The organism is Pseudomonas sp. NPDC087029, assembly GCF_044745345.1.
GTDB lineage: Bacteria > Pseudomonadota > Gammaproteobacteria > Pseudomonadales > Pseudomonadaceae > Aquipseudomonas > Aquipseudomonas faucium.
The window spans coordinates 115,344-172,624 of sequence record NZ_JBIVAB010000007.1 but is presented as its reverse complement, the minus strand read 5'-3'; the positions used below and the strand labels follow the sequence as shown (position 1 = coordinate 172,624).

The 57,281-nt window shown below is 66.1% G+C and carries 44 protein-coding genes and 1 pseudogene (2 of these 45 cut by a window edge); 17 read left to right on the top strand and 28 right to left on the bottom strand.

All coding sequences use genetic code 11. The features are described 5' to 3' along the window. The 3 genes and pseudogenes from ACIPG5_RS14330 to acs all read left to right on the top strand — a co-directional run. Positions 1-619 (top strand): annotated as a pseudogene (locus ACIPG5_RS14330) (cache domain-containing protein); its annotated part reaches 407 nt to the left of the window's first position; the annotation flags it as partial. A 144-nt stretch (positions 620-763) separates the two neighbouring features. Continuing rightward, positions 764-1,477, top strand: a complete 714-nt coding sequence (locus ACIPG5_RS14325; protein WP_371872017.1) for a methyl-accepting chemotaxis protein — start codon at positions 764-766, stop codon at positions 1,475-1,477. Between the two features lie 49 nt (positions 1,478-1,526). Then, a complete protein-coding gene (gene acs / locus ACIPG5_RS14320; RefSeq protein WP_401375824.1) occupies positions 1,527-3,488 on the top strand; it encodes an acetate--CoA ligase in 1,962 nt (653 codons plus the stop codon). 129 nt (positions 3,489-3,617) lie between these two features. Here acs and ACIPG5_RS14315 read toward each other — a convergent pair whose 3' ends face one another. The 5 genes from ACIPG5_RS14315 to ACIPG5_RS14295 are packed head-to-tail and all read right to left on the bottom strand — an operon-like array spanning position 3,618 to position 9,413. Beyond that, positions 3,618-4,322, bottom strand: coding sequence for an NAD(P)H-dependent oxidoreductase (locus tag ACIPG5_RS14315; RefSeq protein WP_401375821.1), 705 nt, complete (start codon positions 4,320-4,322; stop codon positions 3,618-3,620). Between the two features lie 9 nt (positions 4,323-4,331). After that, complete coding sequence (locus ACIPG5_RS14310; RefSeq protein WP_401375818.1) at positions 4,332-5,966, bottom strand: ABC transporter ATP-binding protein; 1,635 nt, start codon at positions 5,964-5,966, stop codon at positions 4,332-4,334. 2 nt (positions 5,967-5,968) lie between these two features. Beyond that, a complete protein-coding gene (locus ACIPG5_RS14305; protein WP_176518191.1) occupies positions 5,969-6,796 on the bottom strand; it encodes an ABC transporter permease in 828 nt (275 codons plus the stop codon). Positions 6,797-6,799: 3 nt separating this feature from the next. After that, complete coding sequence (locus tag ACIPG5_RS14300) at positions 6,800-7,759, bottom strand: ABC transporter permease (RefSeq protein WP_401375815.1); 960 nt, start codon at positions 7,757-7,759, stop codon at positions 6,800-6,802. Positions 7,760-7,811: 52 nt separating this feature from the next. Then, the gene (locus ACIPG5_RS14295; protein WP_401375813.1) at positions 7,812-9,413 is read right to left on the bottom strand and encodes an ABC transporter substrate-binding protein; all 1,602 of its coding nucleotides are present in this window, start codon (positions 9,411-9,413) and stop codon (positions 7,812-7,814) included. A gap of 187 nt (positions 9,414-9,600) precedes the next feature. On the opposite strand from ACIPG5_RS14295, the gene ACIPG5_RS14290 reads away from it, so the two are divergent. After that, the gene (locus ACIPG5_RS14290; protein WP_176518186.1) at positions 9,601-10,041 is read left to right on the top strand and encodes an Rrf2 family transcriptional regulator; all 441 of its coding nucleotides are present in this window, start codon (positions 9,601-9,603) and stop codon (positions 10,039-10,041) included. A 309-nt stretch (positions 10,042-10,350) separates the two neighbouring features. On the opposite strand, the gene ACIPG5_RS14285 is transcribed toward ACIPG5_RS14290, so the two are convergent. From ACIPG5_RS14285 to ACIPG5_RS14235, 11 genes are all read right to left on the bottom strand, one after another. Continuing rightward, on the bottom strand, positions 10,351-11,766 hold the full coding sequence (locus tag ACIPG5_RS14285; RefSeq protein WP_401375810.1) for an aldehyde dehydrogenase family protein: 1,416 nt from the start codon (positions 11,764-11,766) through the stop codon (positions 10,351-10,353). Then, a complete protein-coding gene (locus ACIPG5_RS14280; RefSeq protein ID WP_401375808.1) occupies positions 11,759-12,949 on the bottom strand; it encodes a pyridoxal phosphate-dependent aminotransferase in 1,191 nt (396 codons plus the stop codon). The genes ACIPG5_RS14285 and ACIPG5_RS14280 overlap by 8 nt, the downstream gene beginning before the upstream one ends. A gap of 28 nt (positions 12,950-12,977) precedes the next feature. Continuing rightward, positions 12,978-14,585 (bottom strand): 5-guanidino-2-oxopentanoate decarboxylase, encoded by a 1,608-nt coding sequence (locus ACIPG5_RS14275; protein WP_401375805.1) that lies wholly within the window; start codon positions 14,583-14,585, stop codon positions 12,978-12,980. Next, entirely contained in the window at positions 14,578-16,695 is a 2,118-nt protein-coding gene (locus ACIPG5_RS14270) for an acetate--CoA ligase family protein (protein ID WP_401375802.1), read from the bottom strand. The genes ACIPG5_RS14275 and ACIPG5_RS14270 overlap by 8 nt, the downstream gene beginning before the upstream one ends. A 13-nt stretch (positions 16,696-16,708) precedes the next feature. Beyond that, positions 16,709-17,869 (bottom strand): acyl-CoA dehydrogenase family protein, encoded by a 1,161-nt coding sequence (locus ACIPG5_RS14265; RefSeq protein ID WP_401375799.1) that lies wholly within the window; start codon positions 17,867-17,869, stop codon positions 16,709-16,711. A gap of 36 nt (positions 17,870-17,905) precedes the next feature. Beyond that, positions 17,906-18,697 carry an enoyl-CoA hydratase/isomerase family protein gene (locus ACIPG5_RS14260; protein ID WP_401375797.1) on the bottom strand — a complete coding sequence of 264 codons (792 nt, stop codon included), beginning with the start codon at positions 18,695-18,697 and terminating at the stop codon, positions 17,906-17,908. Positions 18,698-19,026: 329 nt separating this feature from the next. Then, complete coding sequence (locus ACIPG5_RS14255; RefSeq protein WP_176517696.1) at positions 19,027-20,439, bottom strand: amino acid permease; 1,413 nt, start codon at positions 20,437-20,439, stop codon at positions 19,027-19,029. A gap of 121 nt (positions 20,440-20,560) precedes the next feature. Further along, positions 20,561-22,813, bottom strand: coding sequence for an ATP-binding protein (locus ACIPG5_RS14250; protein ID WP_401375794.1), 2,253 nt, complete (start codon positions 22,811-22,813; stop codon positions 20,561-20,563). Then, positions 22,810-23,574, bottom strand: coding sequence for a substrate-binding periplasmic protein (locus tag ACIPG5_RS14245; protein WP_401375791.1), 765 nt, complete (start codon positions 23,572-23,574; stop codon positions 22,810-22,812). Before ACIPG5_RS14245 ends, ACIPG5_RS14250 begins: the two co-directional genes overlap by 4 nt. Next, a complete protein-coding gene (locus tag ACIPG5_RS14240) occupies positions 23,571-24,287 on the bottom strand; it encodes a response regulator (RefSeq protein WP_236236041.1) in 717 nt (238 codons plus the stop codon). Before ACIPG5_RS14240 ends, ACIPG5_RS14245 begins: the two co-directional genes overlap by 4 nt. Positions 24,288-24,363: 76 nt before the next feature. Continuing rightward, complete coding sequence (locus ACIPG5_RS14235) at positions 24,364-25,011, bottom strand: TetR family transcriptional regulator C-terminal domain-containing protein (protein ID WP_176517692.1); 648 nt, start codon at positions 25,009-25,011, stop codon at positions 24,364-24,366. A 116-nt stretch (positions 25,012-25,127) separates the two neighbouring features. On the opposite strand from ACIPG5_RS14235, the gene ACIPG5_RS14230 reads away from it, so the two are divergent. The 3 genes from ACIPG5_RS14230 (at position 25,128) to ACIPG5_RS14220 (ending at position 31,274) form a co-directional block, all read left to right on the top strand. Further along, a complete protein-coding gene (locus tag ACIPG5_RS14230) occupies positions 25,128-25,874 on the top strand; it encodes an enoyl-CoA hydratase-related protein (protein ID WP_401375788.1) in 747 nt (248 codons plus the stop codon). A 354-nt stretch (positions 25,875-26,228) separates the two neighbouring features. Further along, a complete protein-coding gene (locus tag ACIPG5_RS14225; RefSeq protein ID WP_176517690.1) occupies positions 26,229-29,699 on the top strand; it encodes a hypothetical protein in 3,471 nt (1,156 codons plus the stop codon). A 54-nt stretch (positions 29,700-29,753) separates the two neighbouring features. Next, positions 29,754-31,274 (top strand): DUF2235 domain-containing protein, encoded by a 1,521-nt coding sequence (locus ACIPG5_RS14220; protein WP_401375785.1) that lies wholly within the window; start codon positions 29,754-29,756, stop codon positions 31,272-31,274. A 5-nt stretch (positions 31,275-31,279) separates the two neighbouring features. On the opposite strand, the gene ACIPG5_RS14215 is transcribed toward ACIPG5_RS14220, so the two are convergent. The 3 genes from ACIPG5_RS14215 to ACIPG5_RS14205 all read right to left on the bottom strand — a co-directional run bounded on the left by ACIPG5_RS14215 (position 31,280) and on the right by ACIPG5_RS14205 (position 34,707). Continuing rightward, positions 31,280-32,050 carry an N-acetylmuramidase domain-containing protein gene (locus tag ACIPG5_RS14215; RefSeq protein WP_286914575.1) on the bottom strand — a complete coding sequence of 257 codons (771 nt, stop codon included), beginning with the start codon at positions 32,048-32,050 and terminating at the stop codon, positions 31,280-31,282. A gap of 147 nt (positions 32,051-32,197) precedes the next feature. After that, entirely contained in the window at positions 32,198-33,799 is a 1,602-nt protein-coding gene (locus tag ACIPG5_RS14210) for a GMC family oxidoreductase (protein WP_401375782.1), read from the bottom strand. A gap of 17 nt (positions 33,800-33,816) precedes the next feature. Beyond that, a complete protein-coding gene (locus tag ACIPG5_RS14205) occupies positions 33,817-34,707 on the bottom strand; it encodes a sugar phosphate isomerase/epimerase family protein (protein WP_401375780.1) in 891 nt (296 codons plus the stop codon). A 247-nt stretch (positions 34,708-34,954) separates the two neighbouring features. Here ACIPG5_RS14205 and ACIPG5_RS14200 point away from each other — a divergent pair, with 247 nt between their 5' ends. After that, positions 34,955-35,731: a helix-turn-helix domain-containing protein gene (locus tag ACIPG5_RS14200; RefSeq protein WP_401375777.1), complete on the top strand. Its 777-nt coding sequence runs from the start codon at positions 34,955-34,957 to the stop codon at positions 35,729-35,731. 191 nt (positions 35,732-35,922) lie between these two features. Next, the gene (hisD, locus tag ACIPG5_RS14195) at positions 35,923-37,230 is read left to right on the top strand and encodes a histidinol dehydrogenase (RefSeq protein ID WP_401375775.1); all 1,308 of its coding nucleotides are present in this window, start codon (positions 35,923-35,925) and stop codon (positions 37,228-37,230) included. A gap of 59 nt (positions 37,231-37,289) precedes the next feature. Here hisD and ACIPG5_RS14190 read toward each other — a convergent pair whose 3' ends face one another. Together ACIPG5_RS14190 and ACIPG5_RS14185 are read right to left on the bottom strand one after the other, a co-directional pair. After that, positions 37,290-38,336, bottom strand: coding sequence for an MFS transporter (locus ACIPG5_RS14190; RefSeq protein ID WP_401375773.1), 1,047 nt, complete (start codon positions 38,334-38,336; stop codon positions 37,290-37,292). 278 nt (positions 38,337-38,614) lie between these two features. Beyond that, positions 38,615-39,697: a LacI family DNA-binding transcriptional regulator gene (locus ACIPG5_RS14185; protein ID WP_401375771.1), complete on the bottom strand. Its 1,083-nt coding sequence runs from the start codon at positions 39,695-39,697 to the stop codon at positions 38,615-38,617. A 465-nt stretch (positions 39,698-40,162) separates the two neighbouring features. Here ACIPG5_RS14185 and ACIPG5_RS14180 point away from each other — a divergent pair, with 465 nt between their 5' ends. The 5 genes from ACIPG5_RS14180 (at position 40,163) to ACIPG5_RS14160 (ending at position 46,798) form a co-directional block, all read left to right on the top strand. Beyond that, positions 40,163-40,822, top strand: coding sequence for a ThuA domain-containing protein (locus ACIPG5_RS14180; protein ID WP_176516508.1), 660 nt, complete (start codon positions 40,163-40,165; stop codon positions 40,820-40,822). Between the two features lie 56 nt (positions 40,823-40,878). Continuing rightward, positions 40,879-42,666, top strand: coding sequence for a thiamine pyrophosphate-binding protein (locus ACIPG5_RS14175; protein ID WP_401375769.1), 1,788 nt, complete (start codon positions 40,879-40,881; stop codon positions 42,664-42,666). Between the two features lie 22 nt (positions 42,667-42,688). Further along, on the top strand, positions 42,689-44,281 hold the full coding sequence (locus ACIPG5_RS14170) for a GMC oxidoreductase (protein ID WP_401375767.1): 1,593 nt from the start codon (positions 42,689-42,691) through the stop codon (positions 44,279-44,281). Between the two features lie 53 nt (positions 44,282-44,334). After that, entirely contained in the window at positions 44,335-45,591 is a 1,257-nt protein-coding gene (locus ACIPG5_RS14165; protein WP_401375765.1) for an MFS transporter, read from the top strand. A gap of 178 nt (positions 45,592-45,769) precedes the next feature. Beyond that, a complete protein-coding gene (locus tag ACIPG5_RS14160) occupies positions 45,770-46,798 on the top strand; it encodes an AraC family transcriptional regulator (protein ID WP_401375762.1) in 1,029 nt (342 codons plus the stop codon). Here the strand turns inward: ACIPG5_RS14160 and ACIPG5_RS14155 are convergent. The 3 genes from ACIPG5_RS14155 to ACIPG5_RS14145 are packed head-to-tail and all read right to left on the bottom strand — an operon-like array spanning position 46,789 to position 49,470. Next, positions 46,789-47,868 (bottom strand): zinc-binding dehydrogenase, encoded by a 1,080-nt coding sequence (locus ACIPG5_RS14155; RefSeq protein ID WP_401375759.1) that lies wholly within the window; start codon positions 47,866-47,868, stop codon positions 46,789-46,791. The genes ACIPG5_RS14160 and ACIPG5_RS14155 overlap by 10 nt on opposite strands. Before the next feature lie 25 nt (positions 47,869-47,893). Next, positions 47,894-48,916, bottom strand: a complete 1,023-nt coding sequence (locus ACIPG5_RS14150) for an NAD(P)-dependent oxidoreductase (protein ID WP_236236058.1) — start codon at positions 48,914-48,916, stop codon at positions 47,894-47,896. A gap of 35 nt (positions 48,917-48,951) precedes the next feature. After that, complete coding sequence (locus ACIPG5_RS14145) at positions 48,952-49,470, bottom strand: 2,4'-dihydroxyacetophenone dioxygenase family protein (RefSeq protein WP_401375756.1); 519 nt, start codon at positions 49,468-49,470, stop codon at positions 48,952-48,954. Positions 49,471-49,716: 246 nt separating this feature from the next. Between ACIPG5_RS14145 and ACIPG5_RS14140 the strand changes: the two genes are divergently transcribed. From ACIPG5_RS14140 to ACIPG5_RS14130, 3 genes are all read left to right on the top strand, one after another. Then, complete coding sequence (locus ACIPG5_RS14140) at positions 49,717-51,180, top strand: DUF1254 domain-containing protein (RefSeq protein WP_401375754.1); 1,464 nt, start codon at positions 49,717-49,719, stop codon at positions 51,178-51,180. A 209-nt stretch (positions 51,181-51,389) separates the two neighbouring features. Next, positions 51,390-52,178 carry a formate/nitrite transporter family protein gene (locus ACIPG5_RS14135; RefSeq protein WP_176516516.1) on the top strand — a complete coding sequence of 263 codons (789 nt, stop codon included), beginning with the start codon at positions 51,390-51,392 and terminating at the stop codon, positions 52,176-52,178. A 239-nt stretch (positions 52,179-52,417) separates the two neighbouring features. Then, a complete protein-coding gene (locus tag ACIPG5_RS14130; RefSeq protein WP_401375751.1) occupies positions 52,418-53,371 on the top strand; it encodes a Dyp-type peroxidase in 954 nt (317 codons plus the stop codon). 6 nt (positions 53,372-53,377) lie between these two features. On the opposite strand, the gene ACIPG5_RS14125 is transcribed toward ACIPG5_RS14130, so the two are convergent. The 4 genes from ACIPG5_RS14125 to ACIPG5_RS14110 all read right to left on the bottom strand — a co-directional run. Further along, positions 53,378-54,736: a carbohydrate porin gene (locus ACIPG5_RS14125; RefSeq protein WP_401375748.1), complete on the bottom strand. Its 1,359-nt coding sequence runs from the start codon at positions 54,734-54,736 to the stop codon at positions 53,378-53,380. Positions 54,737-54,840: 104 nt separating this feature from the next. Beyond that, positions 54,841-55,782 (bottom strand): electron transfer flavoprotein subunit alpha/FixB family protein, encoded by a 942-nt coding sequence (locus ACIPG5_RS14120; RefSeq protein WP_176516521.1) that lies wholly within the window; start codon positions 55,780-55,782, stop codon positions 54,841-54,843. Next, complete coding sequence (locus tag ACIPG5_RS14115; protein WP_401375745.1) at positions 55,783-56,532, bottom strand: electron transfer flavoprotein subunit beta/FixA family protein; 750 nt, start codon at positions 56,530-56,532, stop codon at positions 55,783-55,785. Positions 56,533-56,558: 26 nt separating this feature from the next. Further along, positions 56,559-57,281: the 3' portion of an ABC transporter permease gene (locus ACIPG5_RS14110; protein WP_176516525.1), read on the bottom strand. 225 nt of this gene lie beyond the right edge of the window; only the last 723 of its 948 coding nucleotides appear in the window; its start codon lies off the right edge, out of view — the gene reads right to left on this strand; it ends in the stop codon at positions 56,559-56,561.

Genomic DNA, 57,281 nt, shown 5'->3' with positions numbered 1-57,281 from the left:
GGTGCTGACCGACCCCTACAAAGACTCCACCAGCGGCGAGATCCTGATTTCGGCAGTCGCCCGCATCAGCGACGCCGGCCGCCCGCTCGGCGTATTCGGCGGCGACATCCGCCTGACCCAGGTGGCCGAGGCCATCAATACCCTGAACTTCGGCGGCGCCGGCTATGCGTTCCTGCTGAACAAGAACGGCAAGATCATTTCCCACCCCGACGCCGCCCTCAACGACCAGCCCTACAGCGCGCTGTTCGGCGGCCAAACGCCAGCTCTCGAAGGCCGCCTGCAGGACATCGACAGCGCCGGCAAGGCCCTGCTGGTGTCGTTCGTCCCACTCACCGGGCTCAAGGGCATGGACTGGTACATCGGCGTGGTGCTGGACCAGGACATCGTCATGGCCGCCGCCCATACGCTGACCTGGCGGGCGCTCATCGGCACCGCCCTGGGCGTGCTGCTGAGCCTGCTGGTGCTGGGCATGCTGGTGCGCCGCCTGCTCTGGCCGATGGACCGCCTCAAGCAGTCGCTGGAAGACATCAACCGCGGCGAAGGCGACCTGACCCGTGAGCTGCAGGTGGCCGGCAACGACGAAGTGGCGCTGGTCTCGCGGGAATTCAACCACCTGCTGGCCAACCTCAAGACGCTCATCGGCGAGGTCAAGGGCCGCTCGCAGCAGGTGCGTGAAAGCTCCACCGCAACCTCCAGCGCAGCCGACCAGTCCGCCAGCCGGGTGCAGCTGCAGTTGCAGGAGCTCGACCAGCTGGCCACGGCCATGGCCGAGATGGCGGCGACCGCCGAAGACGTCGCGCGCAATGCCCAGGCCGCAGCCGAAGCCGCGCTGGTGGCCACCGAGCAGACCCACGGCGGGGTCGCCCTGGTGTCGCGCTCCACCGGGGCCATCAAGCGCCTGGCCGACGAAATGAACGACACCGGCCACGCCATCAACGAGCTGTCGATGCTCAGCCAGCGCATCGAATCGATCGTGGCGGTGATCACCAGCATTGCCGACCAGACCAACCTGCTCGCGCTCAATGCCGCCATCGAGGCGGCGCGGGCCGGCGAGTCGGGCCGCGGCTTTGCCGTGGTGGCCGATGAAGTGCGCTCGCTGGCCTCTCGCACACAGCAGTCCACCCAGGAAATCCGCGAGATGATCGACCAGCTGCAAAGCGGCGTGAAGCACGCCCAGGGGCGCATGCAGCAAAGCCGCGAAAGCGCCGGCAAGACGGCCGAGGATGCGCATGCCGCCAACCAGACCCTGGAGCGCATCCGCGAGGCGATCCAGCGCATCAACGACATGACCCTGCAAATTGCCGCCGCCGCCGAGCAGCAGAGCGTCACCAGCGAAGAGATCAACCGCAACACCACCACCATCCGCGACATCAGCCTGGCGGTTTCCGGCAGCGCCGACCAACAGGTGCTGCAGTGCTCGCAGATGGTCGAACAGGTCGGCCAGCAGGATCGCCTGCTCAGCCGCTTCAAGATCTGAGGCGCGGCCTGTGAGCGATAACAACAACCCTTGCACAGAGGTAACCAAGATGAGTGCAGCGCACCTGTATCCCGTTCGTCCCGAGGTTGCGGCCACTACCCTGACCGACGAGGCCACCTACAAGGCCATGTACCAGCAATCGGTGATCAACCCGGACGGCTTCTGGCGTGAGCAGGCCCAGCGTCTGGACTGGATCAAGCCGTTCAGCAAGGTCAAGCAGACCTCCTTCGACGACCACCACGTCGACATCAAGTGGTTCGCCGACGGCACGCTCAATGTGTCCTCCAACTGCCTGGACCGCCACCTCGAAGAGCGCGGCGACCAGCTGGCCATCATCTGGGAAGGCGACGACCCTTCCGAGCACCGCAACATCACCTACCGCGAACTGCACGAGCAGGTCTGCAAGTTCGCCAACGCCCTGCGCGGCCAGGACGTGCACCGCGGCGATGTCGTCACCATTTATATGCCAATGATCCCGGAAGCCGTGGTGGCGATGCTGGCCTGTGCACGCATCGGTGCGATCCACTCGGTGGTGTTCGGCGGCTTCTCGCCCGAAGCCCTGGCCGGGCGCATCATCGACTGCCGTTCCAAGGTCGTCATCACCGCCGACGAAGGCCTGCGCGGCGGCCGCCGCACGCCACTCAAGGCCAACGTCGACCTGGCGCTGACCAACCCTGAAACCAGCAGCGTGCAGAAGATCATCGTGTGCAAGCGCACCGGTGGCGACATCGCCTGGCACCAGCACCGCGACATCTGGTACGAAGACCTGATGAAGGTCGCCTCCAGCCACTGCGCGCCAAAAGAGATGGGTGCCGAAGAGCCGCTGTTCATCCTTTATACCTCCGGCTCCACCGGCAAGCCCAAGGGCGTGCTGCACACCACCGGCGGCTACCTGGTGTACGCCGCGCTGACCCACGAGCGGGTGTTCGACTACCGCCCGGGCGAAGTCTACTGGTGCACCGCCGACGTCGGCTGGGTCACCGGCCACAGCTACATCGTCTACGGCCCGCTGGCCAACGGCGCGACCACGCTGTTGTTCGAAGGCGTGCCGAACTACCCGGACATCACTCGCGTGTCGAAGATCGTCGACAAGCACAAGGTCAACATCCTCTACACCGCGCCCACCGCCATCCGCGCGATGATGGCCGAGGGCGAGGCCGCCGTGGCCGGCGCCGACGGCTCCAGCCTGCGCCTGCTGGGCTCGGTGGGCGAGCCGATCAACCCCGAGGCGTGGAACTGGTACTACAAGACCGTCGGCAAGGAACGTTGCCCGATCGTCGACACCTGGTGGCAGACCGAGACCGGCGGCGTGCTGATCAGCCCGCTGCCAGGTGCCACCGCGCTCAAGCCAGGCTCGGCGACCCGCCCGTTCTTCGGCGTGGTGCCGGCGCTGGTGGACAACCTGGGCAACCTGATCGAGGGCGCCGCCGAGGGCAACCTGGTGATCCTCGATTCCTGGCCGGGCCAGTCGCGCTCGCTGTACGGCGACCACGACCGCTTCGTCGACACCTACTTCAAGACCTTCCGCGGCATGTACTTCACCGGTGACGGCGCGCGCCGCGACGAGGATGGCTACTACTGGATCACCGGCCGGGTGGATGACGTGCTCAACGTCTCCGGGCACCGCATGGGCACCGCCGAGATCGAGAGCGCCATGGTTGCCCACCCCAAGGTCGCCGAGGCGGCGGTGGTGGGCGTGCCGCACGACATCAAGGGCCAGGGCATCTATGTGTACGTGACCCTCAATGCCGGCGAGGAGTCGAGCGAGCAGCTGCGCCTGGAGCTGAAGAACTGGGTGCGCAAGGAAATCGGCCCGATCGCCTCGCCGGATGTGATCCAGTGGGCGCCGGGGCTGCCGAAAACCCGCTCGGGCAAGATCATGCGGCGCATCCTGCGCAAGATCGCCACGGGGGAATACGATGCGCTGGGGGATATCTCGACCCTGGCTGACCCGGGGGTGGTGCAGCATTTGATCGACACCCACAAGGCGATGAGCCTGGCGACTGCCTGAGGTACTTGGGGCTGCGTTGCAGCCCAATCGCCGGCAAGCCGGCTCCCACAGGGATCGCGCAGCCACTGCCACTCCATTGTGGGAGCCGGCTTGCCGGCGATGGGGCGCACCACCTACCCCACGGCGTACTCAGCGCGGCAACGGATACAGCGCCTCATCGAACTGCTCCAGGCGCGGGAAGCTCATCGGCAGGTCATCCGACAGCTGCTCCAGCCGCTGCTGGTAACCACGCAGGAAATCCTTGCGCGCCTCGTCGCTGATGTACGGCACATGCCACGCCACGAACGGCTCCAGCACCTCGAAGCCGACATACGCCAGGGTGCCGCGCAGGAGCGGCCGCAGCATGTCCTCCAGCGGCCCATGGATCGCCCCTTCACCAAACATGTGCTCGCGCCCGCCAAGGGTCACGGTCACCAGCGCCCGCTTGCCGGCCAGCCCGCCCTGGTCGTAGAAGCGCTTGCCGCCATAGCACACCCCCGACACCAGCACCCGGTCGATCCAGCCCTTGAGCATCGCCGGCGCCGAGAACCAGAAGATCGGGAAGTTCAGCACCAGCAGGTCGGCCCACAGCAGCTTGTCCAGCTCCTGCTGGATATCTGGCGCGATGGAGCCGCTCTTGACCCCCAGCCGCTGCTCCAGCGCGTACACCAGGTAGTCCGGGTTTTCCCGGTGGCTGAAGTCAGCGGCACTGGCCACCGGGTTCCAGCCCATGGCGTAGAGGTCGCTGACCTGCACCTCGTGGCCCTGGGCGCGGAAGGTTTCCAGCGCCTGGTCACGCAGCGCGGCAGTGAACGACTGGGGCTCGGGGTGAGCGTGGACGATCAAGACTTTCATGGGCAATCCTCAAACTGTTGCCAAGGGGGAAGTGGGGTTGCGCGCCGCCAGCAGGCGGTCGAGCCAGTCGGGGTCCATCTCCGGCTCGCAGGAGAACAGCAACCCGGTGTAGTCACGGAACGGCGGCTGGAAGATCGCCTCGCGGCTGCCGTGGTCGACCACCCGCCCACGCTGCATCACCAGCACCTCGTCGGCGATGGCGCGCACGGTGGCCACGTCATGGGTGATGAACAGGTACGCCACGCCCAGCTCGCGCTGGATGCGGTCGAGCAGTTTCAGCACGCCCTCGGCCACCAGCTGGTCGAGCGCCGAGGTCACCTCGTCGCAGATGATCAGTTGCGGCTCGGCCGCCAGCGCGCGGGCGATGCACACCCGCTGCTTCTGCCCGCCGGACAGCTCGCGGGGCAGGCGGTCCAGGTACTTGGCCGGCTCCAGGTCGATCATCCGCAAAAGCTCGGCAACCCGCTCGCGCAACGCCTTGCCCTTGAGGCCCAGGTAGAAGCTCAACGGCCGGCCAATGATGTCGACGATGCGCTGGCGTGGGTTGAGCGCCGTGTCGGGGATCTGGTAGATCATCTGGATGCGCCGCAGCTGCTCCTTGCTGCGCTGGCGATAGTCCGCCGGCAGCGCCTGGCCGTCATACAGCACCTGGCCCGAAGTGGGCTGCAGCAGGCCGCTGATCAGCCGCGCCGTGGTGCTCTTGCCACTGCCCGACTCGCCGATCACCGCCAGGGTCTGGCCGCGATAGAGTTTCAGCGACACTTCGTGCAGCACCGGCTGATGGCCATAGCTGGCGTCGACCTTGCGCACCTCGAGCAAGGGCTTTTCGTCGCGCGGGCAGGCCTTGGCCGAGGTGTGGAAGTTGCGCACCGCCCACAGCGACTGGGTGTAGGCCTGCTGCGGCGCGCTGAGCATGGTGCGGGTCTGCGCCTCCTCCACCAGGCTGCCGTGGCGCAGCACCATGATGCGGTCGGCCATCTGCGCCACCACCGCCAGGTCATGGCTGATGTACAGCGCGGCGCTGCCGAAGGTCTTCACCGCATCGCGGATCGCCGCCAGCACTTCGATCTGGGTGGTGACGTCGAGCGCCGTGGTGGGTTCGTCGAAGACGATCAGGTCCGGGTGGCAGGCCATGGCCATGGCTGTCATCACCCGCTGCAACTGGCCGCCGGAGAGCTGGTGCGGGTAGCGCTGGCCGATGTGCTCAGGGTCCGGCAGGCGCAGGATGCGGTAAAGCTCCACGGCCTCGGCTTCGGCCTTGGCGCGGTCGATACCCCCGTTGATCACGGCGGTTTCCACGTGCTGGTCGATCAGCCGGTGCGCCGGGTTGAACGAGGCGGCGGCGCTCTGCGCGACATAGGCGATGCGCAGACCGCGCAGCTTGCGCAGGGTTTCGGCGCTGGCCTGGAGCAACTCGATGCCGTCGAACCGCACGCTACCGCCGGTGATGCGGCAGCCATCGCGCACATACCCCATGGAGGCCAGGCCCAAGGTCGACTTGCCGGCCCCGGACTCGCCGATCAGCCCCAGCACTTCGCCGCGCTTCAAGGTCAGGTCGATGCCCTTGATCAACGGGTGCCAGGCGTTCTCGTAGTGGCCTTCGATGCGCAGGTCGCTTATTTGCAGCAAGGTATCGTTGCTCATGCTCAGCACTCCTTCAGGCCACTGGACAGGTGCAGCACCCAATCGACGACAAAGTTCACGCTCACCGTGATCAACGCCACCGCCAGGGCCGGAAGCAGCGGGCTGATGTCACCGAAGGTGATCAGCACCGCGTTGTCGCGCACCATGCTGCCCCAGTCGGCGGTCGGCGGCTGGATGCCAAGGCCGAGGAACGACAAGGCGCTGATGAACAGGAAGACGAAGCAGAAACGCAGGCCGAACTCGGCGATCAGCGGCGCCGCGGCGTTGGGCAGCACCTCGCGGGTGACCAGCCACCACAGCCCTTCCCCGCGCAACCGCGCCGCCTCGACGAAATCCTGCACCACCACGTTCATCGCCACCGCCCGCGACAGGCGGAACACCCGCGTGGCATCGAGCAGCGCGATCACCAGCACCAGCGAGGTGGCGGTGGTGCCGACCACGCTGAGGATCAGCAAGGCGAAGATCAGTTGCGGGATGGCCATCAGGATGTCGACCACGCGCGACAGCCCCTGGTCGATCCAGCCGCCCTTGATCGCCGCCACCAGCCCGCACAGGCCGCCCAGCAGGAACGCAAGGCTGGTGGTCAGGAAGGCGATGCCCAGGGTGTTGCGGGCGCCGTACAGCAGGCGGCTGAACATGTCGCGGCCAAGGTTGTCGGTGCCCAGCAGAAATTGCGGGCCCCAGGGCGCGAAGCCCTCGCCGACCACCTGGGTTTCGCCGTAAGGCGCCAGCAGCGGCGCGAACAGCGCCACCACGATGTAGGCAACGATCACCAGCAGGCCGAACTTGGCGCTCAAGGGTGCGCGCAGCAGAGGTGTGATCAGGCTCATGGACTACCCCTTCGGATGCATCAGGCGTGGGTTGCTGGCGATCGACAGCACGTCGGCGCCGGTATTGAGCAGGATGTAGGTGCCGGCGAAGATCAGGCTGCAGGCCTGCACCACCGGGATGTCGCGCTTGGCCACCGAGTCCACCAGCAACTGGCCCAGGCCCGGGTAGACGAACACCACCTCCACCACCACCACGCCCACCACCAGGTACGCCAGGTTCAGCGCCACCACGTTGACGATCGGCGCCAGCGCATTGGGCAAGGCGTGCTTGAAGATGATCCGTGCCGGCGACACGCCCTTGAGCCGGGCCATCTCGATGTAGGGGCTGGCCAGCAGGTTGATCAGCGAGGCGCGGGTCATGCGCATCATCTGCGCGATCACCACCAGGCTCAGGGTCGCCACCGGCAGCACCGACACCTGCAGCACTTCGCCAAGCGAGGCATCCGGCGCCAGGCTGGAGATACCCGGCAGCCATTCGAGCTTCACCGCGAACACCAGGATCAGGATGTAGGCGACGAAGAACTCGGGGAACGACACCGCGCTCAGCGCCCCGGTATTGAGCAGCCGGTCGAACCAGCTGTTGCGGTACAACGCCGCGAGCATGCCCAGCAGCAGCGCCGTCGGCACCGAGAACAGCGCCGCCAGCAGGGCCAGGCTGAAGGTGTTGCCCAGGCGCGTGCCGACCAGTTCGGCGATCGGCCGCTGGTTGGCCAGCGACACGCCCAGGTCACCGTGCAGCAGGCGCCAGGCCCAGTTGACGAAGCGCTGCAGCGCCGGCAGGTCGAGCCCAAGCTGGGCGCGGAATGCCGCCACCGTTTCCGGGGTGGCCGACTGGCCGAGCATGGCCTGGGCGATGTCGCCCGGCAGCATGCCGACGGCCAGGAAGATCACCACCGAGACCGCAAGCAGCGACAACAGGCCCAGGGCCAGGCGCTGCACAAGCAGTTTGCCAAGATTGTTCACCGTACAACTCCTTCACTGGATGCAGGGTTCAGCCTTGCGAAACGCGACCGGTTCAGGCCTGCCACCAGCGCTCGATCACCCGCAGCCCATCCAGCTCGCCATAGGGCGCGGTCAGCGGGCCATGGGCCACGCGGCTGGAGCGGGCGGCGACGGAGCTGGCGAACAGCGGCACGATCGCACCGCCGTCATCGCGGCACAGCGCCTGCATCTCGTTGTACATCTCGCGGCGCAGCGGCTCGTTCATCTCGCCGCGGGCGGCGTTGAGCAGCTGGTTGAAGCGCGGGTTGTCCCAGTGCGTCTCGTTCCACGCCGCGCCCTTGGCGTAGCCGATGCTGAACATGCGGTCGGCGGTGAGGCTGGAGTACCAGAACGAGGTGGTGAAGGGTTGTTTCATCCACACGTTGGAGAAGAAGCCGTCGGCCGGCTCGCGCACCACGTCGATGTCGATGCCGGCCTGGCGCGCCTGCTCCTTGAACAGCACCGAGGCGTCCACCGCGCCGCTGTAGGCGGCGTCGGAGGCCTGCAGGCGCACCTTGAGGCTGTCCATGCCGGCCTGGCGCAGGTAGAAGCGGGCCTTGTCCGGGTCGTAGACGCGCTGCTCCAGGGCCGGGTTGATGAAGCGGTTGGCCGGCTGCAGCGGGTGGTCGTTGCCGACCTGGCCATAGCCGTAGAGCACCGAGGCCAGCAGGGTTTCGCGGTTGACCGCGTGCTTGAGCGCCATGCGCACGTTGTTGTCGCGAAACTGCTGGCTGTCGCAGAGCATCGGGAAGGTGTAGTGCTGGGCGCCCTTGGTTTCCTCGATCACAAGCTTGGGGTTGCGCTTGAGCAGGGCCACGGTCTTGAGGTCGACCTTGTTGATCACATCGACCTTGCCGGTGACCAGGGCGTTGACCCGTGCCGCGCCGTCGGCGATGGCGATCAGCTCGGCGCTGGCGAAATGCGCCCTGCCCGGCTTCCAGTAGTCGGGGCTGCGCTCAAGGTCCATGCGCACGCCCGGCTCGAAGCCCTTGATGCGGTAGCCGCCGGTGCCGACGCCGGCCTGCCAGTCGGCCAGGCCGTCCTTGGCGGGCATGATCACCAGGTGGTAGTCGGCGACCACGTAGGCAAAGTCCGCGTTGCCCGAATGCAGCTCGAACACCACGGTGTCGGGGGCGCTGGCCGACACCTTGGCGACATCGCCGAGCACGGTCTTGGCTGCGGAGGTGGAGTTGTCGCCCAGGTGGTGCTGGATCGAGGCGACCACATCATCGGCGACAAGGGTTTTGCCGTTGTGGAAGGTCACACCCTGGCGCAGGGTGAAGGTCCAGACTTTCGCGTCCGGGCTCGATTCCCAGCGCTCGGCCAGCTCCGGGATGGCCGTGCCGTCCACGGCGATTTCGCTGAGGGTGTTGTACACCGCCGAAAAGCCGACGAAGGTGAAGGTGTCGACCCAGGAGCCTGGGTCTTTCGAGTCGGTGGTGCTGCCCCCGGCCAGGCCCAGGCGCAGGGTGCCGCCTGGTTTGGGCGTGGCCTCTTCGGCAAAGCTGTTCAATGGCAGGCCGAGGGAGAATGCCCCGGCGATGGCCGCGGCAGCGGCGCTGTACTTGAGGAAGTCCCGGCGCGGCAGGCCGCCTTCGGGAATGACGAGAGGACTCTTGTTGTTGTTATCGCTCATGGCATTTGCCCCTGTTGAACCGCAAGGAATTGTTGTTCGGTCAAAGCGGAGTGCGTAGAAGCTGTGTATAATTTGTAATTGTTACCGTAACAAATACATTAGCGGCACGACAAGCGCTTTTCCAGGGCCCGATGACGGGCTTTTCGATGCTGTAACATTGCGGTTTTCGCAGGGAGCCATTACCTCCATGAGCCAGTCGACCCGACTCATCACTGCTTCGTACATTCTCTCGTTCGTGGCCGCCAATGCGCCGCAGAAGCTGCGCACCGAGACCATCGCCAAATGGGTGAAGGTGCACCCTACCCGCGTGCGCGGGCTGGTGTCGCAGATGGTCAAGGCCAACATCCTGACCTCGTTTCGCGGCGCCCAGGGCGGCGTGACCCTGGCCCGTGCGCCGCGGGAGATCACCCTGCGCGAGGTGTATGACGCGGTGCAGGAAAGCTCGCTGATCGCCGAGAAGATCGACAACCCGTTTGCCGGGCTCGAGGATCACTGCAAGGTGTACGAGGTGTTTACTCGGCTGTTTGCCATGCTGGAGCAGAACATGCGCCTGGACCTGGGGGCGATCACGGCGGATCAGCTGTTTGTCGCCTTTGATACGCCGAAGGAATACAGCGACATTGCATGACCGTCAGTGCTCGGCAGGGAAGGGTTTGCGTCTGTGAGATCGAGCGCCGCCCGCGCGGCGCATCGCGGATAAAATCCGCTCCTACATTTGTTGCAACGTACCTATGCCTGATAGGCCATGGTTGTCAGCCCTGGTGGCACGACGGGACTTCTCGGCGGGCGCTAAAAGCGGACAACCATGGCCTGACAGACCGTGGCACGTTGCAACGAATGTAGGAGCGGATTTTATCCGCGATGCGCCGCGCGGGCGGCGCTCGATCTCAAGGGCGCAACATCCTTGTCGTCAAACACTCAATGCACCACCGTGATACTAAAACTGAACGGCCTTGGTCTCGACGAACTCGCCCAGCCCCTCCTCGCCCCACTCGCGGCCATTGCCCGATTGCTTGTACCCGCCAAACGGCGCCTGGTAGTTGAACGCCCCACCATTGACGAAGCACTGCCCCGCACGCAGCTGGCGCGCAAGCTGCAACGCCTTGTCGCGGCTACCCGCCCAGACGGCGCTGGACAGCCCGAACGGTGAATCATTGGCCAGGGCGACTGCCTCGGCTTCGTCGGCACAAGGGATCAAGCACAGCACCGGCCCGAAGATTTCCTCCTGGGCGATACGCATGCGGTTGTCGACATCGGCAAAGATCGTCGGCGGCACGTAGAACCCGCGCTCCAGGCCCGGCGCCGTCTCACCGCCACACAGCAGCCGCGCACCTTCTTCAAGGCCAATGCGGATGTAATCCTGCACCGTGCGCCGCTGCGCCGCCGAACACATCGGCCCGAGGAAACTGCGCGCATCCTGCGGGTCGCCCATCACCAGCCCACGGGCCTCGTCCACGGCAATCTCCAGCGCCTGGGCATAGCGCGACGCCGGCAACAGCATGCGGGTCAGCGCCGTGCAGGTCTGCCCCGAGTTGATCATCACGTCCTGCACGCCATAGCGCACCGCGGCTTCAAGGTCCGCATCGGCGGTGATCAGCAGCGGCGACTTGCCGCCCAGCTCCAGGCACACGCGCTTCACCGACGGCGCCGCCGCCTGCGCCACCCGCACGCCCGCACCGGTGGAGCCGGTGAACGAAACCATGTCCACCTGCGGATGCCGGGCCAGCGCCTCGCCCACCTTCGACCCCGGCCCGCTGACCAGGTTGAACACCCCGGCCGGCAACCCGATGGCCTCGATCATCTCGGCCAGCACGAACGCATGCAGCGGGGTTTCCTGGCTCGGCTTGACCACCACCGTGCACCCGGCGGCCAAGGCCGGCGCCAGCTTGCCGATCAGCTGGTGCAGCGGGTAGTTCCAGGGGTTGATGAAGGCGCACACGCCCACCGCCTCGCGGTACACCAACGAGTTGCCGACCTCGCGGACCTCATCCATCAACCCCGCCAGCTCGATGTACTGCTCAAGGCCGACGATCGGCCCGTCGACCTGCACCGGCCGGCACCACTGCACCGGCATGCCCAGTTCGCTGGTGATCACGGCGGCCATCTCGTCGGCACGCGCCTTGAGCTGTTCAACCAGGACGCGAATGTACCCGGCGCGCACGCTGGACGGCGTGCGCGACCAGCCGGCAAAAGCCCTGCGCGCCGCCGCGACCGCGCGCTCCACATCCGCTTCGTTACCCAGCGGCACCTTGCCGGCGACCGCCTCGCTGGCCGGGTCGATCACCTCGGCCATGCCCTGCCCCGCCGGCTGCTGCCAGCGCCCATCGATGTACAGGCGGGTGTATTCACGCATGATGCTGCGCCTCCATCAGCTCACGGGCGCACAGGGCGATGCGCCGGCAGGCCTCGCGCAGCGGCGCGGCCGCGAGCACCAGGCCCAGGCGGATATGCCCCGCCGCGCTCGGGCCGAAGGCCTCGCCGGCCAGCACCGACACGCCATGCAGGTCGAGCAGGCGGTTGGAAAAGTCCTGGGCGCTGAGCCCGGTCTCGCGGATATCGACCATCACGAACATCCCGCCATCGGGCTTGAGCGCGCGCACGCCCGGGCAATCGGCAAGGCTTGCGCACACCAGGTCGCGGCGCTGGCGGTAGGCCTCGCGCATGGCTTCGAGCTCCGGCAACGGCTGTTCCAGCGCAGCCACCGCGGCGTCCTGGATGAAGTCGGGCGAGCCGTAGAGCATGCACAGCGCCAGGTTTTCCAGGTGCCCGGCCAGAGCCGGCGAGCCGACCACCCAGCCGACCCGCCAGCCAGTCATGGCGTGCGACTTGGACAGGCTGTTGAGCGTCGCCGTGCGCTCGGCCATGCCCGGCAGGCTGGCCGGGCTGATGTGCTCGCCGTCGAACAGCAGCTCGCTGTACACCTCGTCGCTGATCAGCCACAGGTCATGGGCGATGCACAGCTCGGCCAGGGCCTCCCAGGTGCTGCGCGGCAGGCTGGCGCCGGAGGGGTTGTGCGGGCTGTTCAGTGCCAGGGCGCGGGTGCGCGGGGTGATGCGCGCGGCAACGTCTTCGGCCTGCACGCGAAAACCATGCTCCGAGCGCACCGGCACCGGCACCACCTTGGCGCCGCAGGCACCGAACACTGCCTCGTAGGTGACGTACATCGGCTCGGCGACGATCACCTCATCGCCCGGCCCCAGCACGCACTGCGCCACGCAGAACAGCGCGCACTGGGCGCCGGCCAGCACCGTCACCTGGTCGGCCGTCACCGCCTGGCCGCTGCGCTGCTGGTGGCGACGGGCGATGGCCTCGCGCAGGCTGCGCTTGCCGCGCACGTCGGCGTAGTGGGTGTGGCCGGCCTGCAGGCTGTCCACCGCCGCCTGGACGATCGGCGCCGGGGTGTCGAAGTCTGGGTCGCCGACCGACAGCAACAGCACGTCGCGGCCCTGTTCGAGCATGGCCAGGGCGCGGTAGTGGATCTCCCAGGCGGCCGCGCCGTCGCCGGCGATACGTTGGGTCAAAGAAGAAAAGCGCATGGCTAGTATCCTGTTGTGCGGGATGGGCTCAGCGCGCGCAGGCGTGCTTGAGCTCGATCAGGGTCACGCCGTTGCGGGCGAAGCCGCCGCGCAAGTCCCGTTGCAGTTCGTCGAGGCTCTGCGGCTGGGCCACCGTGCAGCCGAATGCGCGGGCCAGGCCTGCGAAGTCCGGGTTGCGCGGCAGCACGCCGATGGGCTCGATGTCCAGGTTGAGCATGTCGTCGCGGATCTGGCCGAGTGCGTCGTTGTTCCACAGCAGCACCACCAGCGGGCGGTCCAGCTCCTCGACGGCGGTGGCCAGCTCCTGCGCGGTGTAGAGGAAGCCGCCGTCGCCCACCAGCACCAGGCCCGGGCGGTCGTCGCTGCCGAACATCCCGCCGATACCGGCCGGCAGGCCGTAGCCGAGGGTGCCGTAGCCGGTCGGGTGCAGCCAGCTGCGCGGCGCGCGGCTGTTGAACACGTAGTTGCCGGTGTAGGCCAGCTGGGTCATGTCGGTGCTGATGAAGGCATTGTCCGGCAGCGCTGCCGCGATGCGCGCGAGGATCGCCTGGTGGGTCGACTGCAACGGGCCGTGGCTTGCCTTCACCGCAGTGCGCAGGCGCGCCACGGCGGCACTGGCCTGGGTGGCATCGCGCGAGGAATCGGGCAGGTGCTCGAGCAGCGCTGCCACGGTCTGCTTGGCATCGCCCTGCAACGCCACCGCGCAGGGGTAGAAGTCGTTGAACTTGCGCGGGTCGATGTCCACCCGCAGCAACTCGCCGTTCAGCGGCAAACGCTCGCGCCAGAAGTCGGTGTCGGCCATCTCGGTGCCGACCGCCAGCACCACATCGGCCTCGGCGATCAACTCCCAGCCCGGCTCCACGCACAGGGTGGAGCCGGCATTGAGTGGCGAGTCCAGCGGCGCCAGCCCTTTGCCGGCGACGCTGGTGAAGAACGGCGCGGCCAGGCGCTTGCTCAACAGTTGCAGCTCGGCAGCCGCCTGCAACGCGCCACCGCCGGCGATGATCATCGGGCGCTTGGCCGCCGCCAGCTTGCTGGCGGCCAGCTCCAGGCTCTCGGTATTGGCCGGGCCGCGGCCAGGGCGGCGTACCACTTCATGGCTCCAGTCCCGCGCCACCGGCGCTGCCAGCACGTCCAGCGGCACCGAGATGTGCACCGGGCGCGGGCGTTCGCTGTCGAACACGGCGTAGGCACGGGCGACCAGCTCGGGCAGGTCCTCGGCCTTCAGGGCCACGGCCGAGAAGGCGGTGATCGGCGCGGTCATGGCGCGCTGGTCCTGGGTTTCGTGCAGGCAGCCCCAGCCTTTGCCCAGGCTCGCGGTGTGGTTGACGCTGGAGATCACCAGCATCGGGATCGAGTCGGCATAGGCCTGGCCGATGGCGGTGGCCGCGTTGGTCACGCCGGGGCCGGTGATGATGAAACACACCCCCGGCTTGCCGCTGACCCGCGCATAACCATCGGCCATGAAACCTGCGCCCTGCTCGTGGCGGGTGAGCACGTGGCGGATGCCGCTGCCGGGCAGGCCGCGGTAGAGCTCCAGGGTGTGCACGCCGGGGATGCCGAACACGGTGTCGACGCCGTAGTTGGCCAGCAGGCGCACCAGCGCCTGGCCGCCCGTCAATGTGGGGTTAGTCATGTTCATGTCCTTGCACCTGGCCGAGACGGATCAAGGCATCGACCGCGGTGGTGCCGCTGGCACCGACCATCAATGGGTTCACATCCAGCTCCAGGAGCTGGCTGGCGTTTTCGCAGGCGTAGTCGGCCACCGCGCGGATGGCGCTGACCAGGGCGTCCAGGTCGGCCGCAGGCTTGCCACGAAAGCCCTGCAGCAAGGCCGCGCTGCGCAGGCCGAGCACGGCGTTGCGGATGGCGCCGTCGGTGGTCGGCAGCAGCAGGCTCTTGCTGTCCTTGAGCAGCTCGACGAGGATGCCGCCCGCACCGATCACCAGCGCCAGGCCGAAGTCCGCCTCGCGCTTGATGCCGACGATCAGCTCGGCCAAGGGCGCGCCGGCCATGGGCTCGAGCAGCACCTGGTCGAAGCCGACGCCCGGGGCGTAAGCGCCGATGCGTGCGCGCATCTGCCCCAGGGCGGCGCCGAGGGCGGCCTCGTCACCCAGGTTCAGCGCCACGGCGCCGGCCTCGGTCTTGTGCGGCAACTGCGCGCTGACCGCTTTGAGCACCAGCGGGAAACCGACCTTGCGGGCATCGGCGAGGGCGTACTGCGGGCTGCTCAGCACGCCCTCCGGAACCGGCAGGCCGAAGCCGCGCAGGGCCTGTTTCGATTCCCATTCGTTGAGCAGCTTGCCGTCGCCTGCAAGCGCCTGCGGGCACAGCGGCACCAGCGCCGACTCGCCCAGGGCCAGCAAGGCCTGGCGCTGCTGCGCGTAGCGCGCCACGCGGCCCCAGGCGGCCAGGCCATCCTCCACCCCTTGCAGCGCCGGCACGCCGGCAGCATGCAAGCGCTCGCGGGCGCTGGCCGGCAGCAGTTCGGGGAAGGCCGAGGTAACGAAGCCGGTCTTGCCATGGCGCTGGAGCGCCGCGCAGTACAGCTCCAGCAGCAGGTCGCATTCCTTGCGCTCGCCGGTGAATTCGGCAGGGTAGTCCAGCACCAGCATCGCCGCGTCGGCGTCGCTGCGCAGGGCGCTGTCGAGCATGCGTTGCTTGGCCGGGCCGTCGCCCCAGATCGCGGTGGTGAAGTCCAGCGGGTTGACCAGGTTGGCATAGGCCGGCAGTACCTGGGCCAGTTCCTCGACCTGGCTGCCGTCCAGGGCCGGCAGGCGCAGGTGGTTGCTTTCCGCATAGTCGGCGATCAGCCCGGCATCGCCGCCCGAGCAGGCCAGCGCGATCAAGCTGTCGCCTTTGGGCAGGTTGCCGCAGGCGGCGGCCTTGAGGGTTTCGACGAAGCTCACCGGGCCGCTGACGCGGATCACCCCCAGGCGTTCGAACAGGCTGTCGTACAGGGCATCGGAGCCGGACAGCGAGCTGGTGTGGCTCAGCGCAAGCTCGGCGCCGATCTGCGACACGCCGGTCTTCAGCGCGATGATCGGGATGCCCTTTTCCAAGGCCTTGTGGGCGGCGCGGGCGAAGCCTGGCACGTTCTTCAGGCCTTCCAGGTGCAGGCCGATGGCGGTGACGCACGGCTCGTCGAGCAACACGTCCATCAGTTCGGCGATGCCCAGCTGCGCCTGGTTGCCGACCGAGGCCATGTAGGCCACCGGCAGCGAGCGGTCGCTCATCGACAGGTTGTAGGCAAAGTTGCCGCTCTGGGTCAGCACCGCAACGCCCTTCTCCACGGCCTTGCCGCCGTGGGCCACGGGCCACAGGGCCGCACTGTGCAGGTAGTCGAGCAGGCCGTAGCAGTTGGGCCCGAGCAGCGCCATGTCGCCGGCGGCGGCGAGCAGCTGCTGTTGCAGGGCCTGGCCCTGGGCGCCGCTTTCGGCGAAGCCCGAGGCGTAGCAGATCGCCCCGCCCGCGCCTTTGGCGGCGAGTTCGCCGACACAGGCCAGGGTCAGTTCGCGGTTGGTGGCGATGAACACCGCATCCGGCGCGCAGGGCAGCTCGGCCACGCTGCCCACGCACGGCACGCCGTCGATGCTGGCGTGCTGCGGGTTCACCAGCCACATCTGGCCGGCGTAGCCGCCGTCGGCGCAGCGCTTGAGCGCGCGGGCCATGCTGCGCCCGCCGATGAAGGCCAGGTGCCGGGGCGCCAGCAGGCGTTTGAGGTTGTCACGAATGGCTTGCGACATGGCGATTCTCCGGTCAGCGCAACAGCGGGCGCAGCAGTTCGCGAGAGATGATGTGCCGCTGGATCTCCGAGGTGCCTTCCCAGATCCGCTCGATCCGCGCGTTGCGCCAGATGCGCTCGACCGGGCCTTCGTCCATCAGGCCCATGCCGCCGTAGATCTGCACCGCCTCGTCGGCGACCTTGCCCAGCACTTCGCTGGCGAACAGCTTGGCCATGCCGGCCTCGCCGTCGGTCATGCTGCCCTGGTCCATCTTCCAGGCGGTGTGCAGGGTCAGCAGTTCGGCGGCGCGAATCTGCGTGGCCATGTCGGCGAGCTTGAACGACACACCTTGGTAGCTGCCGATCGGCTGGCCGAACTGCTTGCGGTCGGCCGCCCATTGCAGCGACACATCCAGCGCGCGCTGGGCCTGGCCGACGCAGTTGGCGGCGACCATCACCCGGCCTGCGGTGAGCCAGGCGTTGGCCACCTCCCAGCCCTTGCCGACTTCGCCGAGCACCTTGCTGGCCGGTACCTTGCAGTCGTCGAAGAACAGCTCGTAGGTGTGGTAGCCGCGGTTGCTCACGCATTTGGGGCCGCGGCGGATGGTCATGCCCGGGGTGCCGCGGTCGACCAGCAAGGCGGTGACGGCGTTGCGCTTCTTGCCGTTGTGCTCGTAGGTGTCGGTGACGGCGAAGACGATGGCGAAATCGGCGTGCCCGGCATGGCTGATGAAGTGCTTGCTGCCGTTGATGACGAAGTCGTCGCCTTCGCGCACGGCGCGGGTCTTGATCGAGTTGGCATCGGAGCCTGCGCCCGGTTCGGTCAGGGCGAAGCAGTCGGTCTTCTCGCCGCGGATGCACGGCAGCAGGTAGTCCTCGACCTGCTGGCCGGTGCAGGCCATGAGGATTTTCGACGGCCGCGCGACGAACACGTGCAGGGCCCAGGAAACTTTCGACAGCTCGCGCTCGATCAGTGCCTGGGACAGGTAGTCGAGGCCGCCGCCACCGACCTCTTCGGGCATGTTGAAGGCATAGAAGCCGGCGGCGATGGCCTTGCCACGGATCTGCGCGGCGAGCTCCGGGGATACTTCATCGGCGCGGTCCACGGCTTCTTCATGGGGCAACAGCTCCTTGGCGACGAAGCTGCGTACGGCATCCACCAACATTTCTTGTTCTTGGGTCAGTTGGAAATTCATGGCCTGTTCCTGGGTAACCGGGGAATGAGTGAGTGCTTACTTGCCGGTGAAGCGTGGTGCGCGTTTTTCGCTGGCCGCGCGCAGGGCTTCGGCGCCATCGTCGCTGCGCCCGCAGAGCAGGCCGGCGGCGAGCTCTGCGCTGAGCTGTTCGCCGAGGCTGCGCGCGGCGCCCTCGCGGATCAGCCGTTTGGTCTGGGTGAAGGCGAAGGTCGGCCCCTGGGCCAGGCGTGCGGCAAGCTCGGCGGTGGCGCCGGGCAACTGCTCGTCGGCGACCACTTCACCGACCAGGCCGGCGGCCAGTGCGCGCTCGGCACCCCAGAGCTCGTCGAGGAACAGCAGGCGCTTGGCCTGCTCGCTGCCGATCAGTCGCGGCAAGTGCCAGCTGGCGCCGGCGTCCGACGAGTAGGCCATGCTGGTGTAGCCGGCCTTGAAGCGCGCCGACTGGGCGGCCAGGCGCAGGTCGCAGCACAGCGACAGGTCCATGCCGGCGCCGACGGCGGTGCCGTTGATGGCGGCGATGGTGGGTTTGTCCAGGTTGTGCAGGCACTGCATCAAGGCGTGGGCGGTTTCGGTCCAGCCATAGGTTTCCAGGGCGCCACGGGCTTCGGCCTCGGCCCATTCGGCAAGGTCGGCGCCGGCGCAGAAGCTGCGGCCGCTGCCGGTCAGCACCACCACGCGCACGGCCGGGTCGCTGTTGTACGCCTCGAGGGTGGCGTGCAGCGTCTTCAGGGTGGGGATATCCAGCGCGTTGCGCTGCTCGGGGCGGTTCAGGGTGATCCAGGCGACGCCGGCTTCAACCTGCGTGAGTAGGGACGACGGAGCGGTCATGACGGGCCTCGAATTATTGTGATTGGGGGTAAGACCTGAGGCTCATGCTAAACGAGTGTTCAGTAAGGAGGCAATTGCCGGGGTGGTAGGCGTGTAACAGCTGAGAAATCTATTTATCTCATTGTTTTATATAGATTTATTTTTTGACTAAGCGGTGCATCGGCGGGCGCTGTTACAACTTTGTACAACTGCTCTTGATGCCAGGGCTGCTGCGCAGCCCATCGCCGGCAAGCCGGCTCCCACAGGTACAGCGCGATCTCGAGCTTTGCGCGGTCCCTGTGGGAGCCGGCTTGCCGGCGATGGGCCGCAAAGCGGCCCCAAATTCCGTGTCACGCCACCGGCATATCCGGCTCCAGCCCTACCCCCTGGCGCTTACGCTGCACCACGAAGTACGCCACATAACACAGCGCAATAAACCCAAAGCCCCAGTACAACGAAGGCCGCTGGGTCTCATCCATCGCCAGAAACACGAACAGCGAACTGCACAGGGTAATACACAGCAACGGCACCAGCGGATACAGCGGTGCCCGGTACTTCAGCTCACTCAACTGCCCGCCATCACGCAGGAACTGCTGGCGGAAGCGGTACTGCGCCAGGGCAATCACGATCCAGGTCACCGTGCCCGACATCCCGCTCACTGCCATCAGCACCATGAACAAGGTGTCGGCGGCGACGAAGCTGGTCATCAGCGACACCAGCGCAAAGCACAGGGTGATGAACAGCGCCCGCAGTGGCACGCCACGACTGCTCAGCGGCGACAGGCTGCGGGGCGCCATGCCGGTCTTGGACATGGCCCAGAGGATGCGGGTGGAGGCATAGAGGCCGGAGTTGCCCACCGAGAGAATCGCCGTGAGGATCACGAAGTTCATCAGGTCCGCGGCAAAGGGAATGCCGACCATGTCGAACACCTGCACGAACGGGCTTTCCATCAGCCCGGCCTGCTGCCACGGCACGATCGCCGACAGCACCACGATCGCCAGCACATAGAAGATCAGCACGCGGAACACCACGTTGCGCACCGCGCGCGGGATGCTTTTTTCCGGCTGGTCGGTCTCGCCCGCCGCCACGCCCATGATCTCGCAGCCCTGGAAGGCGTAGACCACGGTCATCATCACCGCGAACACGGCCGACAGGCCATTGGGGAACAGCGACTCGCCGATCAGGTTGCTCATCATCGGCGCCGGCGCCCCGCTGGTCAGCGGGATCGCGCCGAAGATCACCAGCACGCCGACGATGATGAAGCCCAGGATCGCCGCCACCTTGATGCCGGCAAACCAGTACTCCGCCTCGCCGAAGGCGCGGGTGGCCAGGGCGTTGATGCCGAACAGCACGGCGACGAACAGCGCCGACCAGTACCAGATCGGCACCCCGGGGAACCAGCGCTCCATCAGCATGCCGGCAGCGGTGAACTCCAGGCCCACGGTGGTGGCCCAGCTCATCCAGTACACCCAACCGATCATGAAGCCCGTGGCCGGGCCGATGAATTTCGTCGCGTGGGCCTGGAACGAGCCGGACACCGGCATCTGCACCGACAACTCGCCCAGGCAGACCATGACCAGGTACATCAGGAAACCGGCCACCAGGTAGGCCAGGATCGCGCCCACCGGCCCGCCCTGGTTGATGGTCACGCCCGAGCCCATGAACAGCCCGGTGCCGATCACGCCACCGAGCGAGAGCATGAAGATGTGCCGGCTCTTCAATGCCCGTGTGAGGTGGATACCTTCAGCTTTACGGCCTTTCATTATTATTATCTCCAATAAGCGTCGAAGACCGCGTGCCGCGGTTGAGCCGATTATTGGAAAGCGATGTAAGGCGCGGTTGATCGTAAAGATCGAAGATGTAAAAAGTCGTAAGGTTTTTGTCTCAGGCCGCCAGCAGTTGCGCCAGGCTGTCTTCGGCGCGCAAGAGCTGCTCGCGCAGCGCCCCGGCCATGGCCCGCACAGCGGCCTTGTCGCGTGCCAAGGCGCTCTCTTCCAGTTGCCGCAAGCTCGCTGCCAGGCCGCACAAGCCCAGGGAATCGCTGCTGCCGGCCAGGCGATGGGCCAGGTGCATGACCTCGGTGCAGTCCCCCGCCTCCACCGCTTCGAGCAACGGCTGGCGGTGTTGCGCCAGGGCGTCGCGCAAACCGGCCAGCAGGCCCTGCAGCTTCTGCTCGCCCAGCAGCGTGCGGTGCGTGCCGAGCAGTGCGTGGTCGAGCCAGGCAGAAATGGCAGGCTGCTGCGCCTGGCCCTGCCCGGCCAGGGCCAGGCGCAGGTTGGCCAGCTTCAGCGGCTTGCCCAGCACGCCTTGCATGCCGGCATCCAGGTAGGCGCGCACCAGCCCCGGCTGGACGCTGGCGGTCAGCGCCAGGATGCGCGTGGCGCGGTTGGGCGTGGCGCCAGCGCGCACCTGCCGGCACAGCTCCACGCCACTGCTGCCCGGCAGGTGCACATCCAGCAGCAGCAGGTCGAAGCGCCGCTGGGCGCACAGCTGCAGGCCCTGCTCGGCATCCTCGGCCAGCCACACCTGGTGCCCGTCACGCTCCAGCAGCCCGCGCACCACTTCACGGTTCAAGGCCACGTCTTCCACCACCAGGATGTCCAGCGGCGCCACGTTGGCAGCCGTATCGGCCACGGCCTGCAGCCCTTGCCCCGTTTCGAGCTCAAGCTCGAACCAGAAGCAGCTGCCCTGCCCTTCGCGGCTGCGCACGCCAATCTGCCCGCCCATCTGCTCCACCAGGTGCTTGCTGATGGCCAGGCCCAAACCGGTGCCGCCGTAGCGCCGGGCCACGGCCTCGCTGGCCTGGACGAAGCGGTCGAAGATCTTCGGCTGCATCGCCTCGCAGATGCCGATGCCATCGTCGGTGACGCTCACCCGCAGCTGCTGGCGACCGGGCGCCTGGCGCAGCACCTGGACCTCGACCAGGATCTCGCCGCCCTCGGTGAACTTGATGGCATTGGCCAGCAGGTTGCTCAGCACCTGGCGCAGGTACTGCTCGGCGCCATGCTGGTGGCCGGCCAGCTGCGGGTCGATGCGGCACAGCACCAGGCTGTCGTTGGCCAGCGCACGGGGTTCGAGCAGGGTCAGCACCTCGTCACACAGCTGGCGCAGGGAAAACGCCACGGCCTCCGGGCGGCTTTCGCCTTCTTCAAGGCGGGCGAAGTACAGCACTTCGTTGAGGATGCCCAGCAGCCCTTCGCCGGCCTTGTACAGCGCCTCCAGGCGGGTGCGGTCCTGCGCCGCCAGCCCGGCGCCGCGCAGCAGCTCGGCCATGCCGAGGATGCCGTTCAAAGGCGTGCGCAATTCATGGCTCATGGTGGCCAGGAAGCGCGACTTGGCAAGGTTGGCGGCCTCGGCGTCGTCCTTGGCACGCATCAGGCTCGCGGTGCGGCGCTCGACCTGCTTCTGCAGCTCGTCACGCTTGCCCTGCAGGGCCAGGCGGTCGCGCTCGCGGCGCTCGATGTCGCTGAGAATCGCCCGGCGCATGTCATCCAGCGCCAGCGCCACGCTGTCGATCTCGTCCAGGTGTAGCGAGCGACGCTTGCGCAGGCGCAGGGGCTCGTGCCACTGGCCGGCCCCAATGCGCCGGGCAAAGTCGGCCATCACCTGCAGGTGGCGGGTGACCAGGCGGTAGAACAACCCGGACAGCGCCAGGGCCAGGCCGCAGAGGAACACGCTCATCCACAGCAGGCTGGTCAGCCCCGTGGCGAACAGCCGCCGATGCACCGCGCCCAGGTCGATGCTCACTTCCAGCTCCCCCAGGTGGCGCACCGGGCCTGAGGGCGGCTGGTAATCCAGGGCGAAGCGCTCGACCCGCAGCGGCCCCTGCGGCGCCGCATCACCCTGCTGCAAGGTGAAGTCGGGGCTGTTCAGGCGCACCCGTGCCACGTCGGAGAAATCCACCAGCCCGCGCAGCTGCACGTTGAGCTGCTCCTGGTTCAGGTCCCACAGGCTGCGCTCCAGGCTCTCCAGGTAACCGGCACGGATCAGCGCCATGCGCGCATCGATCTCGCGCATCTCGCGGCGGTATTCGAAATACAGCTGCACGCTGCTGGCCAGCACCGTGAAACACAGGCTGAACAGCAGGATGAACAGCAGCAGCCGGCGCAGCAGGCCCCCCGGTTGCAGGCGGCTCATGGCTGGCTGACCATGTCGCGGTAGGTGACCTCGCTCTCGTGCAGCCAGCGCTCGAGCTCGCCGGCATCGGTCATCTGCTGCAGTTGCTGGTCGATCTCGGCCATGCGCCTGCTCAGTGGCGAGCGGCGCGACACCGCCACGCGCAGGTAGTCGACGCTGAGCGCCGGGGGCAGCGCGACGATGTCGCCGGCGCCGGCCAGGTGCTCGACGAACAGCTGGCCGGTGCGCCGCTCCTGGATCACGAAGTCGATGCGCCCGCGCATCAGCTTGCCGAAATTCTGCCCGCTGTCCGACACCCATTCGATGTTCTGGTGCTGCGCCACGAAACGGTCGAACTCGGGGCCGTAGCTTTCGCCGAACAGCAGCCCGCCGCGGTAATGGGCCAGGTCTTCGAGCTTCTCGAACTTCAGCGGCCGCTGGCGGTTGGCGAACACCGCCACCTCCTCGCGCAGCACCGGCACCCGGGAAAACAGCATGGTCTGGGCGCGCTGCTCGGAGGTGTAGGCCAGCACCACATCCACCCGCCCTTCGGCGGCATCGAGCAGGCAGCGCTGCCAGTTGCCCAGCACCACCATTTCGACCTGGTAGCCCAGCCGCCCGAACAGCTCGCGCACGACCGTCGGCGCCAGGCCGCGCGGCTGCCTGCCGTCGCTCCAGGACACCGGCGGGTAGACCGGGTAGTCGCAGTAGCGAATGCTTTCGCCGGCCTGCAGCGCTGCGCTTGCCAGCAGCGCCAGCAGGCCGAGCAGGTAGCGGTTCACGCCGCCACGCTGGCGGTGAACAGGTAGCCGGCGCCGTGGATGGTGATGATCAGTTCAGGCTCGGCCGGGTCGTCGTGCAGCTTGCGCCGCAAGCGGCCGACCAGCACGTCGATGGAGCGGTCGTTGGGCACCCACTCGCGGTTGCGGATCTGGTCCATCAGCTGGTCGCGGCTCAGGGTATGGCCGCTGTTGCGCAGGAACACGCTGAGCAGCTGGAATTCGCCGTGGGTCAGCAGGGTTTCGCCGCCTTGCGCATCGACCAGGCGGCGGCGGTCGCAGTCCAGCGACCAGTCGCCGAACTGCTTGAGCGAGGCATTGGCCGGGCCGGCCGGGCGCGTGCCCTGGGCGTGGCGCACGCGGCGGATCAGGTTCTTGGCGCGCGACACCAGCTCGCGGGGGTTGAGCGGTTTGCTGACGTAGTCGTCGGCGCCGCATTCCAGGCCGACGATGCGGTCGATCTCGTCGTTGCGCCCGGTGATCAGGATGATCCCCACTTCCGAGCGCACCCGCAGCTCGCGGGTCAGGGTCAGGCCGTCCTTGCCGGGCAGGCGGATATCCAGCATCACCAGTTCCACCGGCTGCTCGGCCAGCAGCGTTTCGGCCTGCTCGGCGGTGGCGGCGCAGTGCACGACGTAGCCTTCCTGGGCGAGGTAGGCCTGGAGCAAGTCACGAATCAGCGGATCGTCGTCGACGATCAGTACGCGAGAGGTCATTGCGTAGGGTCCTGAGTCGCCCGAAGGCGCGTTTCTTATTAGAGTGGGCCAAGACTAGCGACTGCTGAACGGCCGATCAACAGGCCTCTATGGGGGTGGTGAAGCGTTGCCGACCACCGGCCTGCAGGCCATCGACCCAGGCCTCGCAGATCTGCACGCCCTGGGCCGGGGTGAAGGTGCCCGGGTTCAGCCCCGACTCCAGCCACAGGCCGTCGAGCAGCGCGCTGAGGCTGATGGCGGCGAGGTCGGCGTCGAACTGCGCCCAGCCCTCCTCCCGCGCCAGCTCACTGAGCAAGGTGCGCAGCTCGCGGCGGTATTCGCCATAGGAGTGGTCGTGCACCTGGTTGATCGCTTCGGCGGTCTTCACCGCACCCCAGAACGCCAGCCAGGCGTCGAGCAGCTGCGGGTCGAGCAGCTCGGCACTGAACGAGCCGCGGAAGAATGCCGACAGCCGTTCGCGGGCGTTGGGCGCCACCTGGGCCATGGCCTCGCGCAGCAGTTGCATGACCCGCCCGGTGACTGCCATGTAGGCCTCGGCGACCAGCTCGTCCTTGCCCGAGTAGTGGTGGCTGATCAGCCCCACCGACACACCGGCCTCGGCGGAGATCTTGCGGATCGAGGCGCCCTGGAAGCCATGGCGCTTGAGGCAAGCCAAGGTGGCCTCGACCAGATTGGCCTTGCGCAGTTCGGGCAGCATGCGGCTGAAGCGGGCTTCCTGGGTCATCTGTCGTCCTCAAGCTCGGCTAGTCCAGTTGAACGACTGTACAGTAAGTCGCGTAAAACGCGATACTCCGGCGACACCTGCTTCAGCATCCACGACAAGAACAACAGAGGTTCCTGATGACCGACCTGATCCAGCACCATTACGACGAAGGCCTTCTGACCCTGCGCCTGAACCGCCCAGACAAGCTCAATGCGCTGACCAACGCCATGTATACGCGCCTGGCCGAGCTGTTCGAGGCGGCCAACAGCGACCCCGCCGTCGAGGTCATCGTGCTCACCGGCAGCGCCGAGTGCTTCACCGCCGGCAACGACCTGCCGGACTTCCTCGACCAGCCACCAACCGACCTGCAGAGCCCGGTGTTTCGCATGATGTGGGCGGTGCTGGCCCTGGACAAGCCGCTGATCGCCGCGGTCGCAGGCCCTGCAATCGGCATCGGCACCACCTTGCTGCTGCATTGCGACCAGGTGTTGGTGAGCCGCGACGCCAAGCTGCGCACCCCGTTCGTGCCATTGGGCGTGTGCCCGGAATTTGGCGCGAGCCTGTTGCTGCCAAGGCTGCTGGGGCACGCGCGGGCAGCGCAGTTGCTGCTGTGCAGCCAGTTGATCGATGGCGAGCAGGCGCTGAACTGGGGGTTGGCCACCGAGCTGTTCGACGATGGCGCTCAGTGCCAGGCTGGGGCCGTGAAGCTGGCGCGCCGCCTGCAGCAACTGCCGGCCGAGGCGCTGCGCATCAGCAAGCAGTTGCTCAAGGACGCGCACCGCGAAGAGCTGGCGGCGACGGTGGCCAAGGAAGGGTTGCTGTTCATCGAACGGCTCAACAGCGACGAGGCGAAGGTTGCGCTGGCGGCCATGGCCAAGCGCTAGGGGCTTTGAGCAGGTCGCTGCGGCGGGCCTCATCGCCGGCAAGCCGGCTCCCACAGGTGTGGGCTGCCCCCAATAAATTGGACGCCAATGTGGGAGCCGGCTTGCCGGCGATGAGGCCAGGCCTGGCAGCGCAGTGATCTTGCACTGCCCAGTACCGAACATCCGAAAGCAAGCCGATAACTTGCCGCCCTGCCGGGTTTCTCTACAATTCAACTTGCCCAATGGGTATACAAAGTCCAATGCTCGCCGCTCTGCACGTTCGACCCCATCGACGTAGTGCAAGCCCCCGTAGTTCGTGGCTCCTGGATCCGGTCCCGCACCTGTGCAAAGGGCGACCTGATCCGGTGATGCACCATGGACGCAAACAAGGATTCAACAGGCAACTATGCCGTGTGGCTGCCTGGCAGTGCATTGATACTGAGCCTTGTCGTTTCCGCGTTTGCCCTGACCCGCGCGCCCTTCATGGAAACGCGCCCGGAGGGTGCTCAGTTCCAGCCGCAGATGCCGATCGAAGCACGCCTGTGGCAGGACCCTTTCGATGCGCTGGAGCGGTACCGCAAGCGCATCAAGGACTTGAACCTCTCACCCGCGACAGCGCCGTGCACCAGCGGCCAACCCGAAGGCAAAGCGCAACTCGTCGTGGCCTTGGTGGAAGATGGCGCCTATGCCGAAGCAGTCGAGCTTCGCCGCCGCATGCGCTACGCCATCCTGGCAGGCTTCAAGGGCGCTCGCCTGGTACCGGATGACGAGCAACATATTCGCTGCCTGGCCATTCCCCTGAAGGCGTTGAACATCGCCGATACGCAGGAAGTGGCACTGCAAGAGGGCCAGGCGCCAATCAGTGAGCCGACGCTGGACGTGCCCTACGAGGACTTCGTCGCCGACCCTCTGGTCCCTGACCCGACCAGCGACGAAGAACAGCCACCGGCAGCCCGCGTCAGGCTGTTGTGGCTCAAGCAGGATGCGATAAAGCAGGACCCGTTGGGCCAACTGAGTCGTTTCAGAGACACGTTGTTAGGCAGCATGTCCACCCACACGCTAAAGGTCATCGGGCCTGCCGATTCGACGATGCTGCGCAGCTTGTATCAACGTGAGGCGCAAGTACGCTACAGGCTCACCGACAACGGAGAAGTCTCCGACTTCCCGACAAAACCCAAGGCAGAAATCCCGCCGAACATCGAAATCTATTCCCCCTTGGCCACGGCCGACAAGAAACTGTTGTTAGGCGACTTCGACAGCCGGGGCCAAAAGCCAGACCCGTCGTTCAAAGGCCTGCCACTGATACGCACGGTCAGCGACGACACCACCCTGGCCCGCCTGCTGCTCGAAGAACTGAAACTGCGCCATGTCGACCCAACGGCCGGGGCCCAGTGCGCCACGCCGCAGGAAGAAAGCCGCTGCTTCCCGGGCGCCGAGTGGCGCAGCGCCAATCGCATCGCGCTGATCTCCGAATGGGACAGCTTCTACAGCCGCGCGCTGATCGAAAGCTTCCGCAACAGGATCGGCGAACGCCCGGCCTTGCCGCCCCTGGACGCCGCCCGGGTCGACCCCTGGGTGCTGCGCTACAGCTACCTGCGCGGCCTGGACGGGCGCCTGCCGGAAGACAGCATCGCCAAGACCGAGCAGAAACCGGATAAAGACCCCCGCAGCGTCGACCTCAGCCCGCTGGAAAAGTCCGACGGCAACTCCCAGCTCGATTACCTGCGGCGCCTGGCCGACCACATCATGCTGCAGGACGAGGCCTACCGCGACGCCGGCCAAAGCGGCATCGGCGCCATCGGGGTGCTGGGCCTGGACACCTACGACAAGCTGCTGGTGCTGCAGGCGCTCAAGAGCCGCATGCCGAACAAGCTGTATTTTTCCACCGAACTGGATGCGCGCATGCTCCAGCGCGGGCAAGCCCAGGTCACGCGCAACCTGGTGCTGGCATCGCCCTACGGCCTGACCCTGACCCGCGCCCTGCAGCAGGAGATGCCACCGTTTCGCGACAGCCAGCAAAGCGCGGTGTTCGTCGCGGTACTGGCCGCACTGGCCCCCGAACCCTTCGACGCCAAGCGCTGGAAGTTCGATTACTCCAAGGCCGGCATCCTCTCTCCGAGCATCTACGAAGTGGGCATCAGCGGCTTCATACCGCTGGAGAGCAGCCTGACCAAACGGCGCTCCCCCGATTGCGCACCGATCAACAATCGCTCGGGCCAGGGCACCTACATCCGCCCGCAGGACATCATGGCCCTGCGCTGCCTGCAGGACCCTTCCCCGCCCATCTACCCGGAGCCTTCCGAAGCCCTCAAGTTCCGCCTGCATGGCATCCAGTCATTCTTCCTCGCCGGCCCCCTGGCCCTGGTGCTGGTCACCCTTGGCCTGCTGCTGAGTTGGCGCAGCGGCAACCACCGTGAAAGCCGCACGGGCTTCAGTGTCTGGGTGCCCTCGGCACTCTATGGCGTGGCGGCCCTCACTGCCTGGATCGCCACGCGCACCTGGCGGGTCGAGTTGCTGTGGGTGACCTTCGGCCTGATCCTGATCGGCCTGATCGCCTCGGGCCTGAACCGCCGCGAACTGGACAGAAGCGAGAGCAGCGACGACCGGCCGCCGGCGCGTGGCTTGTTCGATGCCAGCGCCTGGTACGTGCTGGTGCCGCTGGTGATATTCATCCTGGTGCTGCTACGCGCCTACCAGCAACGCGAGGAACTGACCGAAGGCGGCCTGGGCGAGCCGATGTTCCTGTTCGAGGGCATCAGTGCCTGGCCGACCATTGCCCTGCGCGTGCTCGCCGTGATCATTTCGCTTGCCGCCCTGGCCTGGGGCGCACGCAACCTGCGCCTGAACCATCAGGAAATCGAGCGCAAGTACCACCTGCGCAGCAGCAAAGGTGATGATCACGCTGTCGGCTTGTGGCGCCAGCTGCAGCCTTTCGAGGATGGCAAGCTGCGGCCCCTGAAGCGCCTGGCCGCGGCATTTGGCAATTGGCTCAATCATGTGTTTCTGCCGCTGTCGCCGCACACCCCTCGCGACCCCCGAGACGCCGGGCAACTGCTGGCGTACTGGAGCGAGCACCGCATCTGCGGCAGCTTCGGCGCCAGGCTGCTGCGGGCGATGCTCACCTCCTGGATCTTCGTGGTACTGACCAGTCTGCTCTACGTGCTGTGGCCCATGGATGGCGACCCGATGCGCGGCAACCTGGCGCTGCGCAACTGGAGCTGGCTGCCGCCGTTGCTGGCTTTCAACCTGCTGGTGTTCTGGGTGGTGGATGCCAACCAACTGTTGATCCGCTTCATCCGTCGGCTCAGCGAGGAACACTGGCAGTGGCCCAAAAGCTTGCAGCGTGAGCAGAAAGCGCTGTACGGCGATGCCCTGAACCCGGTGCCCAAGGCCGCCTACGCCAGCATCGACGAGTGGTTCGGCCTGACCTTGATCGCCAAGCGCACCGCCGCCGTCAGTCGCCTGATCTACGCCCCGACCGTGGTGCTGCTGATCCTGATCATTTCGCGCAGCAGCTACTTCGACAACTGGCCGACCCCGCCGGGGATGATCATCACCTTCACCCTGACCGGGCTGATCCTGCTGTATTCGGCGCTGTCCCTGCGCCGCGCCGCGGAAAAGGCCAGGACCCTCGGCCTGCAGCGCATCGACCAGTACCTGCTGGAAATCGCCGGCAACGAGACACTGTCGGCCAAGTTCCGCCTGCTGCGCGAACGCATCGTGGCGCTCAACACCGGGGCGTTCTCCCGCTATGCCGACGAGCCGGTGGTGCGCGCACTGCTGCTGTCGCTCACCGGCATCGGCGGCTCGGCCCTGGTCGATGCGCTGAACTACGCGAAGTTCTGAGTACGCAAGCCAAGCGGAGTCATCACGACGTCAACACCAACGGAGCACGCGCTCATGGCCAACCTAGTGATTTGCTGCGACGGCACCTGGAACACCCCCGAGCAACTCGACAAGGGCGTGCCGGCCCCCACCAACGTGGTCAGGCTGCATAACGCCGTGGCAGACCAGGACGCCGCCGGTGTCCACCAGGAAAAGTACTACCACCCAGGCGTCGGCACCTCCGGCAAATGGTGGGACAAGGCGCTCGGCGGCGGCACAGGCTCGGGGCTCGACGACAACATCAAGAGCGCCTACCAGAAGCTGTGCTACTGCTATGAGCCGGGCATGGACATCTACCTGTTCGGCTTCAGCCGCGGTGCCTACACCGTGCGCAGCCTCAGTGGGCTGATCAACAGCTGCGGCTTGCTGAAGATTGCCGACCTGGAGGCCGCCGAGGTCTGGCAGCGCCTCGACCGGCTGATGAAACTCGGCTACCGGCGCAAGCTGGAAGACCGCGACGACTGGGACAAGCTGGGCTGGGCCTTCCATAACGCCAAGGGCGCCAGCATTGCCCTGCGCTTCATCGGCGTGTGGGATACCGTTGGCGCACTGGGCATCCCCGACGACATGGCATTGCTCAACCTGCTCGACGACCGCAACCGCTACACCTTCCACGACACTGCCTTCCACCGTTCGGTCAGAACCGGCCGGCATGCCCTGGCGATGGATGAGCGCCGTGCCTCCTTCCAGCCCACCCTGTGGACCGACGTGCCCGCCGGCTGCGATGTGCAGCAGTTGTGGTTCCCCGGTGTGCATTGCGATGTGGGCGGTGGCTATCGGGAAAGCGGGTTGGCCGATGGCGCGCTGCAATGGATGATCGAGCAAGCCGCGCAATGTGGCCTGGCGTTCAACCAGAAGACCCTCAAGCAGATTCGCCCGGACTACCACGACATGATGCACGACTCCTGCGACGGCGTTTTCGGCCTGCTGCCGACGCAGCCGCGCAGCATCCCCGACCTCAAGACGCAAACCGCGCAGTTCCATCAAACCGCCCTCGACCGCCAGGACGACCCGCCCATCACCCAGCACCCCTACCGCCAGGCCCGCCTGCTCGCGCCCTCTCCCCCGCTGGTGATCGACATCTCCGCCCGCCTGCCGTGGAATGAAACGGGCCTGTGGCTGGAGGCCGGCCGCGCCTACCACCTGCGCGCCACCGGGGAATGGCTGGACAGTTCGGTCAGCTGCGGCCCGGGGGGTACCCACGACGGCAATTTCCAGCCGGCGGAAGTCGCCCACCTGGTGGGCAGCGCGCTCGGCCAGATGGAAACCTGGTACAGCAAGCTGTTCAGGAACAACGACGCCAACTTCAACTTCACCAAGCGCCATGAACAGTTCAACTGGTTCAGCCTGATCGGGGCGATCACCAACGGCGATGGGGTGGACGCCAAAGGCTACCTGATCAAGCCGGAGGTGTTCGAGATCGGCCAAGGCTGTACCTATACGCCCAAGCGCTCGGGGTACCTGTACGCCTATGCCAACGACGCCTGGAACTGCTATGGCAACAACCGCGGGCATGTTGCCTTGTGGGTGACCTGAAAGCCCTAGGCGAAGGCTTTGGCCAGCAACCGCTCGAGGGTGTCCTGGTCCAAAAGGCCGGTTTCGGCGAGGCCTTCTTGCGCCTGGAAGCCGATCAGCGCCGAAAAGGTGCGGCGCCCGCGGATGCCATCGATCGGGCCAGGGTCCATGCCCAGGTACTGCAGCGCCGCCTGAGCGGTGCGCAGGCTGAGGTCGGGCAAGGTCACCTGGAACTTGGCATGGGCTGCGGCAAGGCGCGTGTCGTACTCGTTGCGCTTGAATTCCTCGCCGTTGTAGCCGCGGGCAAAGGACACCCAGTTGCCACGCTGCAAGGCGCCGGCCAGGTTGTTGCCCTTGATGAAGTTGGCCATGGCCTGCAGCTGCGCGTTCTCGTCCTTGACCATGCCTGCGACCAGCTTGTCGGTGGAGGTGAACCCGGCCACCTTGAAGTTGAAGCCCATCACCTGCCCAATGCCCCAGGACGCGCTCTGCAGCGCCGCGCTCTTGTCCAGCGCCATGGCCTTCTCCAGCCGTGCGTACTCGGCGGCGCCGCCAAGGTAGCCACCGGCCTTGGGCTTGCTGATGTCGTCATTGCCGCTGTCATGGGCGCCCTGGGTCAGGCGGTGAAAGACATGGCGCTCGAACAGAATCTGCGGGCGCCGGTCGGGCAAAAAGCCAAAGCCGCGTGTCTCGACCGTCAACACCGCCCACACCTGCGAATCGGGCACGCCCAGCGTGGCGCAGACTTCGTCCATGCCCTCGTCGTTCAATGGATTGCCTTTGCCCTGGAAGTTCATGTCAGCCTCCTGTCGATCAGCGTCGGAGGTGACACGTGCGCATCCATGTCCTGCGTCTCGAACCTCGCCGGCTGGGGCAAGCCAAGCGACTTCCCCCGCTACCAGTCCTTAGTCAAGAGCCAGATGTGAACAATTTCAAAGTTGTGGCTAGACGATTTCGCTATGCCGGTTGCAGCGGATCATATCGGCCAGTTTCTCGCCGATCATGATGCACACCGCGTTGGGGTTGCCCGAAACCAGGGTCGGCATGATCGAGGCATCGGCCACCCGCAGGCGTTCGACGCCGCGCACGCGCAGCTCGGGGCAGACCACCGCCTGCTCGTCAGTGCCCATGCGGCAGGTGCCCGCCGGGTGCAGCGCGGCATGGGCGATCTGCTCGCAGAAACGGGCGATCTCCTCGCGGCTCTGCACCTGCGGCGCCGGCACATGGCGCCGGGCGATGTAGGGCTTGAACACCGGTTGCTGCATGATCTGCTCGGCCACGCGAAAGCCTTCGACCAGGGCATCCAGGTCGTAGGGGTCGGCGAAGTAGTTCGGCACGATCCTCGGCGCCTGGTCCATCGTCCGGCCATCGAGTTCGACATAGCCGCGCGAGCGCGGGCGGATCTGCCCGAAGTTGATGGTGCAGCCGTTGCCGCCGGGCACTGCATCCACGCCTTCCTCGATCCCCGCGCCGACCACCATGAAGTACTGGATATCCGGCGTCTGCTCCTCCTCCTGCCCCCACCAGAACGCCCCCGCCTCGATCAGGTTGGAGGCCGCCGGGCCATTGCGGAACAGCCCGTATTGCAGGCCGGCGGCGGCTTTCCAGAGCGGCTTCTTGTACTTGTCGTAGCTGTGCGGGCCGGTCAGCTCATAGACCATCGAGATTTCGATGTGGTCCTGCAGGTTACGGCCTACCCCTGGCAGGTCCATCACCAGCGGTACGCCCTGCGCCTGCAGGTGCTCGGCAGGGCCGATGCCCGAGACCATCAGCAGCTGCGGCGTGGCGATGGCGCCTGCCGACAGGATGATCTCCTTGTTCGCGTACAGCTCGCGGCGCACGCCCTTCTCGGTGTAGACCACGCCCTTGGCGACCTTGCCGTCGAAGAGGATCTGCTCGACCTTGCACCCGGTCCGCACTGACAGGTTGCCGCGCCCCCGGGCCGGCCGCACATAGGCCGCCGCCGCGCTGCTGCGCAGGCCATTGCGCGCGGTGATCTGGTAAAGGCCGCAGCCCTCGGGCTTGCCGCTGTTGAAGTCGGCGTTGTAAGGCAGGCCCTGCGCCTGGCAGGCCTGCAGCCACACCCGCGACAGCGGATGCACATAGGGCGGGAACGACACCCCCAGCGGGCCGCCGGTGCCATGCACCTCATTGTTGAAGGTGTCGTTGTCTTCGGCCTTTTTGAAGTACGCCAGCACCTCGGCATACGACCAGCCCGTGGCGCCCATCGCCGCCCAGCCATCGTAGTCCTCAGGCACGCCGCGGATGTAGATCATCGCGTTCACCGAGCTGCCGCCGCCGAGCACCTTGGCCTGGACCATGGTCGGTGCCTCACTGCGCGCCTGGGCCTGGGTGGGCTCCCAGCGGTAGCGCTTGAGCAGGCCGCCCTGGGCGGTCTTGTAGTAGGCACCGGGGATATGGATGTATGGGCTCAGGTCACGCGGCCCTTCTTCGAGCAGCACCACCGTGGCCGTGCTGTCTTCACTCAGGCGGCCGGCCAGGGTGCACCCCGTGGAGCCGCCGCCAACCACTATGTAATCGACCATGTTGGTTTCCACCTGGCTTATCCGTTGACCAGTTCGTCGAGCAACCTGTAGTGCTCGCGGGCGATGGCGAAGCTGTCGCCCTGGTGCTGTTTGCGGCAGAACAGCTCGCAGCTCCACCAGCCCTGGTAACCGCTGGCCTTTACCGCCTGGGCCCAGGTTTTAAGGTCGAGCACGCCGGCGCCGATGGGCACATCGCGCAGCACCTCTTCATCGGGGATGCCGCCGTCGAACGGCAGCGAGTCGCACACATGCACGCCGTAGAGGTAGTCCTTGTGCAGCCGCGCGATGTCGTCCGGGGTATCGCCGCTGGTGTGGCAATGCCAGAAGTCGATCACCATCTTCAGGTTGGCGCGCTCGGCCCGGTCGATCAGCTCGGCCTGCCGGGCGACGCCAGCCATGGGCGTCCAGGCCAGGGCCTCGAGGTAGAGGGTGAGGTCGAACTGCGCCGCCAGGTCTGCCAGGGCCTGCAGGTTGCTGGCGGTGGTGCGCATCTGCGCGTGCAGGTCCTGCGCCAGCAGGCCGGCGTAGTGCCGGGGCGCACGGCCCTGGCGGTGGTCGATCACCGCTTGCACGTCGAGCGGGCCGGTCAGTACCTGCACGCCCTTGGCCCCGGCTGCGGCAGCCAGGGCAAACAGCTGCCGGGCTTCGGCCATCAACGCCGGGTACAGCGCAGCGCTGCGCTCGATATCGCGCAGGTAGCCGACACCGGGTAGCGACAGGCCGCCCAGCAGCGTGCGCAGGTCTTGCTGGGCGTGGCCTGCGTCGAGGTACTGCTGCACTTTCGCTGCCGACACTTCCAGCGCCGCAAAGCCGGCGGCCCTGGCGATGCTCACATCCAGCGCCAGCGTGCCGTGGCGCGCCACGGTGCAGTGAAAGGCCAATTCATTTACAGACTGTGTACTGGGCATCGCACCCTCCCGGACTGTGGTGGGCCGAGTATCGGGGCGTGCCTGCGGGCGCTCAATTTCGCAAGGCTGCAGCAGATGACGCACAGTGACGCATGATTTGCCTGTGGGATCGTGCATTGCCTGCGGTTTGGCGAGGCCCTGGGCGCTGCCTTGCCGCCCCCAGAAAATGCCCATAGACTGCCGCACCGCCGAAAATCACTGAACAGATGCCATGCACAACCAAGAGAATTTTCAAGAAAACCTGAAAATGCTATGCGAGCAGGTTGGCACCGTTTCCGAGCTGTGCCGGCGGGTTGGCATCAATCGCCAGCAGTTCAACAAATACCTGGCCGGCACCCACCAGCCGTCGAAATCCAACCTGCGCGCCATCGCCGGTTTCTTCGGGCTCAGCAGCGACGTGCTCTACACCAGCCCCAACGATTTTCGTTCGATGATCGAGGGCGGCCACTTCCACCTGTTCAGAAGCCTGGTGCAGTCGCCGAAGATGCTGCAGTTCATCAACGAGCGGGTGCTGGAAAGCGATGCCGACCTGGGCGACTTCACCGGCGTCTACGAGCGCTACCACTACTCCTCGATCTACAAGGGCAAGGTGGTCAGGTCGGTGTTCTGCCTCTACGAGAAGGACGGCATGCTCATGCACTACTACCTGGAGCGCTTCCCCAACCAGGATGGCAGCGGCAAGATCGACTACCACTTCAAGTACCACGGCCTGAGCTTCATCATCGCCAATCGCATCTTCTGCATCGACTTCGAAACCATCCAGCGCAACGAGATGACCTTCACCAACCTGGCCGCGGTCAGCCGCAACAGCAAGAAGTACATCTTCGGCGTGTCCAGCGGCATCGCCGCCACCATGGTGCGCCAGCCGGTGGCGGCCAAGGTGGCGATGAACTTCGTCGGCAAGGGGCTGATCAACAAGGCCCATATCAAGCGGGCCACGGTGCTGTCGCCGAACGACCCCTCGATCCCCAAGGAAGTGGTGGACTACCTGGGCGCAGGCACGGCCTCGATCGACCCGGTGTGAGCTGCCGGCAAATCGAAAGCGGTCTGGATGCCGCTTTTTTTGCGTCAGCCAAAAGCCAAACGTGCGTCACCTTGCGTCATCCGTCGCACGGGTGAGAAATTGTTCGGCCCTCCCCTCGCCTGTAGGTTTTTCCCCAGCACAGTGCTGCTGACAAACCCTATGAAACGTATGCGCCCGACCGAGGTGATGGCATGGCTGAGTGGATCAAGAAAGCGAAACCTACCGAACAACAGGTAGCTCGCAACGAGCAAGTCAAACACGATGTTTCCCGCATCCTGCTGGACATCGAACAACGCGGCGATGCCGCGGTGCGTGAGCTGTCCGTGCGCTTCGATGGCTGGGAGCGCACCGACTACCGGCTGAGCGAGGCAGAAATCAAAGCCTGCGTGGCGCGCCTGAGCGAGCGCGAATACGACGACATCCTGTTCGCCCAGGCCCAGGTGCGGCGCTTTGCCGATGCCCAGCGCCAATCGATGCTGAACGTGGAAATCGAAAGCATCCCCGGGGTCATCCTCGGCCACCGGCATATCCCGGTGAATACCGCCGGCTGCTATGTGCCGGGTGGCAAATACCCGCTGCTGGCGTCGGCGCACATGTCGATCGTCACCGCCAAATCCGCAGGCGTCAAAAACATCACCACCGCCGCCCCGCCCTTCCAGGGCAAGCCTGCGCCCTACATCGTCGCGGCCCAGGCCCTCGGCGGCGCCGATGCCATCTACAGCCTGGGCGGTATCCAGGCGGTGGCGGCCATGGCCATCGGCACCGAATCGATCAGCCCGGTGGACATCATCGTCGGCCCGGGCAACGCCTATGTGGCCGAAGCCAAGCGCCAGCTGTTCGGCCGCGTCGGCATCGACCTGTTCGCCGGCCCCACCGAAACCCTGCTGATCACCGACGACTCGGTGGACGGCGAGCTGTGCGCCACCGACCTGCTGGGCCAGGCCGAGCACGGCGTGGACTCCCCGGCGGTGATGCTGACCACCTCCCGCGCGCTGGCCCTGGACACCCTCAAGGAAATCGAGCGCCTGCTGGTCAAGCTGCCGACCGAGAAGATCGCCCGCGAAGCCTGGGACAACTTCGGCGAAATCATCCTCTGCGAGGACTACCAGGAGATGGTCCGCCTCTCGGACGAATACGCTTCCGAGCACGTGCAGATCATGACCCACGACGACGACTACTTCATGCAGCAGCTGAGCAACTACGGCGCGCTGTTCGTCGGCGCGCGCACCAACGTGTCCTATGGCGACAAGGTGATCGGCACCAACCACACCCTGCCGACCAACAAGGCGGCGCGCTACACCGGTGGCCTGTGGGTGGGCAAGTACATCAAGACCTGCACCTACCAGCGCATCCTCACCGACCAAGCCTCTGCGCAGATCGGCGAATACTGCTCGCGCCTGTGCCTGATGGAAGGCTTCGTCGGCCACGCCGAACAGGCCAACATCCGCGTGCGCCGTTACGGCAACAAGCACGTCGGCTTCGGCGAACCGGCGTTCTGACCCGGCCATGAAAAAAGCCGGCACCTGTGAAGGTGCCGGCTTTTTCATGGCGGTGTGGTTCAGCTGCCGCGCACGACCGTGGCCGCGCTGGCCATGATGAACAGCAGCAAGGCGCCGGTCAGCAGCAAGGCGATGCTCAACGTCGACAGGTGCGCCACGAAACCGATGATCGCCGGCCCCATCAGGATCCCCAGGTAGCCGATCGCATTGACCGTCGACAGCGCCTGCGCCACCGGCATCACGCGCTGTTTGCCCACCGCCGAGCAGAACACCGGCACCAGGTTGGCAGCGCCTGCGCCAACCAGAACAAAACCGGCCAGGGTCACCCACTGGCTGTCCACCAGCACCGCAACCAGCATGCCGAACAGGGCCAGGGCGCTGCCGCCGAGCAGCACCACGCGCTCGCCCAGGCGCGGCACCACCCAGTCGCCGCTGAGCCTGCCGATGGCCATGGTCACCGAGAACAGCGCGTAGCCAATGCCGGCTTGGCTGATATCGACGCCACGCACGGTGGTCAGGAACACCGCGCTCCAGTCCAGCATCGAGCCTTCGACCAGAAAGGCGATCAGGCACAACACCCCCACCAGCAGCACGAACCGGCTCGGCCGGGTGAACATCGGCGCGCCCGCGCCTTCGCCATACGCCAGCATCTGCCGGCCAAGGGCGAGCAGCAGCAACAGCACCAGCGCAACCAGCACCGCGACCGCAGGCAACGGCGAAAAGCCAACGCCCAGCAACACCGATATCAACAAGGCGCTGACGATGGTGCCGACGCTGAACAGGCCGTGAAACCCGGACATCATCGTGCGCCCCAGGCCCCGCTCGACCATCGAGCCCTGCAGGTTCATGGTCACATCGGCAGTGCCCACGCAGGCGCCGAAGCCCAGCAGAAAGATCACCAGCGCCGAAAACTGCGACACCACCGCCAGCGCCAGCAGGCAGGCCATCGCCCCGCAGACGGCGGCCACCATCGCGGCGCGGCAGCCCACCTTGCTCACCAGCCGGGCCACGAACGGCATCATCAGCATCGAGCCGCTGCCCAGGCACAGCAGCAGCAGGCCCAGCTGGCCATCGCCGATCCCGGCGCGCTCGCGGGCATAGGGCACCAGCGGCGCCCAGGCGCCCAGGCGCCCATGGCGACGCCAGACAGCAAAAAGGCGGCGCGACAGGCCGCCAGGTTCTTACGCGTGATCGCGAACGGTCGGTTGCTCAAGTCATTCATCAGGTATTCAGCCATTAACAAAAAGCCCATCCGAAGATGGGCAACTTGCGGTGAGAAAAGATTCAACAACAAGCAGGATACGTTCAGCGCTCAAGGGCGCTCAATTTCTCACCGCGGGTAAAACTGACGCAGCGTGACGCAGCCGCCCGCCCCGCGCAGCCGTCAGGCCGCCGGGGCCGCCGGGGCCGCCGTGGAGCCACGCACCACCAGGCTGGTTTCGAAAATCTTCACCCGCGGTGCCAGCGGCTCGCCGGCTTCGAGCTCTTCGAGCAGCAGCCGCGCGGCCCACTCGCCCTTGCCGATCAGCGACTGGCGAATGGTGGTGAGGTCGCGCAGGCCGGCTTCGGGGATATCGTCGAAGCCGATCACCGACAGCTGCGCCGGTACCGCCACGCCTTGCTCGCGGGCCTGGGACAGCGTGGCCAGGGCCATGACATCGGAGCTGGCGATGATCGCGCTGACGGCGCCGTCGCGCAGCAGGGTCGCCGCCGCTTCCCGGCCCAGCGCATCACTGAAGCCGCCCGCCTCGACGATCAGCAGATCCTCGAAGCCGATGCCATGGGCCTGGGCGGCATCGATGTAGGCAGCCAAGCGCTCACGGGCGATCATTTCCGTCGATGCCTTGAAGCGGGCCTTGCTCACCGGGCCCTTCTGGCCGTCCGGCAGCAGGCGCTCGACCAGCACGCCGATGCGGCGATGGCCGAGGCCGACGATGTGTTCCAGCTGGTCGATCGCCGCCTGGCGGTCGTCGATGCCGACGTAGTGCACGCCGTCAAGGCGTGGCGAGTCGATGATCACCGCCGGCAGCGTGCGCTTGGCGATGAACTGCACGATCGGGTGATCGTCCGGCAAGGTCGAGACGATCAGCCCATCGACCAGGCCGCGCACCGCCAGGTTGGCGTCGCCCGCGCCCTCGCCTTCGAGCTTCTTGCTGCGCATGGGGAACAGGGTCAGGGCGACGTTGGCCAGCTCGTTGACCTTGGCGATGCCCTTGAGCAGCGACATCGCCCAGGGGTCGTCGAAGGCATACGACAGCTGGTCCATCACCGCCAGGCCGATGGCCCCGACCCTGCCCGAGCGCAGGCTACGCCCACGCACGTTGGGCCCGGGGTAACCCAGCTGCGCCGCCACCGCCAGGATGTGCTCGCGCTGGCTCGCCGAGACCTTGCTCGAGCCACTGTAGGCATAGGAAACCGCCGGCTGGGACACCCCTGCGGCCTTGGCCACGTCCTTCATCGAAACCATCTGAACCCTGTCCTTTTTCTTGCTTGCCACAGCGGCGCGCCTTGCTGCGCCGCCACCGCGAAAGGCGCCCAGCATACCGGCTCCACCGCGCTTCAGCGAGCCACACAGCCGTGCCACGCCGCCTGGCCATTTGTCTGCCAGGGGTATTGACAAGGGCAATGCGCGTGTTAATTTGTGCCTCAGGTTATACGTATAACCGATCACCATCACCCAACAAGAAAAGAGGCCCGATCATGTCAGGCGCCCATCAGCCGAAGCCTTGCGCCCGGCACCTTCATCCCCCGCCCAAGCAACGCTGAATCACCCCGTTTCACGCCAACCGCACAGTGACTGCGGCGCTCGCCTGCAGCCTGAAAAAAGTTCCCAGCAGAACTTACAGGCGCAGTTGAAACATCGGCAGGCCAACCCTCGAAGTTGCTTCGAGCGCTGCCTGCCGCCTGAAAAACAGCAAGTGGAGAAATAACCGTGACCCGTGTTCTTTACCTGTACGGCGGCTGGCCAGGCCACTCCCCCTACGAAATCGCCGGTTGGGCGCGCGAGCTGTTCAAGGAGCTGGACTTCGACGTCGAGGAATCGACCGATATCTTCACCCTGGACCGCGACCTCAAGGGCTACGACCTGATCGTGATCGGCTGGAACAACGCCGTCACCACCGAAACCCTCACCGCCGCCCAGGAGCGGCACCTGTCCGAGGCCATCGAAAGCGGCGTCGGCCTGGTCGGCTGGCATGGCGCCGGCGCGGCCTTTCGCGCCAGCCTCAAGTACCACTTCATCCTTGGCGGCTCGTTCCTCGAACACCCGGCCGGCGAAGGCTACCCGCACCCCTACCAGGTCAACCTGATCGACCGCGGGCACCCGGTGACCGAGGGCGTCGAGGACTTCGAAGTACGCTCCGAGCAGTACTACATGCAGGTCGACCCCAACCTGCACGTGCTCGCCGAAACCACCTTCGACGGCAACCCCATGCCCTGGCTCAAGGGCCACCGCAGCCCGGTGGCCTGGGTGCGCAACTGGGGCCAGGGCCGGGTCTTCTACCACTCCATCGGCCACGACACCGGCAACCTCGCCGACCCCAACATCCGCCGCCTGACCAAACAGGGCCTGCGCTGGGCCGCACGCCACTAGATACCTGACCGCTCGCCCCTGGGCGCTAATAAATCGACAACAAGGAGCGCAGTAACATGGCAAAACTCACAGGCAGCCAGGTGGTTGCCCAGACCCTCAAGAACTATGGCGTGGAATATGTGGCCGGGATTCCGGGCCACGGCATCTGGACCTTGATGGACGCCTTCATGGAAGAGGAGTCCAAACTCAAGTTCATCCAGGTGTTCCATGAACAGAGCGCCGTGCACCTGGCCGACGGCTACTACCGCGTCGCCGGCAAGCCGATGGCCGCCGTCACCTCGATCGGCGCCGGCGCCAGCAACACGGTGATCGGCATGGCCACCGCCTACACCGACTCCACCAGTTGCATGCTGATCACCGGCGGCCCGCCCACCCACATGCGGGGCCACGGCCTGCTGCAGGAGCTGGAGCGCTACACCGACAACGACTTCCCGAAAATCGCCGAAGCGGTGTCCAAGCGCCACTGGGTCGCCACCCGTACCGAAGAAATGCCGTTCATCATGCACCGCGCCTTCAGCGCCATGCTGACCGGCCGCCCGGGGCCGGTGCACATCGAGATCCCGATGGACGTCCAGGCCGAAGCGGCAGAGGTCACCCTGCACGACCTGCACGAGCGCATCCCGGTCGGCAAGGTGTACCCCGACCCGCAGGCCATCGCCCGTGCCGCCGAGGTGCTGCGCGAAGCCCGGCGGCCGATGATCGTCATCGGCGGCGGAGTGATCACCGCGCAAGCCTCGGCCCAAGTGCTGGCCCTGGCCGAGCACTGGAAAATCCCGGTGGTCACCACCTGGAACGGCAAGGGCGGCTTCCCCGAAGACCACCCGCTGTTCTCCGGCAGCGTCGGCCAGACCGGCACCCTGTGCGGCAACCACATGGCCTCCAATGCCGACGTCATACTCGCCGTGGGCTGCCGCTTCACCGACTGGTCGTCGTCCAGCTATGCCCAGGGCGTGACCTTCTCGATTCCGCCGGGGCGCCTGATCCATATCGACATCGACCCGCACGAGATCGGCAAGAACTACCCGGTGGCCGTCGGCATCGTGGCCGACGCCAAGCACGCCCTCGCCCACCTGGTCCAGGCCCTGCAAGACAGCAGCGTGGACCGCCACGACTACCTGGCGGACCTCAAGCACCACCAGGACCTGTGGGAAGCCAAGCTGGCCGGCCGGCGCGACTCCGAGCGTTTCCCGTTCACCTCCCAGCGCCCGCTCGGTGCCCTGCGCAAGATCTTCCCGCGCGACACCATCGTCGTGGTCGGCTCGGGCAACGCCCAGGGCGCGGTCAAGCAGACCTTCCCGGTCTACACCCCACGCACCCACCTGACCTCGGGCGGCTTCTCGTCCATGGGCTGGGCCGTGCCGGCCGCCATCGGCGCCAAGCTGGCCGCGCCGAACCAGCCGGTGGTGTGCATCCTTGGTGACGGCGACTTCCTGATGAACCCGCAGGAAATCGCGGTGTGCGTGACCAACAACATCCCCGTGGTGTTCCTGATCCAGAACAACGCCGGCTACATGTCGATCCGCGGTGGCCAGCGCAAGCAGACCAGCCGCCACCTGGGCAGCGAGTTCAACCTGCCCAACGGCGAGCCCTATTCGCCGGACTACGCAGCGCTGGGCAAGTCGTTCGGCATCCAGTCCTACTGCGTGCAGAGCAACGAGGAGCTCGAACCCATCCTGCAGAAGGCCCTGGAGGCCAACGCCCCGGTGCTGATCGAGGTGCCCACCGACCGCGACGCCGCAGGGCCGTGGGTGCCGGGCTGGTGGGACTTCCCGGTGCCGGAGTACATCACCGACGAGCGCCAGGACGAGTACTGGGCACTGCGCAACAAAGAACAACACCTGTAACCACCGCGAAGGCCTGCAAGCGATGAGTAACCAAGCCAACACTCATTCAGCGCACGCCCTGTCGCAAGGAGCGCCGGTTCGCCGGCGCGCCACCTCGACAGTCGAGCCTGATGAAAACGCCACCCTGACCTGCGACGTGCTGATCATAGGATCGGGCATGGGCGGGTCGACCTTCGCCCATGCCCTGGTCGCCAAGGGGCTGGACGTACTGATTGTCGAACGCGGCGATTTCCTGCCCCGCGAGACCGAGAACTGGAGCACCGAGGCGGTGTTCGGCCAGGGCCGCTACCGCAATGCCGAACCCTGGCTGGACCGCCACAACCAGCCGTTCAGCCCCGGTGTGTTCTATTACGTGGGCGGCAACACCAAGTTCTATGGCGCCATGCTGCCGCGCTTTCGCGAGGTGGACTTCGCCGCCGTGCAGCACGCCGAGGGCATCGCCCCGGCCTGGCCGATCAGCTACGCCGAACTGGAGCCGTTCTACTGCCAGGCCGAGGCGCTGTACAAGGTGCATGGCAATGCCGGGCAAGACCCGACCGACCCCTGGCGCTCCCAGCCCTACCCGTGGCCCGGCCTGCAGCACGACGCCGCGCTGCTGCCCTTGGAGGCGGCGATGAAGCGCGCCGGCCTGTCACCTTTCGTAATGCCCGCTGCGGTGGATTACGGCACCGACCGCGCCTGCGTGCTGTGCGCCACCTGCGACGGCTACCCGTGCCTGCTGGATGCCAAGGGCGATGCCGAGGTGTCGGCCCTGCGCCCGGCGCTGCAAGGCGGTGCAAGGCTGCTGGTTGGCACGAAGGTTGATACATTGCACACCTCGAGCGACGGCACCCGGGTCACCGAGGCGCATGCCACGAAAAACGGCAAGCCGGTCAGGATCGTCGCCCAGCGCATCGCCCTCGCCTGTGGCGCGGTCAACAGCGCCGCCCTGCTGCTGCGCTCGCGCAACGCTCATCACCCCAATGGACTGGGCAACCGCTCGGACCAGCTGGGACGAAACTACATGGTGCACAACAGTACCTTCATGCTTGCCGTGGACCCGCGCCGGCGCAACCCGGTGAAGTTCCAGAAGACCCTGGCGATCAACGACTGGTACTCGGCAGGTGCCGGCAATAGCTTCCCGCTGGGCAACGTGCAGATGCTCGGCAAGATCCGCGAGCCGATGATCAGCCCGATGCGCCCGTGGTTGCCGAAAATCGTCTCGCGCTACATCACCGGGCACAGCGTGGACCTGTACCTGACCTCCGAAGACATCCCCACCCGCGACAACCGCATCGAATACGACGCCGAGCGCGATGCCATCAAGGTGCACTGGACCCCCAACAACCTCGGTGCCCACCAGCGCCTGGTCGAACACACAACCGCGCTGATGAAGCAGGCCGGCTACCCGCTGGTACTGACCGAGCGCATGGGCATCGCCACCAACTCGCACCAATGCGGCACCGCGGTGATGGGCCACGACCCGGCCAGCAGCGTGGTGGATGCCCACTGCAAGATGCATGACCTGGACAACGTGTGGATCGTCGACAGCTCGTCGTTCCCCTCCTCGGCCGCGGTCAACCCAGCCCTGACCATCGCTGCCAACGCCTTGCGCGTCGCCGCCCACTTCCACTGACCCGGCATCCCCATGGGGATGCCGCCCTTGCGCTGACAGGAATTTGTTAAAACATGAACAACATCGACAATAGCCTCGTCACTCCACGGATCCGCAGAGCCAGAATCGCCACCTTCGCGGGTTTCATGATGATCGGCGCCATGCTGTACATCTGGTCCACCGGCGTTTCCGCCTTCCGCCACCACATGGGCCTGAGCGGCGACCTGGGCGATGCCAACTTCGGCATGATCGCCTTCGGCATCGGCGTGGGCAGCGCCGCCGGCTCGTTTCTGGTGGGCCTGTTCCTCGACCGCTTTGGTGCCAAGCGGGTGATCCTCGCCACCGCCATCGCCTACCCGCTGTCGATCATCCCCCTGGGCTTTACCACCGACTTCAACTTCGCGCTGTGCTTCGGCGTGCTGCTGGGGTTGCTGCGCGGGGCCACCGACACGGCCTTCAACACCCACGGGGTGCAGGTCGAGCGCTTCTACCAGCGCTCGATCATGACCTCCTTCCACGCCGCCTACGCGCTGGGCGGTTTCCTGCTGGGCATGGTCGGCAGCCTGTTCGCCGCCAGGTACAGCGAAAGCGCCACCGTGCCTTTCGCAGTGCTGGGCGGCCTGGCCGTGATCGTCGGCATCGCGGTCGGTTACTTCATGCTGGAAAAGCATGAAGTGGTGGAACACAGCCAGGCCGAACGGCAGGCATCGGCCAGTGGCCGTTCGTCCAGCGCGGTGGTGCTGCTGATGATCGGCTTCGGCGTGCTGTTGCTGGGCAGCATGGTCGGTGAAGGCACGGTGGCCGACTGGGGCCAGGAGTACGGGCGCCGGGTGCTGGGCAGCAGCGCGGCGAATGCCGGCTTTGCCGTGTCGGTGTTCACTGGCGCTGAGTTCTTCGCCCGCCTGGTCGGTGACCGCTTCGCCGCGTGGGTGGGGCCTGCGCGCATGGTGTTCATCAGCGCATGCCTGGCCATCATTGGCCTTGCCATCACCGTGCTGTTCCAGACCCAGGCAGCGGGCATCATCGGCTTCGCCCTGTTCGGCCTCGGCCTTGCCTGCGTGGCGCCGCTGATGCTCTCCAGCGCCGGGCGCAAGGACCCGGCCAATGCCGGGCGCAACATCGGCATCGTCAACTGCATCGGCTACTCGGGCATGTTGCTCGGCCCGGCGGCGATCGCCTACGTGGTCAGCACCTTCGGCATCGACATGCTGCTGTACTTCCCGATGCTGCTGCTCGTGCCGCTGGCCATCTTCGGCCCGGCGCTGATGCGCCAGCCACGCGCGCCCCAGGGTTCGGCCACGGTCGCACTGCAGGTGCCAAGGAGCCTGTGAGCGCAGTTCAACAAGGAAGGCCCGCCCCCCATCTCCGGGGCCGGGCCCACTGGCAGCCGAGCAGATTGATTTGCCAGCCGATGCCAGGTTTTTGTCATTTGCCGTCAGCCGTCGATTTTTTCTACAGCAGCAGGTACAACCTGAAAACCGATCCTGCTGAGTGAAAAGACCCATAAACATGACAGCATTGATCAAGACCACCTCACTGACCGGCTTCCCCGAGCTGGTGCGCGACTTGGGCGGCGACCCCGACCCGTTGCTGCGCCAGATGCAGATAGACCCTCGACAGCTCGACAACAGCGGCGCTGTCATCCCCTACCGGGCCATGATCACCCTGCTGGAGCATTGCGCCGAGCAGCTCGACTGCGTGGACTTCGGCCTGCGCCTGGCCGAGCGCCAGAGCCTGATGATCCTCGGGCCATTGGCGGTGGTGGGGCAGAATGCGCGCAACGTGGGCGAAGGCATCCAGGCCATCAACCGCTTCCTGCACACCTACAGCCCCGGCCTGCTGGTGTATCTGGACTGCGACAGCGACCCCGGCCACCCGCACCTGGTGTACGAGCTGCGCCTGCGCCCGGCGCCGCGCCAGACGCAGATCATCGAGCTGTCGCTTGGGGTGATGTTCAAGGCCGTGCAGATGCTCCACGGCCCGGGCTTTCGGCCCCATGCGGTGCTGTCACGCACCCAGGCGCGCCTGCCGCAGCACCGCTACCAACGCTTCTTCGGCGCCCGTACCTGTTTTGGCCAGGCGCACAATGCTCTGGTGCTGCTGCCCGAACAGCTGGCAAAGCCGATCGACCAGCACAACCGGCAACTGCACGACACGATGATGGAATACGTCAGTAGCCTCGGCGCCAGCAACCCGTTGCAGGTGCACAGCCAGGTCGAGGCGGCCATTCGCCGCCTGCTACCGACCCAGCGCTGCGCCCTGCCGCTGATCGCCGAGCAACTGGGCATGCGTGAACGCTCGCTGCAGCGGCGCCTGGCCGAACAGGGCCAGGTGTTCGAAGACATGGTCGAGCGCGCACGCCGCGAGCTGGCCGAGCTGTACCTGGCCGAAGCGCAGATGCCCATGGCGCAGATCGCCGGGCTGCTTGGCTATCACGAGCAAAGCTCGTTCAACCGCGCGTGCCGACGCTGGTATGGCCTGTCGCCGCGCCAGCGGCGCGTTCAACTGCGCGCCGCGCCGCTGCAGGGTCAAGGGTAGGTGATGATGATCTTGGCCTGCTGGTCCGGCTGGGCCAGCGCTGCAAACGCCTCGCCCACCCCGTCCAGGGTGACCCGGCGGGTGATCATCGGCGCTGCATCCAGGCTGCTGTCGGCCAGGGCGTGCAAGGTCTGGGCGAACTCCTGGTAGCTGTAGCCGAACGAGAAATGCACGTTCATTTGCTTGCCGATGGCAATCAGCGGCTCGATCCGGTCGCTCTCCATGCACACGCCCACCACGATCAGCCGCGTGCGCGGCGGTGCGTGCTGGATCACCTGCTGGATCAGCCCCGGCACGCCAACGCATTCGAACACCACGCACGGCTTGGCTTGCGGGCCCAGGCCCAGCAGCGCCATCGGCCCATTGATGTCATGGCCGGCAGGCGCAGCTACCTCGAGCCACGAGGCATAGGGCGACTGCTGCGCGGGGTCGACCACCACATCGGCGCCCATCCGTTCGGCCAGTGCCCGGCGCGCCGGGCTGAAGTCCGCCGCCACCACCGGGCCGATACCGCGCGCCTTGAGAATGGCGATCAGCGCCAGCCCAATCGGGCCGCAGCCGATCACTACCGGCACCTCGCTGCCGTCCAGGCGGGCGCGGTTGGCCGCATGGGCGGCCACGGTCAACGGCTCGCTCAAGGCCGCGATATCGGCGGGCAGGTCGCCCGGTACCGGCACCAGCAGCGGTTCTGCCAGCACCATCTGCTCGCCGTAGCCACCGGGGTAGCGGTTGGAGAAGCCGATATGGTGGAAGGCCTGCGGGCTGATCACGAACGGCAGCGAACACACCCGGGTACCGGCCTTCAGGCGTTTGTCGCAGCCCGGCCCGTGGTCGAGGATCTCGGCGCAGTACTCATGGCCGAACACCACGGGCTGGCGATCGTCGAAGGCGATCGGGATGTTGCCGCGCTTGAAGTTGGCCAGCACGTGCTGGCAATGGTGGAACATGTGCAAGTCCGAACCGCAGATGCCACAGGCCAGGGTTTTCACCAGCACCTCGCCCGGCCCAGGCTCGGGTGCTGCGAGCGACTCGACGTGCAGTTGCTTGTCGCGCATGACGACGGCTTTCATGGGGTTCTCCTTGTTGAATGTGATGTCAGTGCAGCTGGCCCACTTGCCGCAGCCAGGCTTCGCTACGGCGCATGCCCTCCTCCAGGCTTACCTTCGGCGCGTAGCCCAGCAGCTGCCGGGCCTTGTCGATGGAGATACCGCCTGTGCGCGAGAACATGTACATGGCGTCCGGGCTGATCTCGTTGGGCTGCCCGCGCAGGCGGTGGTATTGCCAGATGCCGCGGGTCAGCAGGGTCGCCAGCCACAGCGGCAAGCTGCGTGGCTTGCCGGCGCGCCCTGCCCAGCGCCAGTGATGGCCGAAGAACTGCGCACAACTGACCGATTGCGCCGCGCTGATGTGCAGGATCTGCCCTGTGGCCTGCTCCAGCCCTGCCGCCAGCATCACGCCGTCGAGCAGGTCGTCGATGTACACCGGGGTCCAGCGCCCGCGGCCGCCATTGGGCAGGATCAGCGCCCCGGCCTTGGCCATCTTCAGCGGCTCGCTCAACCAGGCGCGCGAACCCGGCCCATACACATCACCAGGGCGCACGATGGTGCAGGCGATCTCGCCGGCGGCATGGGCCGCCAGCACCAGGTGTTCGCTGGCGCCCTTGGCCACGCCGTAGCGATACTGCTCGCCGATCACCACATCGCAGCGCTCATCGGCCTGCTCGGGGTATTGCCAGCCCAGGGCGGCGATGGAGGAAAACTGCACGAAGCGCTTGGCGCCGCTGGCGATCGCCACATCCAGGCAGTTGCGCACCCCGCGCACCGACACCTCGCGGTAGAGCTTCCAGGGCGCGGCCAGCGACACCACCGCCGCGGTATTGATGAACAGTTCGCAGCCCTGGGCCGCTTCGGCCCAGCGCTGCGGGTCAACCAGGTCGCCAGCCACCACGGCATTGGCCGGGTCGGCGCGCAGGTCCATGCCGCGCACCTGGGCACCCAGGGCACGATAACGCGTGGCCAGGGCCCGGCCGATAAAGCCGCTGGCCCCGGTGATGAAGACCGAGCGCGGCGCCTCGGGGCATTGCCCCTGGGCCCCGACCGGCATTGCAGGATTGCTCATCGAAGGTGCTCCGCAAATCGTCGTGAAGTTCGCCCTCAGCCTGCGCTGTAGCCGGCATGGCCGGGGCGGATGTAACGGGCCGGCTCAAGGCCGCGCTCGCGGACCAGGCGCTCGATGAGCTGCATGATGTCGCTGGCATCCATCACATTGACGAAGTTGCCGTCGGCATCGAAATTGATGTTTGCGCCCTGCACCACCATCAAGGTTTCGGTGGGCACGCTGTTGTCCGCGGGCACGCTGAAGGTGTGGATCGAGCCACCTGGCTCGTACAGATAGCAGCCGGCGGTCTGCGGCTGGTCGGGGTATTCCACGTAGTTCCAGCGGCCGCTGAGCGTGAACAGGTGTACCGGGCCGGTGTGGTAGTGGCACGGCAGGCGCACGCCGGGTTGGAAGATCACCCGCAACGTCCACACGCCGAGGTTGGGGTCCAGGTACAGCGGCTGTACATCGACGAAGGGGAAGTAAGGCGCCAGGGCGTTCTCGAAGATCGGCAGCGCATGGGTATCGAGGGTGAGCAGTTCCTTGTGGTCGAACACGGGCGTGGGCATTGGCATTGTTATTCTCCTCAAGCGGCGTTTGGCGAGCCAGAAGTGGCGCCATGGCCATGTTGCGCGCCCGATTTGCCTGAGAATTGTCATTTGCTGCCAGCCATTTGCCATTTGCCGCCAGCGCCACGTGGCCCGCTGCCAATCCGTTCGCTCGCGGGTGGCGGAGCAAGCGGGGATTTGCAGCGGCCAATGCCCTGGACTAGGGTCAATTCCACTCGATCCAGCCGCTGTTCCACTCCAGGAGTTCAGGCAATGAATGCAATTGCTCGTCATCTTCTCTGGGCCATGGCACTAGGCGCGACCATGGCCGGTGCCGTTCAGGCGCAAGACAACTCCGCTGGCAAACCGGCTGGCGAAGTCCCCGGTATCCCGGCCGGAACCGTGATTACCCCCACCAGTGCCAAGGTGATCGCGCAAGACACCTACTTGTGGGCCTGGCCCATCGTCAACGCGTTCAACCGCCGCGCCTCCTTCTCCAAGGCGCCGGAGCCGGGCCTGATGGGCGGCATCCTGCCTGCCGCGCCGACTGGCTACGTGAGCATGCTCAGCGACTACATTTCACCGCAGCAGCGTTGGGTCGCGCACCCCAACCAGGATGTGGTGTACGGCTTCGGCTTCGGCGCCACCGACGACGACCCGGTGGTCCTGCAGGTACCGGACTTCGGCGAGCGCTTCTGGGTGTATGCCCTGTATGACGCGCGCAGCGAGGAGTTTTCCAGGCTCGGCAAGCAATATGGCACCAAGCCCGGCAATTACCTGGTGGTAGGGCCGAACTGGAAAGGCGAGGTACCGCAGGGCATCACCGAGGTGATCAAGGCGCCGACCGAGCTGGTTGCGATGGGGCCCAGGGTGTTCATGGACGACAGTGAACAAGACCATGGCGCCGTCACCACGCTGCTCCAGCAGGTGGTGGTCTATCCCCTGAGCAAGTACACCGGCGAGTCCGTCACCAAGGACTGGACCAAGACCCCGCACTTCCCGGCGGCACAGAACTCGTCGACGGAAACCCGCTGGGTGGAGCCCAAGACCTTCTTCGACCAGTTGCCAGGCATCCTCGACAAGGTGCCGCCACTGGCCGGCGAGGAAAGCCGCTACGCCATGATGCGCGCCCTGCTCGATGCCGCCGCGAAGGACCCGGCGATCAAGGACGTGCTGGTCAAGACGGCGGTTGAAACCGAGGCGCAGGTGATCGCCCCGCTGTTCTCGTTCCGCACCAACGGCTCGCGCCTGCCCAACTACTGGAACTCGCCCACCAATGTCGCCCGCTGGGGCAACGACTACCTCACCCGCACCGCCACGGCCAAATCGAACATGTACACCAACCAGCCCGAAGAGACCCGCTACTTCTTCCAGGAGCTGGACCAGCATGGGCAACGGCTGAACGGAAAACACAGCTACAGCGTGACCTTCGCCAAGGGCCAGACGCCGCCAGTGGACGGCTTCTGGTCACTGACCTTGTACGACCCGCAGCACTTCTTCGCGCCCAACGCGATCAAGCGCTACTCCCTGGGCACCAAGAACCAGAAAAACATGAAGTTCAACGACGATGGTTCGTTGACCCTGTATGTCCAGCACGCGTCACCGGGCAAAGACAAGGAAAGCAACTGGCTGCCCGCGCCACAGAGCGAGTTCGAACTGACCATCCGTACCTACTGGCCCAAGCCTGAGGTGCTCAGCGGGCAATGGACGCCGCCCGCTGTGATTCAGGTGAAATGACCTGGCGGGCGCGCTGCCACGGGAGGTGGCGCGCTCTGCCTGTATAGGCCAGTTCATGTCAGACCCTCCCGCTGATAGATGAGATCTATCAAGCCATCCAGCCTATCGATTTGACTGCGTCAAATTGCCTCATTAACGTGCCGCCCCTTCTTGAAGTTGCCTTGCCCCTCCCACGGCGTTGCCGCCGTCCTTGCGTTAGAGTTGTCGAGATGTCCGTAAATACCCCCTCCCGCATCACCGAGCTGGCCATCGAAGCCGGCAGCAAAAAAGCCCACCTGCCCATCCGCGCCACCTTGATCCTCGGCTTTCTGGCCGGGGCGTTCATTTCGCTGGGCTTTCTCCTGGCCATCCACGTCAGCACCATGATCCCGGCGCAGTGGGCCTCGTTTGGCACGTTGCTGGGGGCGGCGGTGTTTCCCATCGGCCTGATCCTGGTGATCCTGGCCGGCGGCGAGCTGCTCACCGGCAACATGATGAGCCTGCCGCTGGCGATGTTCGCCGGGCGTATCCGGCCCTGGGCGGTGGCGCGCAACTGGGCCTGGGTGACGCTGGCCAACCTGCTCGGTGCGCTGTTCGTCGCCTACTTTTTCGGCCACCTGCTCGGGCTGACCGAAGGGCCGTACCTGGGCAAGACCCTGGCGGGCGCCACCAGCAAGGTCAACGCCAGCTTCCTGCAGGCGTTCGTGTCCGGCATCGGCTGCAACTGGCTGGTGTGCCTGGCGGTGTGGCTGTCGTATGCCAGCCGGGAAATGAGCGGCAAGATCCTCGGCATCTGGTTCCCGATCATGGCCTTCGTCGCCATTGGTTTTCAGCACGTGGTGGCGAACATGTTCCTGATCCCGGCGGCGATCTTTGCCGGGTACCTGAGCGTGGGGCAGCTGCTTGAGAACCTGTCGGCGGTGTTTCTGGGGAATGCGGTCGGTGGGGCGATTTTCGTGGGGTTGGCGTATTACGCCTCCTATGGTGCTGTGGCCACGGAACAACCTACCGCCCAGTGATTGAAGGCCAGGGCTGCGCCCTGGATCGCCGGCAAGCCGGCTCCCACAGGGATGGAGTGCCTCCAAGAAGTTGGACACCGATCCCAACCCTTGGGGCAGTCCAGGGAAGGTGCCCGGCCTGTGGGAGCCGGCTTGCCGGCGATGGGCCCACAGCGGCCCCCAGGCTGACAGCCTGCGCATTCGCTCCTATTCTCTGTGGCTGTCAGCGTTCACGCACGCATCGCAACCAAGGAGCCAACGTGACCTCCATAACGCCCCAGGCTGTCGAAGCCCAACTCACGTCTGCCGCCATCTTCCTGGTGGTCTCGATCAACCCCGAAATGCCCTGCGAAACCACCGTGCGCGGGGTGTGTGCCGACCTTTCCTCCCTCGTGCGCGGCGTGGGTTTTCGCACCCCCGATGGCGGCCTGTCGTGCGTCATGGGCGTGGGCTCGCAAGCCTGGGACCGCCTGTTCGGCGCCCCGCGGCCGCAAGCGCTGCATCCTTTTCGCGAAATCAGCGGCGTGCACCATGCACCGGCAACGCCTGGCGATTTGCTCTTCCACATCCGCGCCACACGCCTGGACCTGTGCTTCGAACTGGCCACCCACATCATGGCGCGCCTGCGCGACGCCGTGACCGTGGTCGACTCGGTGCAGGGCTTCAAGTTCTACGATAACCGCGACCTGCTGGGCTTCGTCGACGGCACCGAAAACCCCGTGGCCAAAGCCGCAACCCAAGCCACCCTGGTTGGCGACGAAGACCCCGCCTTCAAGGGCGGCAGTTATGTGATCGTGCAGAAATACCTGCACGATATGGACAAGTGGAATGCGATCCCCATCGAACAGCAGGAAAAGATCATCGGCCGGAAAAAGCTCTCCGACATCGAGCTGACCGACGACGAAAAACCCAGCTACGCCCACAACGCCCTGACCAGCATCGAAGAAAACGGCGAAGACCTGGAAATCCTGCGCGACAACATGCCGTTCGGTGACGTTGGCAAAGGCGAGTTCGGTACCTACTTCATCGGCTACGCACGCTCGCCTGCGCGCACCGAGCGCATGCTGCAGAACATGTTCGTGGGCAACCCGCCAGGCAACTATGACCGTTTGCTGGATGTCAGCCGCGCAGTCACGGGCAGCCTGTTTTTCGTGCCCACCACCACGTTCCTCGATGCGGTGACTGCCGAAGCTGACACCGCACCCGGCCACTGAGCCTCACTAGAAGCTGCTCTGCACCTTCACCCCCAGCACCCATGCATCCTCCACCTGGCTGACCCCGCCCGGATCGCGCACATACTGCAGGTTCGGGCGGATCACCAGCCAGCGGGTGGCGTGGATGCCGTAGTACAGCTCGGCGTCGTATTCGTTGCCCTGCAGGGGTTGATAGGCGGGGTTGTCGTAGTCGCTCTGCTGGTTGGCCGCGTTGACCAGGCGCTGGTTGTCGCGGTAGCGCGAGTTGGTATGGATGCGCGCCACGCCAAAGCCGATATCGTCCTGCGGGCGGGCGTCGAACAGGCCCTTGTAGGTGAGCCCGGCCTGGATGAAGTGCCCGACCTGGCTGGTTTCCCGGTCCGGCACGGTGACGTTGGCGAACAGCGACAGGCCACGCTGCGGGTCGCCTGCATGGGCTGTCACCTGCTGCTGGGCAACCAACCAGTAACCATACTTGCTGTCGCGGCTGCGCAGCGGGCTGTTCACATCGCCCGGGGTTTCGCGGCTGTGCACGTCGGCGGCGTCGGCGCTGCTGTAGTAGGCGCCGACCCGGTACTCGCCCAGCAACTGCCTGAAGCTGGGCTGCCAGACTAGCTCCACAGGCAGGATCACGCCCTTGCCGCCACTGAAGTTGAGCTTGAAGCCGTTGCCGGTTTCCAGCAGCGACGGGTTGTGCTCGAACACCCCGACCTGGGCGAACAGCTGCGGCGTCAGCTGGTACTTGGCGCGCGCGCCCCACTGCGCGATCGGCCAGTTGTACCAGGTGTTGGCGCCGGCCCAGTTGCCCATCTGCGAGCCGCACAGGGCCAGGTTCTGGAAATCGCAGGGGAAGCTGTTGAAGTCCTCGCCTTCACCGAAGCGGCCGAACTTGAGGTCGAGCTTGCGCGCCAGGAACGACTTGCTGATCCACATCTGGGTCAACCGCCAGGTCTGCCCTCGCCCCCAGACTTCCTGGTTGGACGAGTACATCGGCGCGCGCGGGTCGCTGATGCGGTCGTTGGAGATATTGCGGCCTTCGCGCTCGGTGATGGCCAGCTTGAAGGTGGCGTCTTCCCAGCCCAGGATCTTCTGCAGGTCGAGCTTGGCGCCGAGGGTGAACTGGCCGCTCCAGCGCGCGGTGTGATCCTGGTCGTAACCGCCATGGGCGTTGTAGCCCAGCTCGCCGACGTAATCGAGGGTGAGGTCGTAGCCCTGCTCCAGCAGTTCGTTGCGAACGCCGCCCCAGTCGCCGGTCATGCCCGCTGCGTTCGGGTCGAACATCCCCGCCGCCTGGGCAGCCTGGCTCCCCGCCAGGGCCAGGCTGGAAAACGCAATGCCTTTGAGCCAGGTGCAGCGGTACCCGCCGCGCAAATCAGCGTGTTTCATGGTGTGTGGCCTCTTGTTGTTATTGTGTGGGTTGCCCCATCGCAGGTTTTGAAATCGGTCCTATCCCTGTGGGAGCCGGCTTGCCGGCGATGGGGCCAGTTGCGTCAAAGCAGCTCTTGCAACTGCGGCACAGCCTCGAACAGATCACCCACCAGCCCGTAATCCGCCACCTGGAAGATCGGCGCCTCTTCATCCTTGTTGATCGCAACGATCACCTTGGAGTCCTTCATGCCGGCCAGGTGCTGGATCGCGCCGGAGATACCGACGGCGATGTACAGCTGGGGCGCAACGATCTTGCCGGTCTGGCCGACCTGCATGTCGTTGGGCACGAAGCCTGCGTCGACCGCGGCGCGCGAGGCACCCACGGCAGCGCCGAGCTTGTCGGCCAGGCTGTACAGGTGCTTGAAGTTGTCACCGTTGCCCAGGCCACGGCCGCCGGAAACGACGACCTTGGCGGCGCTCAGATCCGGGCGGTCGGACTGGGCCAGCTGTTCGGCGACGAACGCCGATTGGCCCGCGTCATGGGCAGCCGCGATGGCTTCGACCGCAGCCGCTCCCCCTTCTGCGGGCACGGCATCGAAGCCGGTGGTACGCACGGTGATGACCTTGACCGCAGCGCTCGATTGCACGGTGGCAATGGCGTTACCGGCGTAGATCGGGCGCTTGAAGGTGTCGGCCGATTCCACCGAGATGATCTCGGAGATCTGGTCGACGTCCAGCAGTGCGGCAACGCGCGGCAAGATGTTCTTGCCGTTGCTGGTAGCCGGTGCCAGCACGTGGCTGTAACCCTTGGCCAGCTCGACGATCAGCGGGGCGACGTTTTCCGGCAGGGCGTGGGCGTAGGCCGCATTATCGGCCACCAGCACCTTGGCCACGCCCGCGATCTTGGCTGCGGATTCGGCGACGCCACCGACGTTCTGGCCTGCGACCAGCACGTGGATATCGCCACCGATCTTGGCGGCTGCGGCAACAGTGTTCAGGGTAGCCGGGGCAACGGCGGCGTTTTCAGGACCTTGTAGAAGGTCAGCGACAACCAGGACAGTCATTCAGATCACCTTCGCTTCGTTCTTCAGCTTCTCGACCAGTTCGGCCACCGACTTGACCTTGATACCCGCGCTGCGGGCAGCTGGCGCTTCGACCTTCAGGGTCTTGTTGGTGGACGTGAGCGATACGCCCAGCGCATCCGCAGTCAGCGTTTCCAGCGGCTTCTTCTTGGCCTTCATGATGTTCGGCAGCGACGCGTAGCGTGGCTCGTTCAGGCGCAGGTCGGTGGTGACGATCGCCGGCAGGTTCAGCGCAACAGTTTGCAGGCCGCCATCGATTTCACGGGTGACGTTCAGCTTGTCGCCCGCCACCTCGACCTTGGAGGCGAAGGTGCCCTGGGCGAAGCCGGTCAGCGCCGCCAGCATCTGGCCGGTCTGGTTGTTGTCACTGTCGATGGCCTGCTTGCCGAGGATGACCAGCTGCGGCTGTTCCTTGTCGACAACGGCCTTGAGCGCCTTGGCCACGGCCAGGGCGTTCAGTTGATCGGCGGCTTCGACCAGGATGGCGCGGTCGGCACCCAGTGCCAGCGCGGTACGCAGCTGTTCCTGGGCGCTGGTCGGGCCGACGGAGACGACCACGATCTCGGTCGCAACGCCCTTCTCTTTCAGGCGCACGGCTTCTTCCACGGCGATTTCGCAGAAGGGGTTCATGGCCATCTTGACGTTTGCCAGGTCGACGCCGGAGTGGTCCGCCTTGACGCGAACCTTGACGTTGTAGTCGACCACTCGCTTGATTGACACAAGGACTTTCATTGCAGTGTTTTCACCTTTGCGATGGGTTACTTGACGATGGGAAGCTTGGAACGGTCCAGGGTGAAGGCCACGGCGATGATCAGGATCACGCCGAAGACAATCTGCTGGGCGAACACGCTGATGCCGACGAAGGTCATGCCGATGCGCACCACCGACACCAGCAACGCGCCGACCAGGGTGCGCCACACGCTGCCGACGCCGCCGGTCAGTGCGGTGCCGCCGACCAGCACGGCGGCAATCGCCGGCAGCAGGAACTCGTTGGCCAGGGTCGGCGAGCCGCTGGACAGGCGCCCGGCCATGAGCACCCCGGACAACGCCGCCAGCCCCGCCGACAGGGCGAAGGTCAGCACCTTGATGCGGTTGACGTTGATCCCCGAGGCCCAGGCCGCAGGCTCACCGGCGCCCACGGCATTGCCGAAGCGGCCGAACGGCGTCTTGCGCTGCAGGAAGATGCACAGCCCCAGCACGACACTTGCGACCAGCACTTCGTTGGGGATACCCGCCGTCTGCCCGGTCACCCAGCCGAACCAGGCATCGCGCTGCGCGCCATCGATGTTGATGGTGCGATTGCTCGACACCAGCATGGTCAGGCTGGTGACCACCCCGCCGATGGCCAGGGTGACGATGAACGACGGGATGCGCAGCCAGGTGTGCAGCACCCCGCTCAGCGCCCCTGCGGCAATGCCCGCCAGCAGGCCGATGGCGAAGGCCCACGGGCCGAAGCCTGGCAGCAGCAGCGCGACCAGCAC

What these genes read in the sequence shown, in the direction of transcription:
- ACIPG5_RS14325 (WP_371872017.1), top strand. Translation starts at nt 764, where the DNA reads ATGGCCGAGATGGCGGCGACCGCCGAAGACGTCGCGCGCAATGCCCAG.
- acs (WP_401375824.1), top strand. Translation starts at nt 1,527, where the DNA reads ATGAGTGCAGCGCACCTGTATCCCGTTCGTCCCGAGGTTGCGGCCACT.
- ACIPG5_RS14315 (WP_401375821.1), bottom strand. Translation starts at nt 4,322, where the DNA reads ATGAAAGTCTTGATCGTCCACGCTCACCCCGAGCCCCAGTCGTTCACT.
- ACIPG5_RS14310 (WP_401375818.1), bottom strand. Translation starts at nt 5,966, where the DNA reads ATGAGCAACGATACCTTGCTGCAAATAAGCGACCTGCGCATCGAAGGC.
- ACIPG5_RS14305 (WP_176518191.1), bottom strand. Translation starts at nt 6,796, where the DNA reads ATGAGCCTGATCACACCTCTGCTGCGCGCACCCTTGAGCGCCAAGTTC.
- ACIPG5_RS14295 (WP_401375813.1), bottom strand. Translation starts at nt 9,413, where the DNA reads ATGAGCGATAACAACAACAAGAGTCCTCTCGTCATTCCCGAAGGCGGC.
- ACIPG5_RS14290 (WP_176518186.1), top strand. Translation starts at nt 9,601, where the DNA reads ATGAGCCAGTCGACCCGACTCATCACTGCTTCGTACATTCTCTCGTTC.
- ACIPG5_RS14285 (WP_401375810.1), bottom strand. Translation starts at nt 11,766, where the DNA reads ATGCGTGAATACACCCGCCTGTACATCGATGGGCGCTGGCAGCAGCCG.
- ACIPG5_RS14280 (WP_401375808.1), bottom strand. Translation starts at nt 12,949, where the DNA reads ATGCGCTTTTCTTCTTTGACCCAACGTATCGCCGGCGACGGCGCGGCC.
- ACIPG5_RS14275 (WP_401375805.1), bottom strand. Translation starts at nt 14,585, where the DNA reads ATGACTAACCCCACATTGACGGGCGGCCAGGCGCTGGTGCGCCTGCTG.
- ACIPG5_RS14270 (WP_401375802.1), bottom strand. Translation starts at nt 16,695, where the DNA reads ATGTCGCAAGCCATTCGTGACAACCTCAAACGCCTGCTGGCGCCCCGG.
- ACIPG5_RS14265 (WP_401375799.1), bottom strand. Translation starts at nt 17,869, where the DNA reads ATGAATTTCCAACTGACCCAAGAACAAGAAATGTTGGTGGATGCCGTA.
- ACIPG5_RS14260 (WP_401375797.1), bottom strand. Translation starts at nt 18,697, where the DNA reads ATGACCGCTCCGTCGTCCCTACTCACGCAGGTTGAAGCCGGCGTCGCC.
- ACIPG5_RS14255 (WP_176517696.1), bottom strand. Translation starts at nt 20,439, where the DNA reads ATGAAAGGCCGTAAAGCTGAAGGTATCCACCTCACACGGGCATTGAAG.
- ACIPG5_RS14250 (WP_401375794.1), bottom strand. Translation starts at nt 22,813, where the DNA reads ATGAGCCGCCTGCAACCGGGGGGCCTGCTGCGCCGGCTGCTGCTGTTC.
- ACIPG5_RS14240 (WP_236236041.1), bottom strand. Translation starts at nt 24,287, where the DNA reads ATGACCTCTCGCGTACTGATCGTCGACGACGATCCGCTGATTCGTGAC.
- ACIPG5_RS14235 (WP_176517692.1), bottom strand. Translation starts at nt 25,011, where the DNA reads ATGACCCAGGAAGCCCGCTTCAGCCGCATGCTGCCCGAACTGCGCAAG.
- ACIPG5_RS14230 (WP_401375788.1), top strand. Translation starts at nt 25,128, where the DNA reads ATGACCGACCTGATCCAGCACCATTACGACGAAGGCCTTCTGACCCTG.
- ACIPG5_RS14225 (WP_176517690.1), top strand. Translation starts at nt 26,229, where the DNA reads ATGGACGCAAACAAGGATTCAACAGGCAACTATGCCGTGTGGCTGCCT.
- ACIPG5_RS14220 (WP_401375785.1), top strand. Translation starts at nt 29,754, where the DNA reads ATGGCCAACCTAGTGATTTGCTGCGACGGCACCTGGAACACCCCCGAG.
- ACIPG5_RS14215 (WP_286914575.1), bottom strand. Translation starts at nt 32,050, where the DNA reads ATGAACTTCCAGGGCAAAGGCAATCCATTGAACGACGAGGGCATGGAC.
- ACIPG5_RS14210 (WP_401375782.1), bottom strand. Translation starts at nt 33,799, where the DNA reads ATGGTCGATTACATAGTGGTTGGCGGCGGCTCCACGGGGTGCACCCTG.
- ACIPG5_RS14205 (WP_401375780.1), bottom strand. Translation starts at nt 34,707, where the DNA reads ATGCCCAGTACACAGTCTGTAAATGAATTGGCCTTTCACTGCACCGTG.
- ACIPG5_RS14200 (WP_401375777.1), top strand. Translation starts at nt 34,955, where the DNA reads ATGCTATGCGAGCAGGTTGGCACCGTTTCCGAGCTGTGCCGGCGGGTT.
- hisD (WP_401375775.1), top strand. Translation starts at nt 35,923, where the DNA reads ATGGCTGAGTGGATCAAGAAAGCGAAACCTACCGAACAACAGGTAGCT.
- ACIPG5_RS14185 (WP_401375771.1), bottom strand. Translation starts at nt 39,697, where the DNA reads ATGGTTTCGATGAAGGACGTGGCCAAGGCCGCAGGGGTGTCCCAGCCG.
- ACIPG5_RS14175 (WP_401375769.1), top strand. Translation starts at nt 40,879, where the DNA reads ATGGCAAAACTCACAGGCAGCCAGGTGGTTGCCCAGACCCTCAAGAAC.
- ACIPG5_RS14170 (WP_401375767.1), top strand. Translation starts at nt 42,689, where the DNA reads ATGAGTAACCAAGCCAACACTCATTCAGCGCACGCCCTGTCGCAAGGA.
- ACIPG5_RS14165 (WP_401375765.1), top strand. Translation starts at nt 44,335, where the DNA reads ATGAACAACATCGACAATAGCCTCGTCACTCCACGGATCCGCAGAGCC.
- ACIPG5_RS14160 (WP_401375762.1), top strand. Translation starts at nt 45,770, where the DNA reads ATGACAGCATTGATCAAGACCACCTCACTGACCGGCTTCCCCGAGCTG.
- ACIPG5_RS14155 (WP_401375759.1), bottom strand. Translation starts at nt 47,868, where the DNA reads ATGAAAGCCGTCGTCATGCGCGACAAGCAACTGCACGTCGAGTCGCTC.
- ACIPG5_RS14150 (WP_236236058.1), bottom strand. Translation starts at nt 48,916, where the DNA reads ATGAGCAATCCTGCAATGCCGGTCGGGGCCCAGGGGCAATGCCCCGAG.
- ACIPG5_RS14145 (WP_401375756.1), bottom strand. Translation starts at nt 49,470, where the DNA reads ATGCCAATGCCCACGCCCGTGTTCGACCACAAGGAACTGCTCACCCTC.
- ACIPG5_RS14140 (WP_401375754.1), top strand. Translation starts at nt 49,717, where the DNA reads ATGAATGCAATTGCTCGTCATCTTCTCTGGGCCATGGCACTAGGCGCG.
- ACIPG5_RS14135 (WP_176516516.1), top strand. Translation starts at nt 51,390, where the DNA reads ATGTCCGTAAATACCCCCTCCCGCATCACCGAGCTGGCCATCGAAGCC.
- ACIPG5_RS14125 (WP_401375748.1), bottom strand. Translation starts at nt 54,736, where the DNA reads ATGAAACACGCTGATTTGCGCGGCGGGTACCGCTGCACCTGGCTCAAA.
- ACIPG5_RS14120 (WP_176516521.1), bottom strand. Translation starts at nt 55,782, where the DNA reads ATGACTGTCCTGGTTGTCGCTGACCTTCTACAAGGTCCTGAAAACGCC.
- ACIPG5_RS14115 (WP_401375745.1), bottom strand. Translation starts at nt 56,532, where the DNA reads ATGAAAGTCCTTGTGTCAATCAAGCGAGTGGTCGACTACAACGTCAAG.